Here is a 54,819-nt window from a genome sequence, read left to right as displayed (position 1 = left end):
GCCGCTGCCGCCGCCTGCTCGACCTGGACGCCGACCCGGTCGCCGTCGACGAGCGGCTGAGCGCCGACCCGCTGCTCGCCCCGCTGGTCGAGCGCGGCCCCGGCCGCCGGGTGCCGCGCACGGTGGACGAGGCCGAGTTCGCCGTCCGCGCCGTGCTCGGCCAGCAGGTGTCCACGGCCGCCGCCCGCACCCACGCGGCCCGCCTGGTCACCGCGCACGGCAAACCCCTGGACGACCCCGAGGGCGGCCTCACCCACCTCTTCCCCTCGGCCGAGGCGCTGGCCGCCGTGGACCCCGGGTCCCTGGCCATGCCCCGCGCCCGGCGCGCCACGCTCACCACCCTGGTCCGGCTGCTCGCCGACGGCGGGCTGCGCCTGGGCGTGGACACCGACTGGGCCGAGGCCCGCGCCCGGCTGCTCGCGCTGCCCGGCTTCGGGCCGTGGACGGCGGACGTCATCGCCATGCGCGCCCTCGGCGACCCCGACGCGTTCCTCCCCACCGACCTCGGCATCCGGCGTGCCGCCGGGGCACTGGGCCTGCCGTCCACCCCGGCCGCGCTCACCGCCCGCGCGGAGGGCTGGCGGCCCTGGCGGGCGTACGCGGTGCAGTACCTGTGGGCGACCGACAGCCATCCGATCAACTTCCTGCCCGCGTAAGGCTCCCGAGACCACCCCGAGACCAGGACCCGACACCCGCGCACCGACGCCCCGGCCCCGCGCCCGCGCATCCCGTACGAGGACCCCGCCATGAAGCAGCACACCGTCATCGACAGCCCCTACGGCCCGCTCACCCTCGTCGCCGACGACGGCGTGCTGTGCGGCCTGTACATGGCCGGCCAGCGCCACCGCCCGCCCGAGGAGACCTTCGGCACCCCCGACGACACCCCGTTCGCCGAGGCCGCGGAACAGCTCGCGGCCTACTTCGCGGGCGAGTTGAAGGAGTTCACCGTGGAACTGCGGCTGCACGGCACCCCGTTCCAGCGCCGGGTCTGGGAGGAGCTGACCCGCATCCCGTACGGCGAGACCCGCTCCTACGGCCGGCTCGCCGACGCTCTCGGCAATCCGAAGGCGTCCCGCGCGGTCGGCCTCGCCAACGGCAAGAACCCGGTCGGCATCATCGTGCCCTGCCACCGGGTGATCGGCGCGGGCGGCGACCTCACCGGCTACGGCGGCGGCCTGGACCGCAAGCGCCGCCTGCTGGACTTCGAACGCGGAGCGGCCCTGTTCTGACCGCCCGCCCGGGCCCTACGCGTCGCCCTGCGCGTCGCCCTGCGCCGCCAGCCGGGCCAGCAGGGCGGGCAGCGCGGTGCCGATCGGTTCGCGGATCACCTCGTCGGCCCGCTCGTCGTACGGTGTCGGCTCGGCGTTGACGACGACGAGCCGGGCGCCGTGGTCGACGGCGACCCCGGCCAGCCCGGCTGCGGGCTGCACCTGGAGGCTGCTGCCGACGGCGATGAACACCTGGCAGGCCTTGGCGATGGCCGCGGCCTCGCCGAGGACCACGGGATCCAGCCGCTCGCCGAACATCACGGTCGCCGGCTTCAGCACGCCGCCGCACTCCAGGCACGGCGGGTCCGGCTCGCCCGCCGCCACCCGGGCCAGCGCCTCCTCCATCGGCCCCCGGGCGTGGCACCGGGTGCAGACCACAGCGCGGGCGCTGCCGTGCAGTTCGAGGACCTTGCGGGCGGGCAGGCCGGCGAGCCGGTGCAGTCCGTCCACGTTCTGGGTGAGGACCCGGACCGGGATCCCGGACCGCTCCAGTTCGGCGACGGCCCGGTGCGCCGCGTTCGGCCGGGCCCCGAGCGCGCCGCTGTCGCGCCGCATCAGCCAGGACCGGCGCCGGATCTCCGGGTCCGCCATGTAGTACTCGTACGTGACCAGCTTCTCGGCCTCCGGATCGCGCCGCCACAGCCCGTTGGGCCCGCGGTAGTCGGGGATTCCGGAGTCGGTGGAGATACCGGCCCCGCTGAGCAGGGCGACGAGGGGCTTGGCCATGCCCCCGAGGGTAGGGGGCGGCCGCGGGCCGCCGCGAACGGATAAGCCGCCGATGGGCAAGGCGGGAGGCTCCCGGAACGCGGACCCGCGGTGCCGGCGTCCCCGCATGGCCAAGGTGACCGCCGCCCGGGACGAGGCGCCGCGCGAGGTGGACGCGCGGCCCCGCGACCAGGAGGGCCGACCGCCGGCCGGAGGGCCGACCGCCGACCAGGAGGGCCGACCGCCGACCAGGAGGGCTGGGCGTCTGCCGGGGGCCGGGTGCCGGTCAGGCCACCCGTCGGCCGTTCTCCAGCTCCGCCGTGCCGCCGCCCTCCGCCAGCACGTCCAGGGCGGCCAGCACCCGGCGGCCCAGCGGCTCGGGCAGATACGCCGTCAGGTCCTCGCGGGCGACCAGCCGCCAGGACAGCAGTTCCTCCTCCTGGAGCCGGATGGACCCCAGCTCGCCCTCGGTGAGCACACCGCCGTCGTACAGGTACGCCACCAGCGGCGGCCGGTCCGCGCCGTGCGCCCAGTCCACCGCGAGCAGCCGGCCCAGCGGGCGGTCCAGCCCGATCTCCTCCAGCGTCTCCCGGCGGGCGCCCTGGCGCGGTGTCTCCCCGGTGTCCGACTCGATGGTCCCGCCCGGCAGCGCCCAGCCCTCGCGGTAGTTGGGTTCCACGAGCAGCACCCGGCCCTCGGCGTCCCGGAAGAGCGCGGCGGCCCCGGCGAGCACCCGGGGCAGACCCGCGATGTACGCGGCGAAGTCAGCAGTGGTGGTCATCGGGACAGGGTATCCAGCAGGCCCGCCCTACGAACCCGTCGTCGCCAGGCGCAGGGTGCGTTCGGCCAGCGCACTGATCCGTACGCCGTCGAAGCCGAACACCGCGCTGCGCACCGTGTCCCGCAGCGGCTCCCGCCACTGGGCCGGGATCGCCCGCGCCCCGGCGCGCACCCCGGCCACCGAGCCGGCCGTGGCCCCGTTGGAGTCGGTGTCCAGGCCGCCGCGCACGGTCAGCGCGAGGGTCCGGGTGAAGTCGCCCTCGCCGTACAGCAGCCCGGCGGTGAGGACCGCGGCGTTGGGGACGGTGTGGATCCAGCCGAACCCGGCGGTCTCCTCGGCCAGCGTGGCCAGGGTCTGCTCCCAGGGCAGCCGGGCCTCGTGCAGGCTCGCGACCCGCCGTACCGTCCGGGCCAGGCGGCTGCCCGCCGGTACCACCGCCAAGGCGGTGTCCAGGGCGTCCCGGACGGTCGGGGCGGTGAAGGAGGCCGCGATCAGCGCGGCGGCCCACATGGCGCCGTAGACGCCGTTGCCGGTGTGCGAGAGCACCGCGTCCCGGCGGGCGAGCCGGGCGGCCCGGACGGGGTCGCCGGGGCAGGTCCAGCCGAAGACGTCGGCGCGGATCAGCGCGCCGATCCACTCCTGGTACGGGTTGTCGTACGTCGCCGACAGCGGCGGCCTCAGCCCGTTCGCCAGGTTCCGGTACGCGGCCCGCTCCGCCGTGAACGTCTGCAGGTACGGCAGCCTGAGCAGCCACAGGTCGCCGACCTGCTCGGTGCTGAAGCCGAACCCGTGGGTCTCCAGCAGGTGCAGGCCGAGGATCGCGTAGTCCACGTCGTCGTCCCGGCAGCTGCCGTCGATCCGGCCGCGCACGCAGCACCGCCACTCCGGGCGCAGCGCGGCGGCCTCGGCCGGGTCGGCCGGCTCGGGCAGGTAGTCGGTCAGCGGGAGGGCGGCGGCCCGGCGCAGATAGCGGTCGATCCGCTCGCGGGTCCACACCTCGCCCTGCTCGACCGGCTTGCCGAGCATGTTGCCCGCGATCCGGCCGAGCCAGCCGCCGTGCAGCCGGTCGGCGAGGTCCGGTGCGGTGCGCTGGGTGCTCATGACGGCGGGGTACCCACTTCCGCCCGCTCCGCGCCGCCTTCCAGGGTTCGGGCGGGGCATGACGGCGGGGGTGTCCTGCGGTTATCGTCACAGCGGCGCGACTGGCCCCGCCGTGCGCGGGGCCCGGAGAGCAAGGGGAAGACAAGGTGGCGGACGCTGCAGTGAACGAGACCCGTCGGGTGCTCATCGCCGCGGACAAGTTCAAGGGCTCGCTGACGGCCGTGCAGGTCGCCGAGCGGGTGACGGCCGGGCTGCGCCGGGTCGTGCCGGACCTGGCGGTGGAGGCGCTGCCCGTGGCCGACGGCGGCGACGGGACCGTGGACGCGGCGGTCGCGGCCGGCTTCGAACGGCGCGAGGTCCGGGTGGCCGGGCCGCTCGGCGAGGAGGTGACGGCCGCGTTCGCGCTGCGCGACGGCACCGCGGTCGTCGAGATGGCCGAGGCGAGCGGTCTGCAGCGGCTGCCGGCCGGGGTCTTCGCGCCCCTGACGGCCTCCACGTACGGCTCCGGGGAGCTGCTGCGGGCCGCGCTGGACGCGGGCGCGCGGACCATCGTGTTCGGCGTCGGCGGCAGCGCCACGACGGACGGCGGCGCGGGCATGCTGTCCGCGCTGGGCGCGCGGTTCCTCACCGAGGCGGGCGAGCCGGTGGCCCCGGGCGGCGGCGGCCTGGCCGCTCTGGCCCGCGCCGACCTCTCCGGGCTGGACCCGCGGCTTTCCTCGGTCGAGCTGGTGCTGGCCAGCGACGTCGACAACCCGCTGACCGGGCCGAAGGGCGCGCCCGCCGTCTACGGCCCGCAGAAGGGCGCCTCGCCGGAGGACGTGGAGACGCTGGACGCGGCGCTGGCCCACTTCGCGAAGGTGCTGGAGGCCGAGGCGGGCCCGCGGGCCGCCGAGTACGCGGCGTCCCCGGGCGCGGGCGCGGCGGGCGGCATCGGCTACGGCGCGCTGCTCCTGGGCGCCCGGTTCCGCGCCGGCATCGACGTCATGCTGGACGTCCTGGGCTTCGCGCCCGCCCTGGAGCGGGCCTCCCTGGTGATCACCGGCGAGGGTTCGCTGGACGAGCAGACGCTGCACGGGAAGGCGCCGGCCGGGGTGGCCGCGGCGGCGCGGGCCGCGGGCAAGCCGGTGGTGGCCGTCTGCGGACGGCTCGCCCTGCCTCAGGAGGCGCTGCGGCGGGCCGGTATCGCGGAGGCGTACCCCCTCACGTCGGTCGAGCCGGACGTGGCCAAGTGCATCGCGGACGCCGGGCCGATCCTGGAACAAGTCGCCGCCCGCCTGGCCGAGACCCACCTGACCTGATCCTCCGGCCTCGCCCACCCACCACCCGACTCGTCACACCGAGAGGTGACCACCCGGCTATGGCGGGCCGGTTCACTCCGGCTGAGGTTCGCTGGGGCCGGCCTCCTGGGGGCTGCGCCCCCAGACCCCCGGCCTTGCCCGCCCACCACCCGTCTCGGTAGGCCCAGAGGCGACCGACCGAGCCACGGTCCGATCCCTGGCCCCGGCCACGACCCGAGCCACTGGCCCCGCCGAGGCGGAAGCCTTCGCCCGGCCACAACCCGAGCCCTCGCACCGCGGTGGGACTCGGCGACCGCGATAGCCGCGCGGGTGCGTTTCGACTTACCGAGACGGGTGGGCGGGTGGGCAGAGCGGGGGTCTGGGGGCGGAGCCCCCAGGGCGGGCACGAGAGAGGGCCCCCTACCCAACCCGGGTAAGGGGCCCCTCGCCAAAGCGCCGCTACGGCAATCGCGCCGCTACGGCAGCTGCGCCGCCCGCGCCTCACGACGGTTGTCGCGGAAGTTGTTCACCCGCCGCGCCGTGGCGAACAGCGGGATCACCGCGCCCATCACCAGCTGCAGCGCGCAGCCCGTCTGGAGCAGCAGCTGGCCGCTCGGCGCGTCGAAGGCCCACGCGGCCAGCAGCCCCATCGACAGCACGATCCAGCTGAGCATCGCCCCGGCCAGCCGGCCCCGCGGCTTGGGGTACTCCACCCGGCTCACCATCAGCCACGCCGTCCCCAGGATCGCCAGCAGCGTCGCCACGAACGGCAGCTCCAGCAGCACGATCGACACGACGGTCAGCGCGCCGAACGGTGAGGGCATGCCCTGGAACACGCCGTCCTTCATCGTCACGCAGCTGAACCGGGCCAGTCTGAGCACCACGGCCAGCAGCACCACGATCGCGCCCACCGCCGCCACCCGCTGGTGCGCGTCGTCGGCGACCATGCCGTAGACGAGCACGAAGTACGCGGGCGCCAGGCCGAAGCTGATCAGGTCGGACAGGTTGTCCAGCTCCGCGCCCATCGGCGACGAGCGCAGCTTGCGCGCCACGAGGCCGTCGAACAGGTCGAAGACCGCCGCGCAGAGCATCAGGATGACCGCCGTGGCCGCGCTGTGGCGGGCCATGCCGGACTCCTGGCTGCCGGTGAGGTGCGGGATCAGGATGCCGGTGGTGGTGAAGTACACCGCCATGAAGCCGCACGTGGCGTTGCCCAGCGTGAGCGTGTCCGCTATCGACAGCCGCAGAGAGAGGGGCATCTCCTCCTCTTCGTCCACCTCGTCGGCCTCGGGCACCCAGCCCGCCTGGGTCTCCGGATCAATCACGGTCAATGCGAGTCACCCCAGCCACGGTCTTCTGTCCGACCTCGACCGCGACCTCCACGCCCTCGGGCAGGTAGAGATCGACACGCGAGCCGAAGCGGATCAGACCGATACGGTCGCCCTGCTCGACCTTCGTGCCCTCGGGGACGTAGGGCACGATGCGACGGGCCACCGCGCCGGCGATCTGGATCATCTCGATGTCGCCGAGTTCGGTGTCGAAATGCCAGACTACGCGCTCGTTGTTCTCGCTCTCCTTGTTGAAAGCCGGAACAAAGCCGCCGGGGATGTGCTCGACGGACGTCACCGTGCCCGCGAGGGGCGCCCGGTTGACGTGGACGTTGAGCGGGCTCATGAAGATCGCGACGCGGGTGCGTCCGTCCTTCCACGGCATGATGCTCTGCACCACGCCGTCGGCGGGCGAGATGACCCGGCCCTCGGCGATCTCGCGCTCGGGGTCGCGGAAGAACCACAGCATGCCCGCCGCGAGCGCGGTGGCGGGCACGGCGACGGCCCTGGCCGCGCCGGAGCGGCGGGCCCGGACCAGGCTGAGGGCTGCGGTGGCCACGGTCGGGAGGAGCCACGGCGATGCTCCGCGCGCGAGGCGTGCGCCTACCAGGCTGTCGCGGTGTGCAGAGGAGTGGGGCATGGATGACCTTCGTAGCGGATGATGCCGCGCTCTGACGGGGGACGGCGGCTTTCCCGGGATCGTACCGGGCGCGGCCCACAACTGGGCAAGCCAGGAAGCCGAGTCGGCGGCCGAAGAACGTCTACGGGGTGTGATCTTCTTCTCGAAGAAAACACCCCGTATCCGGACAATCAGCCCTGGAATCGATACTCTTCGAGCAGTCGGCGGCCGATGATCATTTTCTGGATCTCGGCGGTACCTTCACCGATGAGCAGCATCGGGGCCTCCCGGTACAGGCGCTCGATCTCGTACTCCTTGGAGAAGCCGTAGCCGCCGTGGATCCGGAAGGCGTCCTCCACGACCTCCTTGCAGTACTCGGAGGCCAGGTACTTCGCCATGCCGGCCTCCAGGTCGTTTCGCTCCCCGGAGTCCTTTTTGCGGGCCGCGTTGACCATCATCGCATGCGCCGCCTCGACCTTGGTGGCCATCTCCGCCAGCTTGAACTGGATGGCCTGATGGTGGGCGATCGGCTTGCCGAAAGTGTGACGTTGCTGGGCGTACCGGACACCCAGTTCGAAGGCGCGCTGGGCGACGCCGCAGCCGCGCGCCGCCACGTTGACCCGGCCGACCTCCACGCCGTCCATCATTTGGTAAAAACCCCGGCCGGTGACCCCGCCGAGCACCCGGTCGGCCGGAACACGCAGGCCGTCCATGATCATCTCGGTGGTGTCGACGCCCTTGTAGCCCATCTTCTCGATCTTGCCGGGGATGGTCAGGCCCGGACGGACCTCGCCGAAGCCCGGCTCCTTCTCGACCAGGAAGGTGGTCATCGACTTGTGCGGGGCGGTGCCCTCGGGGTGTCCTTCGTCACTGCGGACCAGTACGGCCACGAGCGAGGAGGTGCCGCCGTTCGTCAGCCACATCTTCTGGCCGTTCAGGATGTACTCGTCGCCGTCCCGGACCGCCTTGGACGTGATGGCCGACACATCCGAGCCGAGGCCCGGCTCCGACATCGAGAAGGCGCCCCGGATGTCGCCGGCCGCCATCCTCGGCAGGAAGTGCTCCTTCTGCTCCCGCGTCCCGTGCTGCTTGAGCATGTACGCGACGATGAAGTGGGTGTTGATGATGCCGGACACCGACATCCAGCCGCGGGCGATCTCCTCCACGCACAGCGCGTAGGTGAGCAGCGACTCGCCCAGCCCTCCGTACTCCTCGGGGATCATCAACCCGAACAGGCCGAGTTCCTTCAGGCCGTCCACGATCGCTTGCGGGTACTCGTCGCGGTGCTCCAACTCCGTCGCGACGGGGATGATCTCCTTGTCGACAAAGTCACGGACCGTCGAGAGGATCTCCTGCTGGACGTCGGTCAGACCGGCGGTCTGGGCGAGACGGGCCATCGCTTACTTCCCCTGTTCCTTCGGCTCGGGGCGGCCCGGCTGCTCGCCGCCGCGCTCCTTGACGTACGTCTCGGTGGGCACCATCACCTTGCGGCGGAAGACGCACACCAGGGTGCCGTCCTGCTTGTAGCCCCTGGTCTCGACGTGCACGATCCCGCGGTCGTCCTTCGACTTCGAGGGCCGCTTGTCCAGCACGGTCGTCTCGCCGTAGATCGTGTCGCCGTGGAAGGTCGGCGCCACGTGCCGGAGCGACTCGATCTCCAGGTTGGCGATGGCCTTGCCGGAGACGTCCGGGACGGACATGCCGAGCAGCAGGGAGTACACGTAGTTCCCGACCACCACGTTCTTGCCGAAGTCGGTCGTCTTCTCGGCGTAGTTGGCGTCCATGTGGAGCGGGTGGTGGTTCATGGTGAGCAGGCAGAACAGGTGGTCGTCGTACTCCGTGACCGTCTTGCCCGGCCAGTGCTTGTACACCGCGCCGACCTCGAACTCCTCGTAGGTGCGTCCGAACCGCATCGCGCTCACGCCTCCGGGATCTCGAACGTGCTGGTGCGCCGCATCCCCGCCGCGCGTCCCTTGCCCGCGACGACCAGGGCCATCTTGCGGCTGGCCTCGTCGATCATCTCGTCCCCGAGCATCGCGGAGCCCTTCTTGCCGCCCGCCTCGGAGGTGTAGTACTCGTACGCGTCCAGGATCAGCTCGGCGTGGTCGTAGTCCTCCTGGGAGGGCGAGAAGACCTCGTTGGCGGCGTCGACCTGGCCCGGGTGCAGCACCCACTTGCCGTCGAAGCCGAGGGCGGCGGCCCGGCCGGCCACCTCGCGGAAGCCGTCGACGTTGCGGATCTGGAGGTAGGGGCCGTCGATCGCCTGGAGGTCGTTGGCGCGGGCGGCCATCAGGATCTTCATCAGGATGTAGTGGTAGGCGTCCGCCGGGTAGCCGGGCGGCTGCTCGCCCACGACGAGCGACTTCATGTTGATCGACGCCATGAAGTCGGCGGGGCCGAAGATGATCGTCTCGAGCCGCGGCGAGGCCTGCGCGATCTCGTTGACGTTGTTCAGGCCGGCCGCGTTCTCGATCTGCGCCTCGATGCCGATCCGGCCGACCTCGAAGCCCATCGTCTTCTCGATCTGGGTCAGCAGCAGGTCCAGCGCCACGACCTGCTGGGCGTTCTGCACCTTGGGCAGCATGACGCAGTCGAGGTTGGGCCCGGCTCCCTCGACCACCGTGACGACGTCCCGGTAGGTCCACTCGGTCGTCCAGTCGTTGACCCGGACCACCCGGGTCTTGCCCGTCCAGTCGCCCTCGTTGAGGAACTTGACGATGGTGTGCCGCGCCTCGGGTTTGGCGAGCGGCGCGCACGCGTCCTCCAGGTCCAGGAAGACCTGGTCCGCCGGGAGGCCCTGTGCCTTCTCCAGGAAGCGCGGGTTGCTGCCGGGTACGGCCAGGCAGGAGCGCCGGGGACGAAGGCGGTTGACCGTTGTCATGCGGGGACCTCCAGGGGGTCGAGCTTGTTCGCTTTCCGGATCTCGTCCACGATGCGGCCGATGATCCCGGTGATGTCGAAGTCCTTCGGGGTGAACACCGCGGCCACTCCGGCGGCCCTGAGCTGTTCGGCGTCACCGCTGGGGATGATGCCACCCGCGATCACGGGTATATCTGTGGCACCGGCCACACGCAGCCGCTCGAGCACGTCCGGGACCAGCCGGGCGTGCGAGCCGGACAGGATCGACAGGCCGACCGCGTGGACGTCCTCGGCGAGGGCCGCGTCCACGATCTGCTCCGGGGTGAGCCGGATCCCCTGGTAGACCACCTCGAAGCCGGCGTCCCGGGCGCGCACGGCGATCTGCTCGGCGCCGTTGGAGTGCCCGTCCAGGCCGGGCTTGCCGACCAGGAACCGCAATTTCCCGACGCCCAGCTCACGGGCGGTGGCCTCGACCCGGGCGCGCACGTCGGCGAGCGCCGAACCGGCCTCGGCGGGGACGGCCACCGGAGCGGAGGAGACCCCGGTGGGCGCCCGGTACTCGCCGAACACCTCGCGCAGGGCGGCGGCCCACTCGCCGGTCGTCACCCCGGCGCGGGCGCACTCCAGGGTGGCCTCCATCAGGTTCTCGGTGCCCTTGGCGGCCTCCTTCAGCCGCTCCAGCGCCTTGCACGGGCGCGGGTGGTTGAACGGCGGCTGGTAGCGGGTGTCCCGCCAGTTCCGCAGGGCCTCGACGACCCGGGCCTCGTCCGCCGGGTCCACCGTCTGGATCGCGGTGTCCAGGTCGGCCGTGAGCGGGTTCGGCTCGGTGCCCTCGAAGACGTTGACGCCGACGATCTTCTCCTCGCCGGACTCGATCCGGGCCCGGCGCTCGGCGTGCGCGGCGACGAGCTGCGACTTCAGGTAGCCGGACTCCACGGCGGCCATGGCGCCGCCCATCTCCTGGATGCGGTCGATCTCGGCGAGGGCGTCCGCGACCAGCCGGTCCACCTTCGCCTCGATCACCTTCGAGCCCTCGAAGACGTCGTCGTACTCCAGCAGGTCGCTCTCGTAGGCGAGCACCTGCTGGATGCGCAGGCTCCACTGCTGGTCCCAGGGGCGGGGCAGGCCCAGGGCCTCGTTCCAGGCGGGCAGCTGCACGGCACGCGCGCGGGCGTCCTTCGACAGGGTCACCGCCAGCATCTCCAGCACGATCCGCTGGACGTTGTTCTCCGGCTGCGCCTCGGTCAGGCCGAGGGAGTTGACCTGGACGCCGTAGCGGAAGCGGCGCTGCTTGGGGTTCTCGATGCCGTACCGCTCGCGGGTGACCTTGTCCCAGATGCGGCCGAACGCCCGCATCTTGCACATCTCCTCGATGAAGCGGACGCCCGCGTTCACGAAGAAGGAGATCCGCGCGACCACGTCGCCCATGCGCTCCCGCGGCACCTGCCCGGAGTCGCGCACCGCGTCCAGGACGGCGATCGCGGTGGACATCGCGTACGCGATCTCCTGCACCGGCGTGGCTCCCGCCTCCTGGAGGTGGTAGCTGCAGATGTTGATCGGGTTCCACTTCGGGAGGTGGGAGACCGTGTACGCGATCATGTCCGTCGTCAGCCGGAGGGAGGGCCCCGGCGGGAACACATGGGTGCCCCGGGACAGGTACTCCTTGACGATGTCGTTCTGGGTGGTGCCCTGGAGCCGGGTGATGTCGGCGCCCTGCTCCTCGGCGACGACCTGGTAGAGCGCCAGCAGCCACATGGCCGTGGCGTTGATCGTCATCGAGGTGTTCATCTGCTCCAGCGGGATGTCCTGGAACAGCCGGCGCATGTCGCCCAGGTGCGCGACGGGCACGCCGACCCGGCCGACCTCGCCGCGGGCGAGGACGTGGTCGGGGTCGTAGCCGGTCTGGGTGGGCAGGTCGAACGCCACCGACAGACCGGTCTGGCCCTTGGCGAGATTGCGCCGGTACAGCTCGTTGGACGCCTGTGCCGTGGAGTGGCCGGCGTACGTGCGCATCAGCCACGGCCGGTCCTTCTGACGCTCAGTCATCTATGACCTCGGGTGTCTCAGACGTTCCGGAAGCGGTTGATGGCGTCGACGTGCTTCGCGCGCAGCTCCGGATCGCGCACGCCGAGGCCCTCCTCGGGCGCCAGGCACAGCACGCCGACCTTGCCCTGGTGCAGGTTGCGGTGGACGTCGTAGGCGGCCTGCCCGGTCTCCTCCAGGGAGTACGTCTTCGACAGCGTCGGGTGGATCTTCCCCTTGGCGATCAGCCGGTTGGCCTCGTACGCCTCGCGGTAGTTGGCGAAGTGCGAGCCGATGATCCGCTTCAGGGACATCCACAGGTAGCGGTTGTCGTACTCGTGCATGTAGCCCGAGGTCGAGGCGCAGGTGGTGATGGTGCCGCCCTTGCGGGTGACGTAGACGGAGGCGCCGAAGGTCTCGCGGCCGGGGTGCTCGAAGACGATGTCGATGTCCTCGCCGCCGGTGAGTTCGCGGATGCGCTTGCCGAACCGCTTCCACTCCTTGGGGTCCTGGGTGTGCTCGTCCTTCCAGAACCGGTAGCCCTCGGCGGTGCGGTCGATGATCGCCTCGGCGCCCATCGCGCGGCAGATCTCCGCCTTCTGCGGCGAGGAGACGACACAGATCGGGTTGGCGCCGCCGGCGAGCGCGAACTGGGTGGCGTACGAGCCGAGTCCGCCGCTCGCGCCCCAGATCAGGACGTTGTCGCCCTGCTTCATCGCCGCGCCGTTGCGGGACACCAACTGCCGGTACGCGGTGGAGTTGACCAGGCCCGGGGCCGCGGCCTCCTCCCAGGTGAGGTGCTTCGGCTTCGGCATCAGCTGGTTCGTCTTGACCAGCGCTATCTCCGCGAGGCCGCCGAAGTTGGTCTCGAAGCCCCAGATGCGCTGCTCGGGGTCGAGCATGGTGTCGTCGTGCCCGTCGGGCGACTCCAGCTCGACGCTCAGGCAGTGCGCGACGACCTCGTCACCGGGCCGCCAGGCGTTGACGCCGGGGCCGGTGCGCAGCACCACGCCCGCGAGGTCGGAGCCGATGATGTGGTACGGCAGGTCGTGGCGCTTGGTCAGCGGCGACAGCCTGCCGTAGCGCTCCAGGAAGGCGAACGTCGACACCGGCTCGAAGATCGAGGTCCACACCGAGTTGTAGTTGACCGAGGAGGCCATGACGGCCACCAGGGCCTCGCCAGGGCCCAGTTCGGGCACCGGCACCTCGTCCAGGTGGATCGACTTGCGCGGGTCCTTGTCGCGGGTCTGAAGGCCCGCGAACATCTCCGTCTCGTCCTTGTGGACGGTGATCGCGCGGTACGACTCGGGGAGCGGCAGGGCGGCGAAGTCGGCGGACGTGGCGTCCTGCGACTGGATCGCGTCCAGGATGTCCTTCACGGTCACGGTGTTGCCTCCGGCGGTGAGCGCCCTGAGGGAGGGGCGCCTGAGGGTTCGTCGGTGCGGGGATGCGTGCTGCTGAGGGTGGGCAGGGGGTGCCGTCGGTTCGGCGCGGTGGTGCTTCGGCAGCGCTTTGTGGCGCGGGAGGGTGCCTGTGACGCAGGCGTCCGGGCGCGCGGGCCGAAGGCCCTCGGGGACAGCCGGCGAGCGGGTGATCGCCGCTCGCCGGCCGCCCGGACATCCCCAACGTATGACACGCCGTGACAGGTGACAAGGCACTGAGTGCCAGAAATTGCTCTCAGATGAAATCTTTACGTAACAGATGAGCGATGATCGATCAACGCTCGGCAAGCGAAACGGGCAGTGGGCGGCACTCGGTGCCACTCACTGCCCGTCCGTCACGGTCCGGCCGGTCCCGGCCGTTCTCTTCCGGCCGCTCGGCTACGACCGTTCCTTCAGCGCCTGTTCGATGGTGCGCATCACCTCGTCGAGCGGGGCGTCGGTGCGGGCCACCGTCACCAGGACCTCGCCCTGGGCGGCGGAGGCGGCCGCCGGGGTGCGCGGGGTGCTCTCCCGGCCGGCCCCGATGCCGGTGCCGAAGGTCCTGCGGACGATCGCGAAGGCGTGGTCGAGCTGGGCCTCCACGTCCCCCTGGCCGCCCGCCCGCAGCCAGCGTCTGAGGACGTGGTTGTGGGCGGTGACCACGGCCGAGGCGGCGACCTCCGCCAGCAGCGGGTCGTCGTTGGCGTCGTCGGCGTGCGCGTGCTCGTCGAAGTGACCGAGCAGATAGCGGGTGAACAGGCGCTCGTAGCGGGCCACGGAGGCGATCTCGGCCTCGCGCAGGGTGGGCACCTCGCGCGTGAGCTTGTAGCGGGCCACCGAGATCTCCGGCGCGGCGGCGTACATCCTCATGACCTCTTTGATGCCACGGCACACGGTGTCGAGCGGGTGCTCGTGCGCGGGGGCGGCGTTGAGCACCGCCTCGGCGCGGACCAGCGTGTCGTCGTGGTCCGGGAAGATGGCCTCTTCCTTGGAGCGGAAGTGGCGGAAGAAGGTGCGCCGGGCGACCCCGGCTGCGGCGGCGATCTCGTCGACGGTGGTGGCCTCGTACCCCTTGGTCGCGAACAGCTCCATGGCTGCTGCCGCCAGTTCTCGGCGCATTTTGAGCCGCTGGGCGGCGGCGCGACTGCCTGCGGCACTTTCCGGCGCGTCGGGCGTAGCGGGTGTACGTGAGGACTTGGCGGGCTGGGACATGACCCGAACGTACTGCATGTGCGCACGTCGATGCGCAGGTCCGGGACGTCCCCCGCCCGCCGGGGGCGGGGGAGCGGCGGCCGGGTCGAGCAGCCCGCCCCAGTCCGGTTCCGTCCGGAACCGGTCGCCGGCGCCGTCAGCGGCGGGCATACTCGCGGAAGCCGCGGCCGGTCTTGCGGCCGAGGCAGCCCGCGGCCACCAGGTGCTCCAGCAGCGGCGCCGGGGCGAGTCCGGGCTCGCGGAACTCGCGGTGCAGCACCTTCTCGATGGCCAGCGAGACGTCCAGGCCGACCACGTCCAGCAGCTCGAACGGGCCCATCGGGTAGCCGCCGCCCAGCTTCATCGCCGCGTCGATGTCGTCCAGCGACGCGTAGTGCTCCTCCAGCATCTTGACGGCGTTGTTGAGGTACGGGAACAGCAGCGCGTTGACGATGAACCCGGCCCGGTCGCCGCAGTCCACCGCGTGCTTGCCGATCCGGCCGCAGACCTCCCGCGCGGTCGCGTGGACGTCGTCGGCGGTCAGCACCGTGCGGACCACCTCGACCAGCTTCATGGCCGGGGCCGGGTTGAAGAAGTGCATCCCGATCACGTCCTGCGGGCGCGAGGTGGCGCGGGCGCAGGCGATCACGGGCAGCGAGGAGGTCGTGGTGGCCAGGACCGCGCCCGGCTTGCACACCTTGTCCAGCGCCGCGAACAGCTGCCGCTTGACGTCCAGGTCCTCCGCGACCGCCTCCACCGCCAGGTCCACCTCGGCGAAGGCGTCGTAGGAGCCCGCCGGGACGATCCGCTCCAGGGCCCGCGCGGCGGCCTCGGCGGTCAGCCGGCCCTTGTCGACGGAGCGGGCCAGGGACTTGCCGACGCGGGCCTTGGCCGCCAGCGCCTTCTCCTCGCTGCGGGCGGCGAGGACCACGTCGTGGCCGGCCTTGGCGAAGACCTCGGCGATGCCGGACGCCATGGTGCCCGAGCCGGCGACGCCGACGGAGCGCACCGTACGGCCCTCGGCGCGGGTGTCCCCGGCGGCCGGGGTCAGCGCGTCCGGGACGACCGTCGCGCTGCCCGGCGCCGCGTAGGTGTAGAAGCCGCGCCCGGCCTTGCGGCCGGTCAGACCCGCCGCGCTGAGCTGCCCCAGGACGGGGGCGGGCGCGTGCAGCCGGTCCCGGGACTCGGCGTACATGGCCTCCAGGACCGTCCGCGCGGTGTCGACACCGATCAGGTCCAGCAGGGCGAGCGGGCCCATCGGCAGACCGCAGCCGAGCCGCATGGCCGCGTCGATGTCCTCGCGGGAGGCGTACTTCGCCTCGTACATGGCCGCCGCCTGGTTCAGGTAGCCGAACAGCAGCCCGTCCGCGACGAAGCCGGGGCGGTCGCCGACCGCGACCGGCTCCTTGCCCAGCTCGACCGCCAGCGCGGTGACGGCGGCGACGGCCTGCGGCGCGGTGAGCACCGAGGAGACCACCTCCACCAGCTTCATGGCCGGCGCCGGGTTGAAGAAGTGCATCCCGAGCACGCGCTCGGGGCGCGCCGAGCCGGCCGCCAGCCGGGTCACCGACAGCGCGTTGGTGCCGGTCGCCAGGATCGTGCCGGGGCGGACGATGCCGTCCAGCTCGCCCAGGATCCGCTGCTTGATCTCGTACGACTCCGGGGCCACCTCGATGACCAGGTCCGCGTCGGCCGCCGCGGTGAGGTCGGTGGTGGTGCGCACCCGGGCCAGCATCCCGGCGCGCTCCTCGTCGGTGAGCCGCCCGCGCCGCACGGCGCGGGCGGTGGCGGCCTCCAGGGCGGCGAGCGCCCGGGCCGCCTGGGCCTCGCCGACATCGATGCCGATCACCTCGCGCCCGGCCTTCGCCAGGACCTCGGCGATGCCGGTGCCCATGGTGCCGAGGCCGACGACGGCGACCTTCTTCAGCGGGGACGACGGGGACAGAGGGGTGTCGGACAGGGGAGTGGCCATCGCGGGACTCCATGAATGAGGGTGACGACGAGGAGCGCGCCGGACGCGCCGGCGAAGGGCGCACCACGGGGCGTAAGGGAGCGCCGGGTGCGCCGGAGCGCACCACGGTGCCGAGGGGGATGCGGGTGTTGCCGGGCCACGAGCGCACACGCCCGGTGAGCGCCGCCGGGCCACGGGCGTGTCCACGCCCGCGCACGGCGGGGGATCCGACCGGCCCTGTCCCGGAGCCGGGTCGTACCGCGGTACGTACGGCGTACCGAACCGACGGAAGAGCTCGCTCGCGACGGCCGCGTCACCAGACCGTCGCCAGCGGAGTGCGAGGGGTACTCGCTCGTCTGAGCTTAACCGGCGGGTAACGAGCGCGCCAGCCCCCGCGGGGCAATCCTTCCGTGTGAGGTACCTCCCCCGTCCGCCGTAACCCGCCTACGCTGGACCTCGTGGACGAAGAGGTGCGCTCGCTCACGGAACGCTTACGGCAGGAGTCGGGCGGCACGGCCGCGTTCGACCGCCTGCTCGCCACCGAGGACCGCGACGAACTCGCCGAGGTGCTCACCGCGCCCGGACAGCCCCTGTGGGCCAGGGAACTGGCCGCCTTCCGGCTCGGCCGGGCCGGCGACCGGCGCGCCTTCGAGGCGCTGGTGCTGCTGCTGAACCACCGCGACCCGCCGCGCTGCGCCTCCGCCGCGCACGCCCTCGCCCGCCTCGGCGACCCCCGTACCGCGCGGGCCGCCGCCGCCCTCGCCACCAACGAACTGCGCGTCGCCTACGCCCTGCACCCGGTACGGCTCCTGGTCACGCTGCGCGCCCCGGAGTCCGTGCCCGCGCTGATCACCACCCTGGAGCGGCGGCTCGGCCCGCACGACCCCTACCGGAAGGTCGCCCTCGCCTGTGTGGAGGGCCTGGGCACGCTCGGCGACGACCGCGCCCGGCGGGTGCTGAACGAGGCCCTGGCGCACCCCGCGCTCGCCGAGGCGGCGGTGCGCGCGCTGGCCAGGCTCCCGCAGCAGCGGCCCGCCTGACGCCCGGTCAGCCGGCCGGGGCGCGCACGTACCGCACCTCGGGCACGGGCACGCCGTCCGCCTCGAAGGACTCCTCCGCGCCGTCGGCCCGGAACCCGGCGCGCTCGTAGAAGCGGCGCGCGGGCGCGTTGCCCTCGAACACCCACAGCAGCAGGCGCGCGCCCGCGGGGCACCTTTCGGCCGCCGCGGCCAGCAGCGCCCGTCCGATCCCGCCGCCCAGGTGCGCCGGATCGACGTAGAGCGCGTACAGCTCGGCGTCCGCCGTGTGCCTCGCCCCGTCCCGGTACGGTCCGACCGCCGCCCACCCGAGCACCCGGCCGTCCCGCTCGGCGACCAGGTTCACCACCGGGCCCTCGCCGCGCGCGAACCGCTCCCGCCGCCGCCCGGCGTCCGCCGCGACGTCGAGCCGGTCCAGGAACGGCTGCGGTACGAGCCCGCGGTAGGCGTGCCGCCAGCCGCACACGCGGATCTCCGAGACGCGGTCGCAGTCGGCGAGGGCCATCGGGCGGATGCGTACGCGGGGCTCGTCCATGGCGGAACCCTAGGCGCAAGCGCCCGCCGGCGGCCGGGAATTCCGGGCGCCCCCGTGCTACCGGCGGGCACCCAGCAGGCCGTGCAGGACCGTGCCGCGCGAGGCCGGGGCCGGCTTCGCGGGCTCCGGCTCCGGGGACCTCGGGCAGACCGCGTCGGCCGGTCCGGCGCCGCGCGGCACGGTGCCGTCGGCCAGGTACGCGGCCAGGTACCGGTCCAGGCACGCGTTGCCGCTCAGGGTGACCCCGTGGTTGCCGCCGCCCTGCTCGACCACCAGGCTGGAGCGGGCCAGCAGCCGGTGCACCGCGACGCCGCCGGCGTACGGGGTGGCCGCGTCGCCGGTCGCCTGGAAGAGCAGCGCCGACGGCGGCGCGGCCCCCGCGATGTCCACCGGCCGCAGCGGGGCCGTCGGCCAGAACGCGCACGGCGCGTTGTACCAGGTGTTGTTCCAGGCCATCACCGGCGCCTTCGCGTGCGCCGCCCAGGTGTCCGCCCGCCACCGGTGCCAGTCGCGCGGCCAGGGGGCGTCGCGGCACTGCACCGCCGTGTAGACGCTGTAGCCGTTGTCGCCCTCGGCGTCCACGGCGGCGAGCCCGTCGTACGCGGCCAGCAGCGGGCCGGTGGCCCCCCGGTGCGCGTAGGCCGCGAACGCCTCGGCGAGGCGGGGCCAGTAGCCGTCGTAGTAGCCGCCGGGCGTGAAGGTGTCCTCCAGTTCCGCGGCGCCCACCCGGCCCCCGGCGGGCTCGCGCGCCAGCGCCGCCCGCATCGCGTACCAGCGGGCCTCGACCAGCGCGGGGTCCGTGCCGAGCCGGTAGACCGCGTCGTGCCGGGCGATCCAGGCCATCAGCGCGCGGTGGCGGTCGTCGAAGGCGTGGTCCTGGGCGAGGTTGTCCTCGTACCAGACGCCGGTCGGGTCGACGATCGAGTCCAGCACCAGCCGGTGCACCCGCCCGGGATGCAGCTTCGCGTACACCGCGCCCAGATAGGTGCCGTAGGAGTAGCCGAAGTAGCTGATCCGGGGCGCGCCGAGGGCCCGGCGGACCACCTCCAGGTCCCGGGCCGCGCTCACGGTGTCCAGGTACGGCAGGACGTCCGCGTGACGGCGCCCGCAGGACTCGGCGAAGGAGCGCGCGCGGTCGAGGTTCGCCCGCTCCAGCGCCGGGGTGGCCGGGACGGAGTCCGGGCGGGGCGCCGCGAAGTGGCCGGGCGCACAGGACAGGGCGGGCGTGCTGCGGCCGACCCCGCGCGGGTCGAAGCCGATGACGTCGTAGCGGGCCGCCACGCTCTTCGGCAGCGCCGAGGCGACGAACCCGGCCAGCTCCAGCCCGCTGCCGCCGGGACCGCCGGGGTTGACCAGCAACGGGCCCTCGAAGGCCGGCGCGGTGTGCGGGACGCGGGACAGGGCGAGCGTGATCTGCCGGCCCGCCGGGTCGGCGTGGTCCAGCGGCACCCGCACCGAGGCGCACTGGAGCGTGGGGTGGTCGCGGGTGGCGCACGCCGTCCAGACGGGCGCGGGGGCGGCGGCCGCCCGGGCGGGGGCGGCGGTGAGCGAGCCCGCCACCACGGCGGCGACCGCGCCCAGCGCGGCTGCGCGTGTTCTCATACGGGTCCTCCCGGGACGCGGGGACGGGGCGAACCGTGCGGCACGGTTCCGCCCGGATCGTCCCGGCGCCGGGGCCCCGGAGAACCCGGCTTCGCGATACTTGACCCGATCGGGGCGCGGGATGCCCCCAACGCGCCCCGGCCCGCTCACATCAGGCTGAGCTGCACCGGCTCCGCCCGGTCCGGCGTCGGCGCGGCCGGGCGGATCCGGCGGGCCCGACCGGAGCGTGCCGGCCCGATGCCGTACTCCTCGGCCAGCTCGTGCACCTGACGGGTGATCCGGCGCTGGTACCACCGCGGCGCGTAGGCGCCCTCCGCGTACAGCCGCCGGTAGCGGGGCACCAGGTGCGGGTGGTGGTGGCCGAGCCAGGCCATGAACCACTCCCGGGCACCCGGGCGCAGATGCAGCACCAGCGGGGTGACGGAGACCGCCCCGGCCGCCGCGATCGCCCGCACGGTCTCCCGCAGCCGCTCCGGGTCGTCGCTCAGGAACGGGACCACCGGCGCCATCAGCACCCCGCAGCCGATGCCGTGCTCCCCGAAGGCGCGGACGACCTCCAGCCGGCGCTCGGGCGCGGGCGTGCCCGGTTCCACCGTGCGCCACAGCTCGGTGTCCAGGAAGCCGACGGAGACGGACACGCCCACCTCGGTCACCTCGGCCGCGCGGACCAGCAGCGGCAGGTCGCGCAGGATCAGGGTGCCCTTGGTGAGGATCGAGAACGGGTTGGCGTGCTCGGTGAGGGCGGAGATGATGCCCGGCATCAGCCGGTAGCGGCCCTCGGCGCGCTGGTAGCAGTCGACGTTCGTGCCCATCGCCACGTGCTCGCCCTGCCAGCGGCGCGAGCCGAGCCGGCGGCGCAGCACCTCCGGGGCGTTGACCTTGACCACGATCTGGGTGTCGAAGCCGATGCCCGTGTCCAGGTCCAGATAGCCGTGGGTGGCGCGGGCGAAGCAGTACACGCACGCGTGCGAGCAGCCCCGGTAGGGATTGACCGTCCATTCGAACGGCATGCGCGAGGCACCCGGCACCCGGTTGAGCACCGAGCGCGCCCGCACCTCGTGGAAGGTGATCCCGCGGAACCCGGGCGTGTCGACCCGGGTGGTCACGGCGTCCGCGCCGAACAGCGCGGCGTCGGCGGCCCGGCCGTGGTCGCCTTCGTCGGTGAGGTTCTCCCAGCGCATGACGCCTCCTCGGTAGCACTGGGCCCAGAATAGAACATGTGTTCCCATGATCGTGCGGACCCCGATTTGGGCCGCCGGGTACCGGGGTGGTTGGCTTGCCCCCTACCGGAAGACAGGTCCTGGAGGAACGCAATGGCGCAGGTCGAGGCCACTACCGAGCGGGTCGTCGCGGCGGACGCGGAGAAGGTGTTCGACGCCCTCGCCGACTACCGCGGCACCCGGCAGAAGCTGCTGCCCGAACACTTCAGCGAGTACGAGGTGCGCGAGGGCGGCGACGGCGAGGGCACCCTCGTCCACTGGAAGCTCCAGGCCACCAGCAAGCGGGTGCGCGACTGCCTGCTCGAGGTGACCGAGCCCACCGACGGCGAGCTCGTCGAGAAGGACCGCAACTCCTCCATGGTCACCACCTGGCGCGTCACCCCGGCCGGCGAGGGCCGCTCCCGCGTGGTCGTCACCAGCACCTGGCAGGGCGCCGGCGGCATCGGCGGCTTCTTCGAGCGGACCTTCGCCCCCAAGGGCCTCGGCCGGATCTACGACGCCCTGCTCGCCAACCTCGCCGCCGAGGTCGAGAAGTAGCCAACCACCCACCGGTGCAAGGGCGTTGACCTTCGGTCGGCCGCTTCACCGGTTCGAGTGGATCTCTGGTCCGGGCCGGGCGGTGCCGTAACCTCAGGCAACCGATCCCCGTTGTCGCCTCGCGCGGGAAACGCGCGAGGCGCGACGAGGGGAGCGGTCCGTGGGCGGGACGACACTGGCGCGGCAGGAGCCGGACGCGGCACCGGCGGCCGGCGAGGCGTCCGCGCCGCCGTCCCCCGCGCCCGCCGTGCCGCTGACGCCCCGCCGGGTCCGGCTGGTGTTCGCCGGGCTGATGCTGGCGCTGCTGCTGGCCGCCCTCGACCAGATGATCGTCGCCACCGCCCTGCCCAAGGTCGTCGGCGAACTGCACGGCCTGGACAAGATGTCCTGGGCCATCACCGCCTACCTGCTCACCTCCACCATCGGCCTGCCCCTGTACGGCAAGCTGGGCGACCTCGTCGGCCGCAAGGGCGTCTTCCAGTTCGCCATCGCCGTCTTCGTCGTCGGCTCCGCGCTCGCCGGCCGGGCCGGCAGCATGGACCAGCTGGTCCTCTACCGCGCGCTCCAGGGCGTCGGCGCGGGCGGCCTCATGATCGGCGTGCAGGCCATCATCGCCGACATCGTGCCGCCCCGGGAACGCGGCCGGTACATGGGGCTGATCGGCGCCGCCTTCGGCCTCGCCTCCGTCGCCGGCCCGCTGCTCGGCGGCTACTTCACCGACCACCTCTCCTGGCGCTGGTGCTTCTACGTCAACGTCCCCTTCGGCCTGGTCACCTTCGCGGTCGTCACCGTCGTGCTGAAACTGCCCCGGCCGCCCGTGCGGGCCCGGCTCGACGTGCCCGGCGCGATCCTGCTCGCCGCCGCCTCCACCTGCCTGGTGCTGCTCACGAGCTGGGGCGGCACCGAGTACGCCTGGGACTCCCGGCCCGTCCTCCTCCTCGGCGCCGGCGCCCTCGTCGGCACCGTCCTCTTCCTGGTCGCCGAGCGCTTCGCCGCCGAACCCCTCATCCCGCTCAGGCTCTTCCGCGACTCCGTGTTCACCGTCAGCGGCCTGGTCGGCCTGGTCATCGGCGTCGCCCTGTTCGGCGCCGCCAGCTATCTGCCGACCTTCCTGCAGATGGTGGACGGGGCCAGCGCCACCGAGTCCGGGCTGCTGATGCTGCCCATGATGGCCGGGATCGTCGGCGCCTCCGTCATCGGCGGCCACCTCATCAGCCACACCGGCCGCTACCGGATCTACCCCGTGCTCGGCAGCGCCGTCTCCGTCGTCGGCATGTGGCTGCTGTCCCGGCTCGATACCGACACGCCCCGGCTGCACTACAGCATCTGGATGGCCGTCCTCGGCACCGGCATCGGCCTGGTGATGCCCGTCCTGATCCTCGCCGTGCAGAACTCCGTGCGCCCCGCCGACCTCGGCAGCGCCACCAGCGCCAACAACTACTTCCGGCAGATCGGCGGCAGCGTCGGCGCCGCCGTCTTCGGCACCCTCTTCGCCGAGCGGCTCACCTCCGCCCTCCGCGCCGAGCTGCCCCCGGGCGCGGCCGCCCGGCTGCCCGCCGCCGACTCGATCACCCCGCAGCTCGTCCACGCGCTGCCCCCGGCCCTGCGCGACGCCTACATCCGCGCCTACGCCGACGCGATGCCCCGGGTCTTCCTCTACCTCGTCCCGGTGCTCGCCCTCGGCCTGCTCATCGCCTGCTTCCTCAAGGAGAAACCGCTGGTGTCCCACCACGCCCCCGCCACCGACCAGGAGACCGCCCCGGTGAACGTCCCGCTGCCGCACGCCCGTTCGCCGTTCACCGCCGGCATCCCCGTGTGCGGCACGGTGCAGCACCCCGACGGCACCGTGGTGCCCCGCGCGGCGCTCACCCTCATCGACGTCACCGGGCAGCAGGTCGGCCGGGGCGCCAGCGGCGAGGACGGGCGGTACGCGCTCGGCACGCCCGGCCCCGGCTCCTACGTGCTGATCGCCGCCGCCGGCGGACACCAGCCGCAGGCCGTCTCCGTCACCGTCGGCGAACGCCCCGTCGAACTCGACGTCGTCCTCGGCGGCGCCGGACGCCTGGCCGGCAGCGTGCTCACCGCCGACGGCAGCCCCGTCCGGGACGCCACCGTCACCCTCACCAACGTGCACGGCGAGGTCGTCGCCACCACCCGCAGCGGACGCGAGGGCGGCTACGTCATCACCGAGCTGGTGGCCGGCGAGTACACCCTCGCCGCCAGCGCCCCCGCCTTCCGGCCCGCCGCGCTCCCGGTCACCGTGCAGGCCGCCCGGGAGACCCGGCAGGACGTCGAGCTCGCGGGCGGCGCCGTGCTGCGGGGCACCGTCCGGGCCGGCGGCGGACGCCCCGTGGAGGAGGCCCGGGTGACCCTGCTCGACGCCGCCGGCAACGTCGTCGACACCCTGATCACCGGAGCCGACGGAACGTTCCGGTTCGTGGACCTCTCCTCCGGCGAGTACACCGTCATCGCCGCGGGCTACCCGCCGGTCGCCACCGTGCTCCAGGTCGCGGGGGGCGGACGCACCGAACGCGACCTCCAGTTGGGGCACGAGGACTGACCGGGGGGCGCACGCGGCGCGCCGGTCCGTGCGCCGGTGCATCCGGTGCACCCAATTCCAGGATTGCCGCACATCGCGACCGGCGGCCGCCTTACCGTAGTGGCGGGCGGCACAGATCGTTGTGCGGACAGCCGTGGGGAGAAAGGGCCTGGGCCATGGACCGTGGCGACGAGCGGGACGCGCCCGCCGGGCGCGGCTTCGGCGACACCGCGGCGGGCCGCGTCCCGCTGGCCGTGGTCGTCGTGGACCGCGCCGGCCTGGTGTCCCACTGGAGCAGCGGTGCGCGGCGGATGTTCGGCGTCGGCCGTGAGGAGGCCGTCGGCAGGCCCGCGGCCGATCTGCTGCCCGTCTCCGGCGCCCTCCACGACGACCCGGACGGCCCGCGCGGCGGTCCCGCGTCCCCCGACGGGTCCGGCCCCGCCCTGGAGGCATCCCTCGACGGGCTCAGCGGCTACCCCCAGGCCGGCTGCGCCCGGCTCCGCCCGCACCGGGAGGAGCCCGGCGCCGAGGACCGGATCGACGTGGTGTGGTGGGCGTACCCACTGGTCGGCCCGGACCCGTCCCGGCTGCTGGTGCTCGTCGCCGACGCCACCCGGCTGCGCGCCGAACGCGGCCACGACGACCCGGCCGCCGAACGCATCACGCCCGGCTTCGCCCGCCACACCGAACTGCCCGCCGCCGAGGACCTCGAACGCCGCCTGCCCGACATCCTGCCCAACATGGGCCCGGGCCCGAGCGCCCGCATCGTCTCCCAGGTCCTCGAACTCGGCTACCCGATCCTGGAGTTCAGCCGGCACGAACGGGTGCCCGTGACCCCGTACTGGGGCGTGCCCCGCCGCCCCGGCCGCCCCGCCGCGGCGGCCGTCCCCGAACCCGCCGCCGTGACGGCCGGACACCGGCCCGTGGCCGCCGCGGTCCCGGCCGGCGCCGAGCGGGACCTGGAGTACGCCGCCGTCCGCGAGCGGCTGGAGTTCCTGAACGAGGTCAGCTCCCGCATCGGCTCCTCCCTGGACCTCGGCGAGACCATCCGCGAGGTCACCAGCGCCGCCGTACCCCGGTTCGCGGACTTCGCCGGCACCCACCTGCGGGCCGCGGTGCTGGCCGGCGAGGGCTTCCCGGACGGCCCGCCGGACGCCAGCACCGTGATGTTCCGCGTCTGGGTCGAGCACAACGACGAACCCGGCCGCTGGGACGACACCGTGCCCGTCGGCGAGGCATTCGCCTTCCCCGAGCACACCCCGTTCTACAAGTGCATGGTCACCGGCGAGCCCGTGCTCGTCCCACGGGTCACCGACGAGCTGTCCCGGCGGATCTCCGGCGAGTTCGAGAAGCGCGACCTCAGGCCGCTCATCGGCGGCCGGTCGCTGCTGATCGTCCCGCTCAAGGCGCGCAACGTCGTCCTCGGCTTCATGGTGCTGATGCGCCGCCCCGACCGGCCGCAGTTCGACGACATGGACCGCACCACCGGCGCCGAACTCGCCGCCCGCGCCGGCCTGGTGCTCGACAACGCGCGCATGTACACGTACCAGGAGAACGTCGCCGACACCCTCCAGGACAGCATGCTGCCGCAGATCACCCCGCGGATGGCCGGCTGTGACGTCGCCACCCGCTATCTGCCCGGCACCCGGCTCGGGAGGATCGGCGGCGACTGGTTCGACACCATCAAACTGCCCGGCTCCCGCACCGCCCTGGTGGTCGGCGACGTCATGGGCCACGGACTGAACTCGGCCGCGATGATGGGCCAGTTGCGCACCGCCGTACAGACCATGGCGGCCATGGAGACCCCGCCCGCCCAGCTCCTGCGCAACCTGGACGACCTGGCCCGCCGGCTCGGCGACACCTACCTCGCCACCTGCCTGTACGCGGTCTACGACCCGATCCGCGGCGAGCTGACCCTCGCCAACGCCGGTCACATCCCGCCCGTGCTGGTGCGCGCCGAGGACGGCGGCAGCAGGCTCCTCGACCTGCCCACCGGAGCCCCGATCGGCGTCGGCGGCGTCCCGTTCGAGGCGGTCCGGGTCAGGGTGGCGCCCGGCGACCGGCTGGTGCTGTGCACGGACGGCCTGGTCGAGGTGCGCGGCTCCGACATCGGCGAGGGCCTGGCCGCGCTGTGCGAGTCCGCCGCCCACCCCGCGGCCTCGATGGACGACGCCTGCGACACCATCATCCGGGCGCTGAACACCCGCGGCGGCCGCAAGGACGACGTCGCCCTGCTCATGGCGCGCCTCAACGGCATCCCGGACGACCACGTCGCCGAGTGGCACCTCGCCCCCGCACCGGGCGAGGTGCCCCGGGCCCGCCGCCTGGTGCGCGGCCAACTGCTGGACTGGGGCCTGCCGGAGGCCGTGGAGACCGCCGAACTGCTGGTCAGCGAGGTCGTCACCAACGCGGTCCTGCACGCCGGGAGCGACCGGATCGGCCTGCGCATCGTGCGCACCGACGCGCTGCTGTTCGAGGTCACCGACGACGAACCCGCCCTGCCCGCCCTGCTGAGCACCGGACCCGACGACGAGTCCGGCCGCGGACTGCGCGTGGTCAGCCGGCTGGCCCGGGAGTGGGGCGCCAGCGCCACCGGGCACCGCAAGACGGTCTGGTTCGAGCAGGCCCTCACCACCGACCGCTGACCCGCCCGGACCCGCCCCGCCCGGGAACCGGCCGCGCGACCCTTGCCCCGCGCCGGTCCGCCGCGATATCCCGATCACGGAACCGACCCGTGGGGAGACCGCATGAACATCTCGGACACCTATCGCGAAGCGTGGGAGAGTTACTGGAGCGAGACCTCCGGCGCCCGGGGGGAGGCGATATGGGACTCCGACCCCGCGCTGAGCGCCGCCCCGCACAGCGAACTCCTCCTGCCGCACGCCGACCCGGACCGGACGATCGTCGACCTCGGCTGCGGCAACGGCACCCAGACCCGCTATCTGGCCACCCGGTTCGCCCGTGCCGTGGGCGTCGACCTCTCGCACGCGGCCGTCGCCCACGCCCGCCGCGCCGCGGGCGACGCCCCCGTCGAGTTCCAGCAGCTCGACCTCACCGACACCGACGCCGTCCGCGCCCTGCACCGGCGGCTCGGCGACAGCCACGTCTACATGCGGGCCGTCATCCACCAGAGCGAACCGGCCGCGCGCCCCGCGGTGGCCGCCGCCGTCGCCGAGATCATCGGCACCGAGGGCCGGGCCTTCGTGGTCGAGCTGACCTCCGCCTCCCGGGACGTCCTCGGCCGCGCCGCCGCCGGTCCGGCGGGCCCGCCGCCCAAGCTCCGCCGCGTCTTCCACCACGGCCTCAAGCCCGCCGCCGCCCCCGACGACGAGATCCCCCGCCTGCTCGCCGAGGCCGGCCTCACCGTCCTGGCCGACGGCGAGACCGCCCTGCCGCAGACCGAGTACCTCCCCGACGGCACCCGCATCGACCTGCCGGCCCGCTGGTTCGTCCTCGCCCGGGCCTGACCGGAACCGGGCACCGCCGCCTGCGCCGGGGTCGTGGCCAGGGGACGGCCCGGCGCGTAACGTGACACGGCATGAAGATCCTCATCAGTGCCGACATGGAGGGGGCCACGGGCGTCACCTGGCCGGCCGACGTGCTGCCGGTGACGCCGCAGTGGGAGCGGTGCCGGTCGATGTTCACCTCGGACGTGAACGCCGCCGTGGAGGGCTTCTTCGACGGCGGCGCCGACCGGGTGCTGGTCAACGAGGCCCACTGGACCATGCGCAACCTGCTGCTGGAACGGCTCGACGAGCGGGTGGAGATGCTCACCGGCCGGCACAAGGCGCTGTCGATGGTGGAGGGCGTCCAGCACGGCGACGTCGACGGCATCGCCTTCGTCGGCTACCACGCCGGCGCGGGCATGGCGGGCGTCCTCGCCCACACCTACCTCGCCAACCAGATCACCGGGGTGTGGCTGAACGGCGTCCGCGCCAGCGAGGGTCTGCTCAACGCCCACGTCGTCGCCGAGTACGGTGTCCCGGTCGTTCTCGTCACCGGTGACGACGTGGCCTGCGAGGACGCCCTCGGCTACGCGCCCGAGGCACCGAAGGTCGCCGTCAAGGACCATGTGTCCCGGTACGCGGCCGTGTGCCGGACCCCGGCCCGGACCGCCGCCGACATCCGCGCCGCCGCCAAGGAGGGCGCCCGGCTGGCGGTCCGTCACGCGCCCGCAGAGGCCGGGCCGTTCACGGTCGCCGTCGAGTTCGACGCCGAGCACCTCGCCCAGGCCGCCACCGTCGTCCCCGGCGTGGCGCGGACCGGCGAGCGGAAGGTGGCGTACACCAGCGCCACCATGTACGAGGGCATCAGGACGTTCAAGGCGGTCACCACGATCGCCTCCGCCGCCGTGGAGGAGCAGTATGGCTGACCCGCAGGCACTCGACGAGGTCGTGGAGTTCACCTCCGGCCTGATCCGCATCGACACCACCAACCGGGGCGGCGGCGACTGCCGGGAGCGGCCGGCCGCCGAGTACGCCGCCGAACGGCTGGCCGGGGCCGGCCTGGAGCCCCTGATGCTGGAGCGCACCCCGGGCCGCACCAACGTGGTGGCCCGGATCGAGGGCACCGACCCGTCCGCCGACGCGCTGCTGGTCCACGGCCACCTGGACGTCGTACCCGCCGAGCCCGCCGACTGGAGCGTGCCGCCGTTCTCCGGGGAGGTCCAAGGCGGGATGGTGTGGGGGCGGGGCGCCGTCGACATGAAGAACATGGACGCGATGATCCTCGCGGTGGTCCGCTCCTGGGCCCGGCAGGGCGTACGGCCCCGCCGGGACCTGGTCATCGCCTTCACCGCCGACGAGGAGGCCAGCGCCGAGGACGGCTCCGGGTTCCTCGCCGGCCGGCACCCCGAACTCTTCGAGGGCTGCACGGAGGGCGTCAGCGAGGGCGGCGGCTTCACCTTCCACGACGGCTCCGGCCGGGAGATCTACCCGATCGCGGCGGGGGAGCGGGGCACCGCCTGGCTGAAGCTCACCGCGCGCGGCCGGGCCGGGCACGGCTCCAAGGTGAACCGGGAGAACGCGGTGACCCGGCTGGCCGCCGCCGTCACCCGCATCGGCGAGCACGAGTGGCCGACCCGCCTGACCCCCACCGTCCGGGCCGCCCTGGACGCGCTCGCCGCGCTGTACGGCATCGAGGCCGCACGCACCGACGTGGACCGGCTGCTGGAGAAGCTCGGCCCCGCCGCGGGGCTGGTCGAGGCGACCGTCCGCAACAGCGCCAACCCGACCATGCTGGACGCCGGTTACAAGCTCAACGTCATCCCCGGCGAGGCGGTCGCCCACATCGACGGGCGCTACCTGCCGGGCACCGAGGAGGAGTTCGCCACCACCCTGGACCGGCTCACCGGCCCGGACGTCCACTGGGAGTTCGCACACCGCGAAGTGGCCCTCCAGGCACCGGTGGACACCCCGCTGTTCGCCGGGATGCGGGCCGCCGTCGAGGAGTTCGCGCCCGGCGGGCACGTGGTGCCGTACTGCATGGCCGGCGGCACGGACGCCAAGCAGTTCTCCCGGCTCGGCATCACCGGGTACGGTTTCGTCCCGCTGAAGCTGCCCGTCGGCTTCGACCACGCGGCGCTGTTCCACGGCGTGGACGAGCGGGTGCCCGTCGAGGCGCTGCGCTTCGGCGTCCGCGTCCTGGACCGCTTCCTGAGGACGGCCTAGCCGATGGGGGAAGAGATGCGCACCGCGCCGTACGGATCCTGGCCCTCGCCCGTGACCGCCGCGCTCGCCGCCGCGCACGACGGCCACCCGGACTGGGTGGGGTTCGTCGGCGACGAGATCTGGTGGACCGAGCCCCGGCCCGCCGAGGGCGGCCGGCGCACCCTGGTCCGGCGGCGCGCCGACGGCGGCGAGGAGAGCGTGCTGCCCGCGCCGTGGAACGTGCGCAGCCGAGTCGTCGAGTACGGCGGCCGGCCCTGGACCGGGGCCGTCCGGGACGGCCGGCCGCTGATCGTGTTCGCGCACTTCGCCGACCAGCGGCTGTACCGGTACGAGCCGGGCGGCGCACCCGTCCCGCTCACCCCCGTCTCCCCGGTGGGCGGCGGCCTGCGCTGGGCCGAGCCCCGCGTGGACCTCACTCGCGGCGAGGTGTGGTGCGTGCTGGAGGAGCACACCGGGGACGGGCCGGACGACGTACGACGGGTGCTGGCCGCCGTACCGCTGGACGGCTCGGCCGCCGCCGACCGCGCCGCCGTGCGCGAACTCACCGGGCCCCGGCACCGGTTCGTCACCGGCGCCCAACTCTCGCCCGACGGCCGGCGGGCCGCCTGGCTCGGCTGGGACCATCCACGGATGCCCTGGGACGGCACCGAACTGCTGGTCGCCGACGTGACCGGCGACGGCCGGCTGACCGGCGTCCGCACGGTCGCCGGGGGACCCGACGAGTCCGTCTGCCAGGCCGAATGGGCCCCGGACGGCCGCCTGCTGTACGCGAGCGACCGCGGCGGCTGGTGGCAGCTCCACCGCGACGGCACCCTCCTGTGCGCCCGCGAGGAGGAGTTCGGCGGACCGCTGTGGCAGCTCGGGCTGCGCTGGTTCGCGCCGCTGGACAACGGCCTGCTGGCGGTCCTGCACGGACGCGGACCGGCCGCCCTCGGGATACTGGACCCGGAGTCCGGCGAGATCGTCGACGCCGCCGGACCCTGGACCGAGTGCGCCCCCACCCTCGCCGTCCACGGCCAGCGCGTGGTCACCGTCGGCGCCGGCCCGCACACCGGGTACGAGGTGGTCGAGCTGGACACCGTCACCGGCCGCGCCCGGGTGGTCGGCGCCCGCCACCGGGACCCCGTCGACCCCGCCTACTACCCGCGGCCCGAGGTGCGCGTCTTCCCCGGGCCCGACGGCCGCGAGGTGCACGCCCACGTGTACCCGCCGCACCACCCGGCGCGGACCGCGCCCGACGGCGAACGGCCGCCGTACGTCATCTGGGCGCACGGCGGACCCACCAGCCGCAGCCCGCTCGTGCTGGACCTGACCATCGCCTACTTCACCTCCCGGGGCATCGGCGTCGCCGAGGTGAACTACGGCGGCTCCACCGGATACGGCCGCGCCTACCGGGAGCGGCTGCGCGAGCGGTGGGGCGTGGTGGACGTCGAGGACTGCGCGGCCGTCGCCCGCGCCCTCGCCGCCGAGGGCACCGCCGACCCCGCCCGGCTGGCCATCCGGGGCGGCAGCGCGGGAGGCTGGACCGCCGCCGCCTCCCTGACCACCACCGACGTCTACGCCTGCGGCACCATCCGCTACCCGGTGCTCGACCTCACCGCCTGGGGCCCCGGCGAGACCCACGACTTCGAGTCCCGCTACCTGGAGTCGCTGATCGGCCCGCTCGCCGAGGTCCCCGACCGGTACGCCGAACGCTCCCCGATCACCCACGCCGACCGGCTCACCGTGCCGTTCCTGCTGCTCCAGGGCCTGGACGACGTCATCTGCCCGCCCGCCCAGTGCGAACGCCTCCTCGCCCGGACCGCCGGCCGGGGCGTACCGCACGCCTACCTCACGTTCGAGGGCGAGGGCCACGGATTCCGCCGCGCCGACACCCTGGTCCGCGCCCTGGAGGCGGAACTGTCGCTGTACACCCAGGTGTTCGGGCTGGACCCGGCGCCGCCCGCACCGAAGCTGGAGCTGTCCCCGTGAAGGAACTCGTCCGCCCGCGCCGGCTGGCCCCGGGCGCCAGGGTCGCCGTCGTCGCCACCAGCGGGCCGGTGCCCGAGGAACGCCTCCAGGCGGGCCTGGACGTGCTGCGCGGCTGGGACCTCGACCCGGTGGCCGGCCCCCATGTCCTGGACCGGCACGCCGGGTTCGGCTATCTCGCCGGCACCGACGCCGACCGCGCCGCCGACTTCCAGGACGCCTGGTGCGACCCGGCGGTGGACGCGGTGCTGTGCGCCCGCGGCGGCTACGGCGCCCAGCGCGTGATCGACCTGCTCGACTGGGACGCCCTGCGCGCGGCCGGGCCCAAGCCGTTCATCGGCTTCAGCGACGTCACCGCGCTGCACGAGGCCATCGCCACCCGGCTGGGACTGGTCACGCTGCACGGTCCGATGGCGGCCGGCGCCGACTTCGTCAAGAACCAGCGGACCCAGGAGCACCTGCGGGCCACCCTGTTCGCGCCCGAGACCGTGCGCACCCTCGCCCTCGGCGGCACCGCCCTCGTCCCCGGCCGGGCCCGGGGCGTCACCCTCGGCGGCTGTCTGAGCCTGCTCGCCGCGGAACTCGGCACCCCGCACGCCCGGCCCTCCGCGCGCGGCGGACTGCTGTGCCTGGAGGACGTCGGCGAGCCGGCGTACCGGCTGGACCGCTACCTCACCCAGCTCCTGCGCGCCGGCCGGCTGGACGGCGCGCGCGGGGTGCTGCTCGGCTCCTGGGAGGACTGCGCCGGCCGGGAGGAACTGCGGGCCCTGTTCGCCGACCGGCTCGGCGGGCTCGGCATCCCGGTCGCCGAGGACGCCGGATTCGGCCACTGCGAGGGGGCGTTCACGCTTCCGCTCGGGGTGGCCGCCACCCTGGACACGGAGGCGGGCACGCTCACGCTGGACGAGCCGGCCCTGCGCTGACGCCGTAGGCTGGGCCGATGGCGCGTCCCCCGTCCCCGTACCAGGCCGAAGGCCCCCGCGTGGGCATCCGGCCCTTCACCCTGGAAGACGGGCCCGAGTTCACCGCCCGGGCCCGGGAGAGCAAGGACCTGCACCGGCCCTGGCTGTTCCCGCCGGACACCCGCGAGGCGTACGCCGACTACGCCGGCCGGCTGATCGACGACCCGGCCCGGGCCGGCTTCCTGGTGTGCGAGCGGGACGGCGGGGGCATCGCCGGCTTCATCAACATCAACAACATCGTGCGGGGCGGCTTCCAGTGCGGCGCCCTCGGCTACGGCGCCTTCGCGCACGCGGCCGGGCGGGGCCTGATGCGCGAGGGCCTGGAGCTGGTCATCGGGTACGCGTTCGGGCCGCTGGGCCTGCACCGGCTGGAGATCAACGTCCAGCCGGGCAACGCCGCCTCCATCGCCCTCGCCCGGGGCGCCGGGTTCCGCCTGGAGGGCTTCTCGCCCGCCATGATCCACGTCGCCGGCGCCTGGCGCGACCACGAACGCTGGGCCCTGACCACCGAGATGCGGGGCTGAACCGGCTCAGCCGCGCTGCTGGTCCACGTACTCGAAGACCGACCCGTCCGGGTGCACGGCCAGCAGATTGCGGCCCGCCGGTGTCGGCACCGGTCCCGCGACGACCCGCGCGCCCAGCCCGGTCAGCAGCCGGTGGGCCTCCTCCACGTCCTTCACCGCGATCGTCGCCGCCACCTTGCGCAGGATCTCCAGCTCCTCCTCGGGGCCGCTCATCAGCAGGAACGAACCGACCGCGGCGACCTCGACACCGCCGCGCGTGAAGCGCAGCGCCCGGCCGCCGGTCAGCTGCTCGTAGAAGGGGATCGCGGTATCGAGGTCGTCGACGCAGATGCGCAGCGAAGCGCCCAGAATCTCCATGCGGACGAGCCTAGTTGGGGCCGCCGGGGGCGTGCACGGCTCCCGCGTTACCCGCTGTGGGGGACGGGTACCCGCAGGGCATGAACAACCGTTCGGAAAACCTGGAACATCATCTGGACCGGCACCTGGTCGAGGAACTGGCCCAGGTGGCCCGCGAGACGGTACGCGACGAACTGCGGGAGCAGACCCGCAGGCAGCGCCGCACCGCCCTGCTCTACGCCGCCTCGGGCGCCGTCGCCCTGTACGCGGGCGCCGCGGTGGCCCTCGCGGTGGGCCTGGCGCTGGCGTCCGGGCTGCCCGGCTGGGCCGCGGCCCTGCTCACGGCGGCGCTGCTGGGCGTGGCGGCGTACGCCCTGCGCGGCGCGGCCCACGGCCGGCACAGCCCGCACCCGCCGCACCGCGTCGTCGGCGGTACCGCACCGGGGGCCCCGCCGACGGGCCTGGGCATGCCGTACCCGCCGATGCCCCAGAACCCGCCGGACGTCCCGCACCACAGGGCCTGACACCGCTCACCCGGCAAGCTGCGGCAGCACCTTCGTCCGGTAGAAGTCGAAGAACCCCCGCTGATCCGGGCCGATCTGGTTCACGTACACCCGGTCGAACCCGGCGTCGGCGAACGCCCGCAACGTGCTCACGTGCTGCTCGACGTCGTCGCCGCACACGACCTTCTCCCGCACCATGTCCTCGGTGACCAGCTCCTGGAGCTGCTCGAAGTGCCGGGGTGAGGGCAGCACCTGCCCCATCTCGCCGGGCAGCAGCTCGTTGTACCAGAGCCGGCGCACCGTACGGACGCACGCGTCCCGGTCGGTGCCGTAGCACACCTTCGTGCCGCCGCTGACGGGCTTCGTCCCGCCGCCGTCCGCGCGGAACCGGTCGGCCATCTCCTTGTCCGGCACCATCGTGATGAAGCCGTCGCCCACCCGGGAGGCCAGCGACAGCGCCTTGGGGCCGAAGGCGGAGATGTCGATCGGGACGGGCTCGTCCGGGACGGTGTAGAGGCGGGCGTTCTCCACCGTGTAGTGCGTGCCGTGGTGGCTGACCTCCTCGCCGGTGAACAGCCGGCGCATCACCTCGATGGCCTCCTCCAGCATCTCCAGCCGCACCCGCACCGGGGGCCAGCGGTCGCCGAGGATGTGCTCGTTGAGCGCCTCGCCGGTGCCCACGCCGAGCCGGAACCGGCCCCCGGTCAGCACCGCGCTGGTCGCCGCCGCCTGCGCCAGCACCGCCGGGTGGATGCGTACGGTCGGACAGGTCACGGCCGTCTCGACGGGCAGTGACACCGCCTGGGACAGCGCCCCGATCACCGACCACACGAACGCGCTCTGGCCCTGCTCGTCGTTCCACGGGTGGTAGTGGTCGGAGATCCACAGCGCCTGGAACCCGGCCTGCTCGGCCATCCGGGCCTGCTCGATCAGGGCCGCGGGGTCGTGCTCCTCGGCCGCCAGGAAGTAGCCGTACTCGGGCATGGGGAAACCTCCGCGAGGCTGGTGTCGTACCTGGTGTGGCCGGGTAACCGGGCGCGCCCGCGCGAAACGCCGCCGGGGCGCGGGCGCCCGAGTGCCCGTCGGCGTACCGGGCGCCCCCCGGACGGCGCAACGGTGACCCGCCCGGCGTTTGGCCGCCCCGGCCCCGGTTACGCGGAAGACCTCGGAGGCTCCACCGGCGGCCCGGGCCCGGCCGGCTGAGCCCGCGGGCGAACCGGAGCCGGCCCCCAGCAGACCTGTAAGGAGACCGAGGAGACTCATGAACACCGACGAACTCGCCGAACTCGGCCAGCAGTTGCGCGTGGACAGCGTGCGGGCGTCCGCCGCCGCAGGATCGGGGCACCCCACGTCCTCGATGTCCGCCGCCGACCTGCTGGCCGTCCTGCTCGCCAACCACCTCCGCTACGACTTCGAGCGCCCCGAACACCCCGCCAACGACCGCTTCGTGCTGTCCAAGGGACACGCCTCACCGCTGCTGTACGCCGCGTACAAGGCGGCCGGCGCCATCGAGGACGGCGAACTGGTCACCTTCCGCAAGCTCGGCAGCCGGCTGGAGGGCCACCCGACGCCCCGCAGGCTGCCCTGGGTGGAGACGGCCACCGGCTCGCTCGGCCAGGGCCTGCCGGTCGGCGTCGGCATCGCGCTCGCCGGGAAGCGGCTGGACCGCACCGGCTACCGGGTGTGGGTGCTGTGCGGCGACAGCGAGCTGGCGGAGGGCTCGGTGTGGGAGGCCGCCGAACACGCGGGCCACGAGAACCTGGACAACCTGGTCGTCATCGTGGACGTCAACCGGCTCGGCCAGCGCGGCCCCACCCGGCACGGCCACGACCTGGACGCCTACGCCCGCCGCTTCCAGGCGTTCGGCTGGCACACCGTCGAGACCGACGGGCACGACATCGACAAGATCGACCGGGCCTACGGGGAGGCGCTGTCCACCGCCGGGCAGCCCACCGTGATCCTCGCCCGCACCCTCAAGGGCAAGGGCGTCGCCGCCGTGGAGGACCGCGAGGGACTGCACGGCAAGCCGCTGCCCGAGGCCGAGGAGGCCGTCGCCGAACTCGGCGGGCGGCGCGACCTGCGGGTCCGGGTGAGCGAACCGCAGGTCGCCGCCGCGCTGCGCTCCGTCACCACCGAGGCGGTCCGGCTGCCGCACTTCGAGGTGGGCGAGGAGGCCGCCACCCGGGACGCCTTCGGCAAGGCCCTGGCCGCGCTCGGCACCGCGCGCGGCGACGTCGTCGCCCTGGACGGCGAGGTCGGCGACTCCACCCGCACCGAGGAGTTCGCCAAGGAACACCCCGACCGCTACTTCGAGTGCTACATCGCCGAGCAGCAGCTCGTCGCCAGTGCGGTCGGCATGGCCACGCGCGGCTGGGTGCCGTACGCCGCCACGTTCGCCGCGTTCCTCACCCGCGCCCACGACTTCGTGCGCATGGCGTCCATCAGCGGCTCCGGGATCAACCTGGTCGGCTCGCACGCCGGTGTCGCCATCGGCCAGGACGGGCCTTCGCAGATGGGCCTGGAGGACCTGGCGATGTTCCGGTCCGTGTACGGCTCCACGGTGCTCTACCCGTGCGACGCCAACCAGACGGCCCGGCTCGTCGCGGCCATGGCCGGGCTGGACGGTATCCGCTATCTGCGCACCTCCCGAGGCAAGACACCGGTGATCTACGGCCCGGACGAGGAGTTCCCGGTCGGCGGCAGCAAGACGCTGCGCTCCGGCGACGACGACCGGCTGACGATCGTCGCGGCCGGGGTGACCGTGCCCGAGGCGCTGACGGCCGCCGACCGGCTCGCCGAGGAGGGCATCGCGGTGCGGGTCGTCGACCTGTACTCGGTCAAGCCCGTCGACGCCGCCACCCTGCACCGGGCCGCCGAGGAGACCGGCTGCCTGCTCACGGTGGAGGACCACCACCCGGAGGGCGGCCTCGGGGACGCCGTTGCGGAGGTGTTCGGCGACGGCCGGCCGTGCCCGCGGCTGGTCCGGCTGGCCGTGCGCACCATGCCGGGCTCGGCCGCCCCGGACGAGCAGCTGCACGCGGCCGGCATCGACTCCGCGGGCATCGCGGCGGCGGCCCGGCTGCTGGTCGAGGAGGCGGTCGTGCGATGAGCCACGACGCCGCGCGGACGGTCCGGGCGGGCCGGCGCACGGTGGAGATCCGGCGGCCGGGGAAGGTCCTCTTCCCCGGCCGCGACGGCGCGCCCGAGTACACCAAGGGCGACCTCGCCGACTACTACCGGTCCGTCGCGCCGTATCTGCTGCCGCACCTGCGGGGCCGTCCGCTGATGCTGGAGCGCTACCCGGACGGCCTGGACGGCGAGCGGTTCATGCAGAAGAACGCCCCCGCGCACTACCCGGAGTGGATCACCCGCGCCGAGGTCGCCAAGGAGGGCGGCACGGTCACCCACGTCGTCTGCGACGACACCGCGACCCTGTTGTACCTCGCCGGCCAGGCCTGCGTCACCCTGCACCGCTGGCTCGCCCGCACCGACCGGGCCGGCGGCCCGGACCACCCCGACCGGCTGGTCTTCGACCTCGATCCCCCCGGGGAGGACTTCGCCGCCGTCCGGGAGGCGGCCGGATGGCTGCGGGAGCTGCTGACGGAGCTGGACCTGCCCGTCGCCCCCATGACCACCGGCTCGCGCGGTCTGCACCTCGTCGTCCCGCTGAACGGCCGGCACGACGTCGACGACGTACGCGCCTTCGCCCGCCAGGTCGCCGAGCGCGCCGTGGCCCGGCACCCGGACCGGCTCACCACCGCCGCCCGCCGGGCGGACCGCGGCGACCGCCTGTACCTGGACGTGCAGCGCAACGCCTACGCGCAGACGGCGGTCGCGCCCTACACCGTCCGCGCCCGCCCCGGCGCCCCGGTCGCCGTGCCGCTGACCTGGGAACAACTGGACGACCCCGGGACCGGCGCCCGCCGCTGGACGCTCGCCGACACCCTGGAGCAGGCCCGTGCCGACCCCTGGGCCGGGCTGCCGGACCGCGGGCGCGGCCTGGGCCCGGCCCGGCGCCGTCTCGCGGACATCCGCTCCTGAAGGTTTGGCCAGGGCATGAGGGGCCACCCGCACGAAGAGGTGGCTCATGTCGAACACACACAGCACATCGCGGACACAGCCTTCACAGAACGACCGGAAACAGACACACGACGAACGAGCAGAGGCGGACGACCGACGGCCGACCCCCATGCGGGTGCTGCGCTCGGCGCGCGAGCAGCTCAGCGAACTCACCGGACTCGTCCCCGAGGCGGTGACCTCCTTCGAGCAGACCGCGGACGGCTGGTCGCTGGAGGTGGAGGTGGTCGAGATCGACCGGGTGCCGGACACCATGAGCGTCATGGCGACCTACCAGGTCGAGCTGAGCCCGGACGGAGAACTCGAGGGCTACCGGCGCGTCCGCCGTTACGAGCGCGGGCGGGTCGAGTCCCGCCGCTCCGGTGGCTAGGCCGACCGTCCGCGCACCGCGGCCACGCGTACGGCGTGGCCGGACTACTCACGAGGAGGAAGGGCCGGTATGACCGTTCTCCCGGCACAGCAGCCCGGCGGCGGAGGCGGCACCAGTGGCCTCTACGACGTCCTGGAGCTGGTACTCGACCGGGGACTCGTCATCGACGCGTTCGTGCGGGTCTCCCTGGTCGGCATCGAGATCCTGAAGATCGACGTCCGGGTCGTCGTGGCCAGCGTCGACACCTATCTGCGCTTCGCCGAGGCGTGCAACCGCCTCGACCTTGAGGCGGGCCCGCACCGCAGCCCCGGCCTGCCCGATCTCGTCGGCGAGATCACCGAGGGCGGCGCCCGCGGCAAGACCAAGGGAGCGCTGTCCGGCGCCGCGCAGACGGTGGCCGACGCCTTCAAGCAGGCCCGTGAGGAGGGCGAGCGCGAGCCCCGGCAGAGCGCCCGCAGGACCACGGCCCGTCGTAGGGAGGAAGAGGAGTGAGCACCTACGTTTACGGCATCGCCGCACGCTCGCACCCGGGGCTCCCGGAGGGGATGCCCGGTGTGGGCGAACCGCCCCGGCCGGTACGGATCGTCACGGTGGGTGAGCTGGCCGCGCTGGTCAGCGACGCCCCCGACGGGCTGCGGCCCAAGCGCAGGGACCTGCTCGCGCACCAGAACGTGCTCGCCGAGGCGGGCGCGGGCGGCTGCGTGCTGCCCATGCGGTTCGGCGGCGTCGCGGACGACGACGACACCGTGCGGTCGGTGCTGACCGAGCGGGCGGACCACTATCTGGAACGTCTGCGCGAACTGGACGGCAAGGTCGAGTACAACGTCAAGGCCAGTCACATCCAGGACGCCGTGCTGCACCGGGTGATGGCCGAGAACACGGAGATCCGCTCCCTCGCCGACGCCAACCGCAAGGCGGGCGGCGGAAGCTACGACGACAAGATCCGCCTCGGCGAGCTGGTCGCCGCCGCGGTCAAGGCCAAGGAGGGCGAGGACGCCGCCGAGGTGCGCCGCCTGCTCCAGCCGGGCGCCGCCGCGGTCAGCGTGGGCCCGGAGTCCACCGGCTGGCTGTTCAACGTGTCCTACCTGCTGCCCCGGGACGGCGTCGACGACTTCCTGGCCACGGTCGACGGGGTGCGCAAGAGCCACCCCCACCTCGAGCTGCGGGTCAACGGCCCGCTGCCGCCGTACAGCTTCGTCGACCCCGGCCCGGCCGAACCGGCGGGCAGCACGGTCGGCGCCGATGCCGGAGCGCCGTAGCGGCGGGCCCGGCCGGAAGGAGGCTCCCGTGGGACTGATCTCGGAACTCGTGATGTTGCCCCTCGCTCCCGTGCGCGGTGGCGCCTGGGCGATCCGGCAGGTGCTCCGGGAGGCGGAACGGATCTACTACGACCCGGCCGCCATCCGCGCGGAGCTGGCCCGCCTCGAAGAACTGCTCATGGCGGGCGAGATCACCGATGAGGAGTTCGACCGGCGCGAGGACGAGCTGCTCGACCGGCTGGAGACCGCCATGCACTCCGGCGACACGACTGGCAACGGGAGGGGACGATGAACAGGACGGCGCTGGGACTCGCCGTAGGGGCCGGATATCTGCTGGGCCGCACGAAGAAGCTGAAGGCGGCGCTCGCGGTCGGCTCCCTGGTGGCCGGCAAGAAGCTCAACCTGGGCCCGCGGGCGCTGGTGGAGCAGGTGAACCGGCAACTGCTGGCCAACCCGCAGTTCAAGGAGATCGGCGACCAGCTCCGCGGCGAGCTGCGGGGCGTCGGCAAGGCGGCCACCGGTGCGGTGGTCGAGCGGCAGATAGGCTCGCTCGCCGACCGGCTCGCCCGGCGCACCGATCAGGTGCGCGACCAGATGGCGGGCGGCCGGTCCGCCGGCTCCCGCGAGGAGCGCGACGAGCCCGAGGAGGCCGAAGAGGAGGACGGCGCCCGGCCGAAGGGCGGTTCCCGGGGGGAGACCCGGCGCAAGGAGGCCGAGAAGAGGCCCCCGGAGCGGAAGGCCCCCGCCAAGGGCACCGCCGAGCGGGGGTCCGCCGAGAAGAAGGCTCCCGAACGGAAGGCGTCGGGCGGGAAGGCGGCCGGGAAGCCGCTGTCCGCCGCCGGCAAGGGAGTGGCCAGGAAGACCGGCGCGGCCGGGAAGGCGGCGGCGAAGCGCACGGCCGGGGTCGGCGAGGCCGCCCGCGGCGCCGTCACCCGGCACTCGAAGGGCGGCGATGACCGATGACCGAGACCCTCCGCTCCACGGCCTCCAAGGCCACGGGCCCGCTGACCGGCCTCGCCCGGAGCGAGGCCGCCGACCGGCTCAAGGAGGAGGCCCGCGCCTATCTGATGGCGCAGGCCGAGCGGATGCTGGCCGGTGCCGGCCGCAAGCTCGGCGAGACCACCGTCCGGCTCAACGACATCGCCGAGGGCAACAGCCCGGGCTTCGCCAAGCTGGCGCTGGAGGGCGGCCGCAAGCTGGCCGAGGGCAAGGGTCCGGTGCGCTCGGCGCTGGAGCTGGGCGCCTCCCGGGCCAAGGACAGCGTGATGGACGCGGTCAGAAACCTCGGGGGCAGCAAGGGCAAGAAGCGCGGCGCGGGCAAGAAGCCCACCGTCATCATGGAGTCCGTCGACGTGGGCGTGCCGTTGCGCACCGCCTACGACCAGTGGACGCAGTACCAGAGCTTCAGCACCTTCGCCAAGGGCGTCAAGAGCGCGAGCCGCTCCGACGACACCCACTCCGACTGGCAGGCGAAGATCTTCTGGTCCGCCCGCAGCTGGAAGGCGAAGACGACCGAGCAGATACCCGACTACCGCATCCAGTGGTCCTCGGAGGGCGCCAAGGGCACCACCAAGGGCGTGGTCTCCTTCCACCGGCTGGAGGAGAACCTCACCCGGGTGCTGCTGGTCATGGAGTACTACCCGACGGGCCTGTTCGAGAAGACCGGCAACATCTGGCGCGCCCAGGGCCGCCGGGCCAGGCTGGACCTGAAGAACTTCGCCCGTTTCATCACCCTCAAGGGAGAGGCGGAGGACGCCTGGCGCGGCGAGATCCGCGACGGCGAGGTGGTCCTCAGCCATGAGGACGCCGTGGCCGAGGAGGAGGACCAGGAGTCCGGAGCCGCGCCGTCCGGGGACGAGGACGAGGAGGCCGGGGCGCCCGCGAACGGGTCCCGGGAGCCCGGGCCCGAGGAGGAAGAGGAAGAGGAGCCCTACGAGGCCGGGTACGAGGAGGAGGACGAGGAGCCGGAGGAGCCCGAGGAGCCTGAGGAAGGCGAGGAAGGCGAGGAGGGCGCCTACGACGAGTACGAGGAGGACGAGACGGACACGGACGAGGAAGAGGAACCCGACGACGACGGACGCGACGGGCGTGGGGGTGGTCGATGACGACACCGAGCCGCCTGCCCGAGCCGTACGGACAGGCATCGGGGGCCAACCTTGCCGACATTCTCGAACGGGTGCTCGACAAGGGTGTCGTCATCGCGGGTGATATCAGGATCAACCTGCTCGACATCGAACTGCTCACCATCAAGCTGCGCCTGATCGTCGCTTCGGTGGACAAGGCCAAGGAGATGGGGATCGACTGGTGGGAGAGCGATCCCGCCCTGTCCTCCCGGGCCCGGCGGGACGAGCTGGCCCGGGAGAACGCCGAACTGCGCGAACGGCTCGCCCGGCTGGAGGAACTGGAGCCGGGCCGCGCCCCGAAGGAGGCACCATGACCGGACTGCGGTACGTGTACGCCGTGTGCCGTCCCTTCGGGACGCCGTTGCAGGCCGAGCTGACGGGCGTCGCGGGCGCCCCGGCCGGCCTGCTCCACCACCACGGGCTGGTCGCCGTGGTCAGTACGGTCCCGGAGGCCGACTTCGGCGAGGAGGCGCTGAAGGCCCACCTGGAGGACCTGGACTGGCTCGCCGCGACCGCCCGGGCCCACCAGGGCGTGGTCGACGCGCTCACCACGGTCACCACCCCGCTGCCGCTGCGGCTCGCCACCGTCTTCCGCGACGACAGCGCCGTACGCGTCATGATCGAGGCCGGCGAGGACCACTTCCGGGCCCTGCTCGACCGGCTCGACGGCCGGGTGGAATGGGGCGTGAAGGTGTACGCCGAGGAGGCGGCCGCCGAGCCCGCCGGGGCGGCGCCCGCCGAGGCGGCGAAGCCCGTGAGCGGCCGGGACTATCTGCGCCGGCGCCGCGAGCGCGGCCAGGCGAAGGAGGAGACCTGGCAGCGCGCCGAGCGGTTCGCCCACGCGCTGCACGAGCGCCTCTCGGCACGCGCCGAGGATTTCCGGCTGCACCCTCCGCAGAATTCCGCGCTCTCCGGGGCGGCGGGACTGAATGTGCTCAACGCGGCCTATCTGGTGACCCGGGCCCATTCCGAGGAATTCGTGGAATTGGTGGACCGGACGAAGGACGAGGAGCCCGGATTCCGGGTGGAACTGACCGGCCCGTGGGCCGCTTATTCGTTCACGGGAGACACCGGGGACACCGGGGGCGCCGGGCAGGCCGGGAACGGCGCGGGCGCGGCGGACGCCGGGGAGGGAGTGTCGTGACCGTAGTCGAACGGCGCGAGATCGCGCTCGTCGACCTGCTCGACCGGCTGCTGTCCGGCGGGGTCGTGATCACCGGGGACATCACCCTGCGGATCGCGGACGTCGACCTGGTCCGCATCGACCTGAACGCGCTGATCAGCTCCGTCAACGCGGCGGTGCCCTCGCCCTTCGAGCCCGGGTTCCTGCCCGCCCAGCCGTCCGAGGAGGCCACGTGACCCCGCGCAAGCGGCTCGACCTGGAACCCGACACGGTCGAGCGCGACCTGGTGAAACTCGTGCTGACCGTGGTGGAACTGCTGCGCCAGCTCATGGAGCGGCAGGCCGTGCGCCGCTTCGACACCGGCGAGCTGACCGAGGAGCAGGAGGAACGGATCGGGCTCACCCTGATGCTCCTGGAGGACCGCATGGCCGAGCTGCGCGACCGCTACGGACTGCGGCCCGAGGACCTGAACCTGGACCTCGGGCCGCTCGGACCGCTACTGCCCCGCGACTAGGAAGCCGGCCGGGGCGTTCTCACCATCGGTACCAGCGCCCCCTGCCGCCGCCGGCCGTCGTGCCGCGGGCCACGAAGCCCAGCAGCCAGAGGACCAGCACCGCCAGGGCGATCCACCAGAGAATCTTCACCGCGAATCCGGCGCCGAAAAGAACAAGGGCCAGAAGCAATACCAGCAGGATGGGAACCATAGTGTGAAACCTCCTGCAGATCTGGTTTCCAGAAATCCGCGAATCAGGCTTCTTTACGGCACAGAATCTCCCCGTGCAGAACGGCGAACCAGCCGTCCTCGCACCGGCCCCATTCCCGCCACGCCTCGGACACCGCCCGCAGCCGCTCCGGGGTGGCGTGGCCGCCCTGGACCGCCCGGTCGGCGTACGCGGAGGCCAGGGTGCGGTCCGCCCACAGCCCGCTCCACCAGGCCCGCTCCTCGGCGGTGCTGAACGTCCAGGTGCCGGTGGTGGCGGTGACGTCGGTCAGTCCGGCGGCCCGCGCCCAGGCCTTCAGCCGGCGCCCGGCGTCGGGCTCGCCGCCGTTGGCCCGGGCCACCCGCTCGTACAGGTCCAGCCAGTCGTCCAGCCCCGGCACCGCCGGATACCAGGTCATCGCCGCGTAGTCCGCGTCCCGTACGGCGATGAACCCGCCCGGCTTCGTCACCCGGCGCATCTCGCGCAGCGCCCGCACCGGGTCGCCCACGTGCTGGAGCACCTGGTGGGCGTGGACCACACAGAAGGTGTCGTCCGGGTGGTCCAGGGCGTGCACGTCGGCCACCGCGAAGTCCACGTTGGCCAGCCCCCGGGCGGCGGCGGTGGCCCGGGCCCGCTCCAGCACGCCGGGCGCCCGGTCGACGCCGGTGACATGGCCGTCGGGGACCAGCTCCGCCAGGTCGGCGGTGATCGTGCCCGGGCCGCAGCCGATGTCCAGGACCTTCATGTGGGGCTTCAGGGAGCCGAGCAGATAGGCCGCGGAGTTCGCGGCGGTCCGCCAGGTGTGCGAGCGCAGCACCGACTCGTGGTGCCCGTGCGTGTAGACGGCGGTCTCCTCGGCCTTCGGCATGGCCGTGCCCCTTCCCCTCGTCCCCTCGGTGGCGTACCGGCGGAACCCGTCCGCCGGTACGCCACCACCGTACGCGCGCATGCCGAATGATGAGACCCACGTATCACCATATGGACCGAAGGGTGCTCAGGCGGTGATGTCCAGCGGGCGGTAGACCGTCAGCGCCTCCGGCAGCTTCTCCAGCGTCACCTCGCCCGACACCGACGTGACCTCGCCGTCGTAGGCGAGCGGGGTGCCCGGGGCGACACCGGTCAGCCTCAGCCGGTTCACCTGCACCGCCGAGTGCGCCGGCGACCGGGTCAGCGGTCCCGCCACGGCCGCCGCGAGCAGCCGCAGCGCGGGCCTGCGGCCCCCGTGCACCACCCGCACGTCCAGCAGCCCGTCCGCCAGATCGTTGCGCCGGCCCGGCGAGAGCCCCATGCGGTGGTAGACCCCGTTGCCGACGAACAGCAGCCACAGGGGCCGCCGTTCACCGCCCACCTCCACCTCCAGCGGATGCTCGCCGGCCCGCAGCACGCGCAGCGCGCCGAGCACCCCGGCCGGCCAGCCGCCGATCCGGTGCGACCAGCGGTCCCTGACCCGCACCAGCTCCGGGTACACGCCGAGGCTCAGGGTGTTCAGGAACAGGCCCTCCCGGTTCCCGGCGGTGAACCGGCCCGCGTCCACCCGGACCGCCTCCCCGTGCCGGACCGCGCGGGCCAGCAGGCGCTCGTCCGCCACGCCCAGATCGGCGGCGAAGTGGTTGAGGGTGCCGCCCGGCAGCACCGCGAGCGGCAGCCCGTGCCTGAGCGCCACCCGGGCCGCCGCGTTCACCGTGCCGTCACCGCCGCACACCCCGAGCACCCGGGCCCCCGCCGCCGCCTTCTCCAGCTCGGCCTCGACGTCCTCCGGCGCGCACTGGACCACCTCCGCGCCCGGCAGCGCGTCGTGCAGCGCCCCGACCCGGTCCGCCGTCCCCGAGGCCCGGTTGGCGACCAGCACCAGCCCCTCGCCCTCGGGTAGCGCGGGCACCTCGACGCGGGACCGGGCGGGCAGCCCCGCCTGGGCGCGCGGCGGAAGCAGCCGCCGCACCACGAAGGCGGCGCCCGCGCCGAGCGCCGCCCCGGCCAGCACGTCGCTCGGGAAGTGCACCCCGGTGTAGACCCGGGACATCGCCACCGAGAACGCCACCGGCGCCACCGCCGCGCCCCACCCCGGCGACTCCAGCGCCACCCCGGTCGCGAAGGCCGCCGCCGAGGCCGCGTGCCCGGACGGGAAGGACGTGGTGATCGGTTGCCGGGTCAGCCGCCGCACCAGCGGCACCGGGTCCAGCTCCGGCCGGGCCCGGCGCACCGAGCGCTTGCCGAGCGTGTTGATCGTCAGCGAGGCCAGGCCGAGCGAGGCCAGGCCCCGGGCCGCCGCCCGGCGGGAGCGGGGCGTGCGGCTCGCGGCCAGGACGGCGGCCGACGCGAACCACAGCACGCCGTGGTTCGCGGCCCGGCTCAGCCGGGGCAGCACCCGCTCGGCGCCGGGCCAGTGCCAGGCGGCGGCGGCCTCGAACAGCCGGCCGTCGAGGTCGAGCAGCGTGCGCAGCCGGGCGCGGGCGGCGGCCGACGCGGGGGCGGTCAGGTCCAGGTCAGGGCTCATGGGGTGCGGTTACCCTGAAGGGCCCGTTTCCTGTGCGCGCGCGGAGGTGAACCCCGGATGCGGCTGCTGCTCGTCCGGCACGGCCAGACCCCGTCCAACGTGGACGGCCTGCTCGACACGGCCGTGCCCGGCCCGGGGCTGACCCCGCTCGGCCGGGCGCAGGCCGCCGCGCTGCCCGGGGCGCTCGCCGAGGAGGACATCGACGCCCTGTACGCCTCCACGCTGGTCCGCACCCAGCAGACGGCCGCCCCGCTGGCCGCCGCCCGCGGCCTGGAGGTGCGCGTACGGGACGGCATCCGCGAGCTGTCCGCCGGCGATCTGGAACGGCTGCCCGGGCACACCCCCGAGGGCCTGCGGTACCTGCGCACCGCGTTCGCGTGGGCGTCCGGGGACACCGCGCTGCGGATGCCCGGCGGGGAGAGCGGCACCCAGGCCCTGGGCCGGTACGACGCCGTGGTGGCCGAGGCCGCGGCGAGCGGGGCCCGGACGGTCGCCATGATCAGCCACGGCGCCGCGATCCGGGTCTGGACCGCCGCCCGCGCCGCCAACGTCGATGTGACCTTCGCCGCGGAACGCCCCCTGGAGAACACCGGCGTGATCGTCCTGGAGGGCACCCCGGCCGACGGCTGGACGGCCCTCTCCTGGGAGGGTGCCGCGGTGACACCGGCCGGCGAGGGCGGCCCGGCCGGGGAGGCCCTGGGGACGTCGGCGTAGCCACGGCCACCGCGCCGCCCGCCCGATACCCGTTTGCCCCCGCGCCCGCGCGCCGCGCAGAATGCCTGCCCATGGGACATCTGGAAGCCGCGCACCTGGAGTACTACCTCCCCGACGGGAGGGCGCTGCTGGGCGATGTGTCCTTCCGGGTCGGCGAGGGCGCCGTCGTCGCCCTGGTCGGGCCGAACGGCGCGGGCAAGACCACGCTGCTGCGGCTGATCTCGGGCGAGCTGAAACCGCACGGCGGCACCGTCACCGTCGGCGGCGGCCTCGGCGTGATGCGCCAGTTCGTCGGTTCCGTACGCGACGAGACGACCGTACGGGACCTGCTGGTCTCCGTCGCCCCGCCCCGGATCCGGCAGGCCGCGAAGGCCGTCGACGCCGCCGAGCACGCCCTGATGACCGTCGACGACGAGGCCGCCCAGCTCGGCTACGCCCAGGCCCTCGCCGACTGGGCCGAGGCGCGCGGTTACGAGGCCGAGACCCTGTGGGACATGTGCACCACCGCGGCCCTCGGCGTCCCCTACGAGCGCGCCCAGTGGCGCGAGGTGCGCACCCTCTCCGGCGGCGAGCAGAAGCGGCTGGTGCTGGAGGCGCTGCTGCGCAGCACCGACGAGGTACTGCTGCTGGACGAGCCGGACAACTACCTCGACGTGCCCGGCAAGCGCTGGCTGGAGCAGCAGCTGAAGGAGACCCGGAAGACCGTCCTGTTCGTCTCCCACGACCGTGAACTCCTCGCCCGCGCCGCCGAGAAGATCGTCTCCGTGGAGCCGGGCCCGGCCGGCGCCGACGCCTGGGTGCACGGTGGCGGCTTCGCCACCTACCACGAGGCCCGCCGCGAACGCTTCGCCCGCTTCGAGGAGTTGCGCCGCCGCTGGGACGAGAAGCACGCCCAGCTGAAGAAGCTGGTGCTGAGCCTGCGTCAGGCCGCCGCCGTCAGCCACGAGATGGCCTCCCGGTACGCCGCCGCCCAGACCCGCCTGCGCAAGTTCGAGGAGGCCGGCCCGCCGCCGGAGCCGCCCCGCGAGCAGGAGATCACCATGCGGCTGAAGGGCGGCCGTACCGGCGTACGGGCCGTCACCTGCCAGGGGCTGGAACTGACCGGCCTGATGAAGCCGTTCGACCTGGAGGTCTTCTACGGCGAACGGGTCGCCGTCCTCGGCTCCAACGGCTCCGGCAAGTCCCACTTCCTGCGGCTGCTGGCCGGCGAGGACGTCGCGCACACGGGGGAGTGGAAGCTGGGCGCCCGGGTCGTCCCCGGCCACTTCGCGCAGACCCACGCGCAGCCGGAGCTCCAGGGCCGCACCCTGCTGGACATCCTCTGGAAGGAACACGCCCAGGACCGGGGCGCGGCCATGTCCCGGCTGCGCCGCTACGAACTCACCCGGCAGGCCGAGCAGACCTTCGACCGGCTCTCCGGCGGACAGCAGGCCCGCTTCCAGATCCTGCTCCTCGAACTGGCCGGTGCCACCGCCCTGTTGCTGGACGAGCCCACCGACAACCTCGACCTGGAGTCCGCCGAGGCCCTCCAGGAGGGGCTGGAGGCGTTCGAGGGCACGGTCCTCGCGGTCACCCACGACCGCTGGTTCGCCCGCTCCTTCGACCGCTTCCTGGTCTTCGGCGGCGACGGCCGGGTCCGCGAAACCACCGAACCGGTCTGGGACGAACGCCGCGTCGAGCGGGCCCGGTAACCCCGGGCCCGGCTCCCGGACGCCGGGCCGCTACCGCCAGCGCAGCAGCGCGCCCATGCCGCCCGCCGGAGCCTCCTCGCGGGCGTCCGCCAGCACCGGTGCCAGCGAGAAGACCGGCGCGTCCGTCACCACGGCCGCCCGCACCAGCGCGTCGTCGGCGCGGGCCGGCCAGGCGTGCTGTTCGCCGAGGTCCCTCAGCTCCGTACGGCGCTCCGCCAGCTGGGCCGGGTCCTCGCCGATCCACACCTCGCGCCCGGTGTCCGGCCCGTCCGGGAGGATCAGCAGCTCGGCCAGCCGGTGTTCGCGGGCGGCCTCGATCAGCCCCGGCACCCCCTCGACGGCCGCCGCCCGCCGCTCCTCGTCGGGCGTCCGGGCGGACCGGTACCGGTCCACCTCGGCCAGGATCCGCTCCCGCACGTGCCGGGCCCGGATCTCCGCCACCTCCCGCGGCAGCAGCCTGCTGCCCACGCCGTGCTCGGTCTCCACGGCCCGGTCCCGCAGATGCGCGGGCAACCGCTCGTGCACCGACCGGCACTCCCGCGGCTCCCCGCACAGGATCAGCAGATCGGCGCCGGTCTCGGCCTGGCAGGCGGCGAGCGCCTCGGCGACCTCCCGGGCGTTGTGCTCCCAGGTGTCCTCCACCTTCAGCTGGAAGTGCCGTTCGGACCAGTCGGACGCCTTCGCCCGGTGCATCGGCCATTGCCGGCTGCCCGTCACATGCCCGGCCTCCTCCCGCAGCACCGCGCTGCGCAGCTCGAAGTCGGCCCCGGTGCGGTCGATGTACGCCACCAGCGACACCGGGTCCTCACCGGCCAGGTCCAGCAGCGGGGTGACGTGCGGCAGCGTGCCCCAGCACACCAGGCCCTGCGGCGGGGCCTGGGTCAGCGGCACCTGGAGGACCACCTCGCCGTCCCGGGCGAAGAGGGCCCGCCCGTACGGCTCGGTGCTGCGTTCCAGGGCCGCCACCGCGTCGTGCACCGCCCGGCAGGTGGCCTCGTCGGCGCCCTGCTCCCGCAGATGCCGGGCCACCGCCTCGGCCGTCAGCCTGCGCTGGGTGTGCATGTCCTCCTCGTGCTGGGACAGGTCGACGTATGCGGAGGCCCAGGACCCCGGATGTTCGTACAGTGGATTCAGGAACGCGAGTTCCATGGATTCCTCCCGGAAATCACTCGGGGGCAGTGCATGCCGGGCGGGTACCCGTACCCCATGAACGAACACGACGAGCGGGGCACCACCATGACCGGAGTCGACCCCAGCCGGCTGGACGACCAGCAGCTCATGAAGGAGCTGGAGACGATCCACCGCACGCGCCACGACACCCTCCTGTACGGCTCGAACGACGCACTGCGGGCCCATAACGAGCGGATGGCGCAGCTGGAGGGCGAGTACCTGCGGCGCAACCCCCGCCGCCTGGTCAGCGCGGGCCGCACCCGCGAGGGCGCCCGGGAGCGCGGCTGCGGCGAGGCGGCGACCCCGGACACGGCCGGCACCTGACACCCGGAGAAACCCGCGGGACGTACGACGGGGCCGGCCCGGAAGCGGGCCGGCCCCGTGGTGTACGGGCGGGCGGCGGTCAGCCGGCCTCCCCGGCGAACACGTGGACGAACGCGTCGCAGAACGCCTTCAGATCGTCCGGCTTGCGGCTGGTCACCAGCTGGTTGGAGCCGTGGTCGCAGATCTTGACCTGCTCGTCCACCCAGGTGCCGCCGGCGTTCTGGATGTCGGTCCGCAGGCTCGGCCAGGACGTCAGCACCCGGCCGCGCACCACGTCGGCCTCCACCAGCGTCCACGGCGCGTGACAGATCGCGGCGACCGGCCGGCCCTGGTCGAAGAAGTCCTTCACGAAGGCGACGGCCTTCTCGTCCATCCGCAGGAAGTCCGGGTTGGCGACCCCGCCCGGCAGCACCAGACCGCCGAAGGACCCGGCCGACGTCCGCTCCACCACCTCGTCCACGGGGAAGGTGTCCGCCTTGTCCAGATGGTTGAACGCCTGGATCTCCCCCGGCTGTGTCGACACGAGCACCGGCTCGTGCCCGGCGTCCGAGGCGGCCTTCCACGGCTCGGTCAGCTCCACCTGCTCGACGCCCTCGGGTGCCACCAGAAACGCGATACGCATATGTCTCAGACTCCTTTCACTTTCCTCAGCGCCGCCCGGTGGGCCCGGGCGCGCCGCTTCCTCGCCCGGGCCGCCCGCCGGCAGCGCACCAGTTCCTCGCCGTACGGCAGCAGCACACACGCGCCGATCGCGACCCCGATGCCCGCCAGATACCCCGGCGACAGCGGGCGCCGGCGCGGCAGCAGCCGCCAGGCGTCCGGGTCCCCGCGCCCGCCGCGCAGCAACGACCGCACCTGGTCGGAGTGCAGGCACATCAGGGAGACCAGCCCGCCGAACGGCAGCGACTCCAGGAAGCTGTGGATGTGCTGCTCGACCGGCTTGACCTCGCGGTCGCTGTCCTCCGCGGTCCGTACGTCCCACAGCGCGGTCGCCTCGTGCGCCGCCGCCGCGCCCAGCTGCACGGCCAGCAGCAGGGGATTGACCTCGTAGCGCAGGGTGAGCGCTATGGGCAGGCCCACCTCCGCCATCATCAGGGAGTGGATCAGGGACTCCTTGGTCCCCGACGTGTCCTCGATCCGGGTGCGCCGGTGCATCGCCCAGTCGGCGAGCCCCGGCACGAACCAGCCGGGCAGCAGCCCGTACAGCAGGAAGCGCGTCGTGACCTCGCCGACGTCGACCGTCGCGCCCCGCGCGATCTCGGCCGCCTGGCCCGCGGTGCGGGGAGCCGGCCAGGGTGCCCCCTGCCTCATTCGCCCCCCACCAGCGCCTGGGCCAGCTGTTGCAGGTTCTCGTACCGGTCCTGGTGGGGCAGACCGGCGACGGCGTCGATCAGCGTGCCGGGCGCGTTGCTCCGGCGCAGCGCCCGGGCCAGCTCGCCCGGCTGCGCGGGGAAGGCGTGCCGGCTCAGGTGCCGGGCCAGCTCCAGCCGGGTCCGCTCCAGGGACGCCGGGGATCCGAGGCCGCCCACCGGGCCGCTCCAGACCTCCGGGTCGTCGTCCGCGGCCGGTTCCGGGTCGTGCCACTCCTCCACGCGCGTGGGATGGCCCGACCGCAGCAGCCCCTTCAGCTCGTGCTTCATCTCGTCGTCCCGGTGGACGTTCAGCCGGTCACTGCCTCGCTGCATATCTCCCTCCAAGGGTCGAAGGTCCGCACCGCGTACCCGGTGCCACACGTCCGACACGGGCTCCCTGCGTCCGCAACGGTCACTGTTTGGCCCGGCCGGGCAGGAACTCCTGCACCTTCGCCTTCAGGCCCTGCTTGATGACCGAACCCCGGTCGGCGTCGCCCTTCAGGATCGAGGCGGCCGTCGCCTCCATCTGCTCCCAGCTGGCGTGCGGCGGGATCGGCGGCACGGCCGGGTCGGTGAGGAACTCGAGCACCGCCGGCCCGTCCGCCTCCAGCCCGGCCCGCCACGCCGCCTCCACGTCCTCCGGCTTCTCCACCCGGATGCCGGTCAGCCCCAGCGAACGGGCGAACGCCGCGTACTGCACGTCCGGGATGGACTGCGACGGCAGGAACGAGGGGGCGCCCTCCATGGCCCGCATCTCCCAGGTCACCTGGTTCAGGTCCTGGTTGTTCCACACGGCCACCACCAGCCGCGGATCCGACCACAGGTCCCGGTACTTGGCCGCAGTGATCATCTCCGCCAGCCCGTTCATCTGCATCGCGCCATCGCCGACCAGCGCGAACACCGGCCGGTCCGGGTGCGCGAACTTGGCCCCGATCGCGTACGGCACCCCCGGGCCCATCGTGGCCAGCGTCCCGGACAGCGAACCGCGCATGCCCGGCCGCATCGTGATGTGCCGCGCGTACCAGTTGGCGACCGAACCGGAGTCCGAGGTCAGGATCGCGTCGTCCGGCAGCAGCGGGTCCAGCGCCCGGGCCACGTACTCGGGGTTGATCGGGTCGGCCGCCACCGCGGCCCGCCGCTCCATCGTGGCGTGCCAGCGCTCCACGTTCGCGCACACCGAGTCGTACCACTTGCGGCTGCGCCCCTCCGCCTTGAGCAGCGGGATCAGCCGGCGCAGCGTCGCCTGCGCGTCGCCGATCAGGTTCACCTCGTACGGGTAGCGCATGCCGATCATGTGCGCGTCGATGTCGATCTGCACCCCGCGCGCCTTGCCGAACTCCGGCATGAACTGCGTGTACGGGAACGACGAGCCGATGGTCAGCAGCGTGTCGCAGTCCCGCATCAGCTCGTACGACGGCCGGCTGCCGAGCAGCCCGATCGGGCCCGTCACATACGGCAGTTCGTCACTGAGCACGTCCTTGCCGAGCAGCGCCTTCGCCACCCCCGCGCCGAGCAGCTCGGCGACCTCCCGCACCTCCGCGACCGCCCCCGCCGCGCCCTGCCCGACCAGGACGGCCACCTTCTCGCCCGCGTTCAGCACCTCCGCCGCCCGGCGCAGCGCCTCGTCGGTCGGGGTCGCCGTGAACTCGCTCATCCCCAGACTGGACGGCACCATCTTGAAGGCGTGCGTCGGCGGCGAGTAGTCCAGCTCCTGCACATCGCCCGGGATGATCAGCGCGGTCGGGCAGCGCCGGGCGTACGCGGTGCGGATCGCCCGGTCCAGCACGTTCGGCAGCTGCTCGGGGACCGTCACGGTCTCCACGAACTCCGAGGCGACGTCCTTGTACAGCGTGTGCAGGTCGACTTCCTGCTGGTAGGAGCCGCCCATCGCGGTCCGGTTGGTCTGGCCGACGATGGCCAGCACGGGTACGTGATCGAGCTTCGCGTCGTAGAGGCCGTTGAGCAGGTGGATGGCGCCGGGTCCGGAGGTCGCCGCGCACACTCCGATGCGTCCGCTGAACTTCGCGTACCCGACCGCCTCGAAGGCGGACATCTCCTCGTGCCGGGACTGAACGAACCGCGGCCGGTTCTCGGCGCGGCCCCAGGCGGCGAGCAGTCCGTTGATGCCGTCGCCCGGATAGCCGAAAACCTGTTCCACGCCCCAAGCGCGCAGGCGTTCGAGGATGTGGTCCGAGACCTTGGTGCTCATGGACAGACCTCCCGGTGGAGAGCGAAGCGGACGATCCGGTCAGCCCGTACCGAGTGACCTGCGCGGCAGACGGAAAACCTCCGGGGGCGGGGCGGGGCGCGCGCCGGTGAGGGCCCCTGCGCCGCCGGACGCCGTCGGCCGGTGCGTGTCGTCCGGCGCGGTCCGGTGGCCGTCACCCGCGCGGCCCCGCGTGTCGCGCGAATGGGCTCCGGCCGCGCGCGGTACGGCCCCGCGCGGGCTGTCATGGCACCGAGGGCACACCGACCGTGCCTCCCGTGGCCGGGGCGCCGCACGGCGTCGCCGCGGTACGACCGTCCCGTCGGGGCCGGGTGCCGCACGCGTCGCCGTGGTGCCGGTGCGCCGGTGTACGGCCGTCCGACCGCCCGCCGCACCCCGCGAGGAGCCCCGCCCATGCGCCGCACCGCCCGCGCCGCCCTGTCCGCCGCCTTCGCCGCCGGTGCCGTACTCGCCCTGACCGGGCCCGCCGCGTCCGCCGACGGCGCGGTGCTCGCCCTGACCGGGCCCGCCGCGCCGGTACCGCTTCCGGCGGCCTGCGACCCGCTCACCGGGACCGTGCCGGTGCCGGTTCCGGTGCCGGGGGCGTTGGGGCCCGCGCCCGTGGCCCCAGGTGACGGGGCGGCGGGCGGCCCGGGGTGCGAGGACGCTTCCCCCGGAGCCGGAGCCGGAGCCGGAGCCGGAGCCGGAGCCGGCGGCCGCGAGCCGGCCGGCCAGGGCGGGGGCGGCGTCCCCGACGCCGGCGGCCTGGACGGCGTGCCGGACGCCGGAGCAGCGGACGGTACGGGGAAGGAGCCGGCCGGGCCGGACGGCACGGGGTGGGACGGCTCGGCGCGGGAGGGCGCCGGGCAGACCGGCGGGGTACCGGACGGCTCGGGGTGGGACGGGACCGGACAGGTCGGCGGAGGCCAGGACGCGGGCGGGCGCGGTGGTGGGGGCCGGGACGGCGGAAGCCCGGACGGTGGCGGGCGGGAGTGCCCGGGAGGGGGTTCCTGCGCGCAGGACGGCCACCCGTGCGGGGACTCCCGCGACGCCCCCGGCGCCGACGGCTGCCGCCCGGCCGGCGTCCAGCACGGCGTGGACGCCGGAGCGGGCGGCACCTTCGAGGACTCGGTCCCCGCCCTCGCCGTAGGGGCCGCCCTGATCGCCGCCGCCTGCGCGGGCGCCGGCTACCGGCTGTACGGCCGCACGCGCCTCGCGGCCAGGCGGTCCGCCGAAATGTGACCCCGGCGACACCGGCGA

At 73.8% G+C, this 54,819-nt stretch carries 55 protein-coding genes (1 of these 55 only partly in view); 30 read left to right on the top strand and 25 right to left on the bottom strand.

All coding sequences use genetic code 11. The features are described from left to right. Together ACSURM_RS07725 and ACSURM_RS07720 are read left to right on the top strand one after the other, a co-directional pair. Positions 1–656, top strand: partial view of an AlkA N-terminal domain-containing protein gene (locus ACSURM_RS07725; protein ID WP_436954217.1) — the 3' portion only. It extends 823 nt beyond the left edge of the window; 656 of the gene's 1,479 nt are visible here — the last part of the coding sequence; the start codon falls outside the window, past its left edge; its stop codon occupies positions 654–656. Positions 657–746: 90 nt separating this feature from the next. After that, positions 747–1,229, top strand: a complete 483-nt coding sequence (locus ACSURM_RS07720) for a methylated-DNA--[protein]-cysteine S-methyltransferase (protein ID WP_436954216.1) — start codon at positions 747–749, stop codon at positions 1,227–1,229. A 15-nt stretch (positions 1,230–1,244) separates the two neighbouring features. Here ACSURM_RS07720 and ACSURM_RS07715 read toward each other — a convergent pair whose 3' ends face one another. The 3 genes from ACSURM_RS07715 to ACSURM_RS07705 form a co-directional block, all read right to left on the bottom strand. Then, positions 1,245–1,994, bottom strand: a complete 750-nt coding sequence (locus tag ACSURM_RS07715; RefSeq protein ID WP_436954215.1) for an SIR2 family NAD-dependent protein deacylase — start codon at positions 1,992–1,994, stop codon at positions 1,245–1,247. Positions 1,995–2,259: 265 nt separating this feature from the next. Continuing rightward, positions 2,260–2,754: an NUDIX domain-containing protein gene (locus tag ACSURM_RS07710; RefSeq protein ID WP_436954214.1), complete on the bottom strand. Its 495-nt coding sequence runs from the start codon at positions 2,752–2,754 to the stop codon at positions 2,260–2,262. Between the two features lie 27 nt (positions 2,755–2,781). Further along, positions 2,782–3,855: an ADP-ribosylglycohydrolase family protein gene (locus ACSURM_RS07705; protein WP_436954213.1), complete on the bottom strand. Its 1,074-nt coding sequence runs from the start codon at positions 3,853–3,855 to the stop codon at positions 2,782–2,784. 161 nt (positions 3,856–4,016) lie between these two features. On the opposite strand from ACSURM_RS07705, the gene ACSURM_RS07700 reads away from it, so the two are divergent. Further along, positions 4,017–5,153 (top strand): glycerate kinase, encoded by a 1,137-nt coding sequence (locus ACSURM_RS07700; protein ID WP_436954212.1) that lies wholly within the window; start codon positions 4,017–4,019, stop codon positions 5,151–5,153. Between the two features lie 455 nt (positions 5,154–5,608). Here ACSURM_RS07700 and pssA read toward each other — a convergent pair whose 3' ends face one another. From pssA to ACSURM_RS07655, 9 genes are all read right to left on the bottom strand, one after another. Continuing rightward, positions 5,609–6,427: a CDP-diacylglycerol--serine O-phosphatidyltransferase gene (gene pssA, locus ACSURM_RS07695; RefSeq protein WP_359045413.1), complete on the bottom strand. Its 819-nt coding sequence runs from the start codon at positions 6,425–6,427 to the stop codon at positions 5,609–5,611. A gap of 22 nt (positions 6,428–6,449) precedes the next feature. Next, a complete protein-coding gene (locus ACSURM_RS07690) occupies positions 6,450–7,100 on the bottom strand; it encodes a phosphatidylserine decarboxylase (RefSeq protein ID WP_436954211.1) in 651 nt (216 codons plus the stop codon). 170 nt (positions 7,101–7,270) lie between these two features. Further along, the gene (locus ACSURM_RS07685; protein ID WP_436954210.1) at positions 7,271–8,476 is read right to left on the bottom strand and encodes an acyl-CoA dehydrogenase family protein; all 1,206 of its coding nucleotides are present in this window, start codon (positions 8,474–8,476) and stop codon (positions 7,271–7,273) included. A gap of 3 nt (positions 8,477–8,479) precedes the next feature. After that, entirely contained in the window at positions 8,480–8,992 is a 513-nt protein-coding gene (locus ACSURM_RS07680; RefSeq protein ID WP_359045411.1) for a MaoC family dehydratase, read from the bottom strand. 5 nt (positions 8,993–8,997) lie between these two features. Beyond that, positions 8,998–9,960 (bottom strand): HpcH/HpaI aldolase/citrate lyase family protein, encoded by a 963-nt coding sequence (locus tag ACSURM_RS07675; protein WP_436954209.1) that lies wholly within the window; start codon positions 9,958–9,960, stop codon positions 8,998–9,000. Continuing rightward, complete coding sequence (locus tag ACSURM_RS07670) at positions 9,957–11,984, bottom strand: protein meaA (RefSeq protein ID WP_436954207.1); 2,028 nt, start codon at positions 11,982–11,984, stop codon at positions 9,957–9,959. The genes ACSURM_RS07675 and ACSURM_RS07670 overlap by 4 nt, the downstream gene beginning before the upstream one ends. Before the next feature lie 17 nt (positions 11,985–12,001). Then, a complete protein-coding gene (ccrA, locus tag ACSURM_RS07665) occupies positions 12,002–13,339 on the bottom strand; it encodes a crotonyl-CoA carboxylase/reductase (protein WP_436960982.1) in 1,338 nt (445 codons plus the stop codon). Positions 13,340–13,780: 441 nt separating this feature from the next. After that, a complete protein-coding gene (locus ACSURM_RS07660) occupies positions 13,781–14,611 on the bottom strand; it encodes a TetR family transcriptional regulator (protein WP_359045293.1) in 831 nt (276 codons plus the stop codon). A 118-nt stretch (positions 14,612–14,729) separates the two neighbouring features. Next, positions 14,730–16,544: a 3-hydroxyacyl-CoA dehydrogenase family protein gene (locus ACSURM_RS07655; protein WP_436954206.1), complete on the bottom strand. Its 1,815-nt coding sequence runs from the start codon at positions 16,542–16,544 to the stop codon at positions 14,730–14,732. A gap of 437 nt (positions 16,545–16,981) precedes the next feature. Here ACSURM_RS07655 and ACSURM_RS07650 point away from each other — a divergent pair, with 437 nt between their 5' ends. Further along, positions 16,982–17,563 carry an adenylosuccinate lyase gene (locus ACSURM_RS07650; RefSeq protein ID WP_436954205.1) on the top strand — a complete coding sequence of 194 codons (582 nt, stop codon included), beginning with the start codon at positions 16,982–16,984 and terminating at the stop codon, positions 17,561–17,563. A 7-nt stretch (positions 17,564–17,570) separates the two neighbouring features. On the opposite strand, the gene ACSURM_RS07645 is transcribed toward ACSURM_RS07650, so the two are convergent. From ACSURM_RS07645 to ACSURM_RS07635, 3 genes are all read right to left on the bottom strand, one after another. Beyond that, the gene (locus ACSURM_RS07645; protein ID WP_436954204.1) at positions 17,571–18,095 is read right to left on the bottom strand and encodes an N-acetyltransferase family protein; all 525 of its coding nucleotides are present in this window, start codon (positions 18,093–18,095) and stop codon (positions 17,571–17,573) included. Between the two features lie 57 nt (positions 18,096–18,152). Then, on the bottom strand, positions 18,153–19,697 hold the full coding sequence (locus ACSURM_RS07640) for an alpha/beta hydrolase (RefSeq protein WP_436954203.1): 1,545 nt from the start codon (positions 19,695–19,697) through the stop codon (positions 18,153–18,155). Between the two features lie 146 nt (positions 19,698–19,843). Further along, a complete protein-coding gene (locus ACSURM_RS07635; RefSeq protein WP_436954202.1) occupies positions 19,844–20,878 on the bottom strand; it encodes an Rv2578c family radical SAM protein in 1,035 nt (344 codons plus the stop codon). Positions 20,879–21,010: 132 nt separating this feature from the next. Between ACSURM_RS07635 and ACSURM_RS07630 the strand changes: the two genes are divergently transcribed. The 9 genes from ACSURM_RS07630 (at position 21,011) to ACSURM_RS07590 (ending at position 33,116) form a co-directional block, all read left to right on the top strand. After that, entirely contained in the window at positions 21,011–21,454 is a 444-nt protein-coding gene (locus ACSURM_RS07630) for an SRPBCC family protein (protein WP_359045281.1), read from the top strand. Between the two features lie 160 nt (positions 21,455–21,614). Then, positions 21,615–24,014 (top strand): MFS transporter, encoded by a 2,400-nt coding sequence (locus ACSURM_RS07625; protein ID WP_436954201.1) that lies wholly within the window; start codon positions 21,615–21,617, stop codon positions 24,012–24,014. 155 nt (positions 24,015–24,169) lie between these two features. Continuing rightward, positions 24,170–26,638, top strand: coding sequence for a SpoIIE family protein phosphatase (locus ACSURM_RS07620; protein ID WP_436954200.1), 2,469 nt, complete (start codon positions 24,170–24,172; stop codon positions 26,636–26,638). 102 nt (positions 26,639–26,740) lie between these two features. Then, positions 26,741–27,460 (top strand): class I SAM-dependent methyltransferase, encoded by a 720-nt coding sequence (locus tag ACSURM_RS07615; protein ID WP_436954199.1) that lies wholly within the window; start codon positions 26,741–26,743, stop codon positions 27,458–27,460. A 71-nt stretch (positions 27,461–27,531) separates the two neighbouring features. Then, on the top strand, positions 27,532–28,365 hold the full coding sequence (locus ACSURM_RS07610; protein ID WP_436954198.1) for a M55 family metallopeptidase: 834 nt from the start codon (positions 27,532–27,534) through the stop codon (positions 28,363–28,365). Continuing rightward, positions 28,358–29,662, top strand: a complete 1,305-nt coding sequence (locus ACSURM_RS07605) for a M20/M25/M40 family metallo-hydrolase (RefSeq protein WP_436954196.1) — start codon at positions 28,358–28,360, stop codon at positions 29,660–29,662. The genes ACSURM_RS07610 and ACSURM_RS07605 overlap by 8 nt, the downstream gene beginning before the upstream one ends. A gap of 3 nt (positions 29,663–29,665) precedes the next feature. Beyond that, positions 29,666–31,633 carry a prolyl oligopeptidase family serine peptidase gene (locus tag ACSURM_RS07600; protein WP_436954195.1) on the top strand — a complete coding sequence of 656 codons (1,968 nt, stop codon included), beginning with the start codon at positions 29,666–29,668 and terminating at the stop codon, positions 31,631–31,633. Further along, entirely contained in the window at positions 31,630–32,553 is a 924-nt protein-coding gene (locus ACSURM_RS07595) for a S66 peptidase family protein (RefSeq protein ID WP_436954194.1), read from the top strand. Before ACSURM_RS07600 ends, ACSURM_RS07595 begins: the two co-directional genes overlap by 4 nt. 17 nt (positions 32,554–32,570) lie before the next feature. Then, entirely contained in the window at positions 32,571–33,116 is a 546-nt protein-coding gene (locus ACSURM_RS07590) for a GNAT family N-acetyltransferase (RefSeq protein ID WP_436954193.1), read from the top strand. Between the two features lie 6 nt (positions 33,117–33,122). Here the strand turns inward: ACSURM_RS07590 and ACSURM_RS07585 are convergent, their stop codons facing one another. Continuing rightward, positions 33,123–33,473 carry a VOC family protein gene (locus tag ACSURM_RS07585; RefSeq protein ID WP_436954191.1) on the bottom strand — a complete coding sequence of 117 codons (351 nt, stop codon included), beginning with the start codon at positions 33,471–33,473 and terminating at the stop codon, positions 33,123–33,125. Positions 33,474–33,553: 80 nt separating this feature from the next. Here ACSURM_RS07585 and ACSURM_RS07580 point away from each other — a divergent pair, with 80 nt between their 5' ends. Beyond that, positions 33,554–33,976: a phage holin family protein gene (locus ACSURM_RS07580; protein ID WP_436954190.1), complete on the top strand. Its 423-nt coding sequence runs from the start codon at positions 33,554–33,556 to the stop codon at positions 33,974–33,976. A gap of 6 nt (positions 33,977–33,982) precedes the next feature. Here ACSURM_RS07580 and ACSURM_RS07575 read toward each other — a convergent pair whose 3' ends face one another. Further along, a complete protein-coding gene (locus tag ACSURM_RS07575; RefSeq protein ID WP_436954189.1) occupies positions 33,983–34,939 on the bottom strand; it encodes an LLM class F420-dependent oxidoreductase in 957 nt (318 codons plus the stop codon). A gap of 277 nt (positions 34,940–35,216) precedes the next feature. Here ACSURM_RS07575 and ACSURM_RS07570 point away from each other — a divergent pair, with 277 nt between their 5' ends. The 12 genes from ACSURM_RS07570 (at position 35,217) to ACSURM_RS07515 (ending at position 43,421) form a co-directional block, all read left to right on the top strand. After that, on the top strand, positions 35,217–37,064 hold the full coding sequence (locus ACSURM_RS07570; protein ID WP_436954188.1) for a transketolase: 1,848 nt from the start codon (positions 35,217–35,219) through the stop codon (positions 37,062–37,064). Further along, positions 37,061–37,996, top strand: coding sequence for a non-homologous end-joining DNA ligase (gene ligD, locus ACSURM_RS07565; protein ID WP_436954187.1), 936 nt, complete (start codon positions 37,061–37,063; stop codon positions 37,994–37,996). Before ACSURM_RS07570 ends, ligD begins: the two co-directional genes overlap by 4 nt. 46 nt (positions 37,997–38,042) lie before the next feature. Further along, entirely contained in the window at positions 38,043–38,402 is a 360-nt protein-coding gene (gene gvpO / locus ACSURM_RS07560; RefSeq protein ID WP_436954186.1) for a gas vesicle protein GvpO, read from the top strand. A 69-nt stretch (positions 38,403–38,471) separates the two neighbouring features. Next, positions 38,472–38,894, top strand: a complete 423-nt coding sequence (locus ACSURM_RS07555; RefSeq protein WP_436954185.1) for a gas vesicle structural protein GvpA — start codon at positions 38,472–38,474, stop codon at positions 38,892–38,894. Next, positions 38,891–39,661: a GvpL/GvpF family gas vesicle protein gene (locus tag ACSURM_RS07550; RefSeq protein ID WP_359045249.1), complete on the top strand. Its 771-nt coding sequence runs from the start codon at positions 38,891–38,893 to the stop codon at positions 39,659–39,661. The genes ACSURM_RS07555 and ACSURM_RS07550 overlap by 4 nt, the downstream gene beginning before the upstream one ends. A gap of 28 nt (positions 39,662–39,689) precedes the next feature. Then, the gene (locus ACSURM_RS07545; protein ID WP_436954184.1) at positions 39,690–39,953 is read left to right on the top strand and encodes a gas vesicle protein GvpG; all 264 of its coding nucleotides are present in this window, start codon (positions 39,690–39,692) and stop codon (positions 39,951–39,953) included. Next, positions 39,950–40,624, top strand: coding sequence for a DNA primase (locus ACSURM_RS07540; protein ID WP_436954183.1), 675 nt, complete (start codon positions 39,950–39,952; stop codon positions 40,622–40,624). The genes ACSURM_RS07545 and ACSURM_RS07540 overlap by 4 nt, the downstream gene beginning before the upstream one ends. Next, positions 40,621–41,766, top strand: a complete 1,146-nt coding sequence (locus ACSURM_RS07535; RefSeq protein WP_436954181.1) for an SRPBCC family protein — start codon at positions 40,621–40,623, stop codon at positions 41,764–41,766. Before ACSURM_RS07540 ends, ACSURM_RS07535 begins: the two co-directional genes overlap by 4 nt. After that, the gene (locus ACSURM_RS07530) at positions 41,763–42,098 is read left to right on the top strand and encodes a gas vesicle protein (protein ID WP_189990679.1); all 336 of its coding nucleotides are present in this window, start codon (positions 41,763–41,765) and stop codon (positions 42,096–42,098) included. Before ACSURM_RS07535 ends, ACSURM_RS07530 begins: the two co-directional genes overlap by 4 nt. Beyond that, positions 42,095–42,928, top strand: coding sequence for a GvpL/GvpF family gas vesicle protein (locus ACSURM_RS07525; protein ID WP_436954180.1), 834 nt, complete (start codon positions 42,095–42,097; stop codon positions 42,926–42,928). Before ACSURM_RS07530 ends, ACSURM_RS07525 begins: the two co-directional genes overlap by 4 nt. Next, on the top strand, positions 42,925–43,143 hold the full coding sequence (locus tag ACSURM_RS07520) for a gas vesicle protein (RefSeq protein ID WP_436954179.1): 219 nt from the start codon (positions 42,925–42,927) through the stop codon (positions 43,141–43,143). The genes ACSURM_RS07525 and ACSURM_RS07520 overlap by 4 nt, the downstream gene beginning before the upstream one ends. Next, positions 43,140–43,421, top strand: a complete 282-nt coding sequence (locus tag ACSURM_RS07515) for a gas vesicle protein K (RefSeq protein ID WP_436954178.1) — start codon at positions 43,140–43,142, stop codon at positions 43,419–43,421. Before ACSURM_RS07520 ends, ACSURM_RS07515 begins: the two co-directional genes overlap by 4 nt. A gap of 19 nt (positions 43,422–43,440) precedes the next feature. Here the strand turns inward: ACSURM_RS07515 and ACSURM_RS07510 are convergent, their stop codons facing one another. The 3 genes from ACSURM_RS07510 to ACSURM_RS07500 form a co-directional block, all read right to left on the bottom strand. Further along, positions 43,441–43,611, bottom strand: coding sequence for a hypothetical protein (locus tag ACSURM_RS07510; protein ID WP_030605834.1), 171 nt, complete (start codon positions 43,609–43,611; stop codon positions 43,441–43,443). Positions 43,612–43,654: 43 nt separating this feature from the next. Beyond that, on the bottom strand, positions 43,655–44,476 hold the full coding sequence (locus tag ACSURM_RS07505; protein ID WP_436954177.1) for a class I SAM-dependent methyltransferase: 822 nt from the start codon (positions 44,474–44,476) through the stop codon (positions 43,655–43,657). A gap of 126 nt (positions 44,477–44,602) precedes the next feature. Continuing rightward, positions 44,603–46,102, bottom strand: a complete 1,500-nt coding sequence (locus tag ACSURM_RS07500; RefSeq protein WP_436954176.1) for a bifunctional phosphatase PAP2/diacylglycerol kinase family protein — start codon at positions 46,100–46,102, stop codon at positions 44,603–44,605. Between the two features lie 57 nt (positions 46,103–46,159). Between ACSURM_RS07500 and ACSURM_RS07495 the strand changes: the two genes are divergently transcribed. Both ACSURM_RS07495 and ACSURM_RS07490 read left to right on the top strand, forming a co-directional pair. Then, positions 46,160–46,816, top strand: coding sequence for a histidine phosphatase family protein (locus ACSURM_RS07495; protein ID WP_436954175.1), 657 nt, complete (start codon positions 46,160–46,162; stop codon positions 46,814–46,816). 71 nt (positions 46,817–46,887) lie between these two features. Continuing rightward, entirely contained in the window at positions 46,888–48,507 is a 1,620-nt protein-coding gene (locus ACSURM_RS07490; RefSeq protein ID WP_436954174.1) for an ATP-binding cassette domain-containing protein, read from the top strand. A 30-nt stretch (positions 48,508–48,537) separates the two neighbouring features. Here ACSURM_RS07490 and ACSURM_RS07485 read toward each other — a convergent pair whose 3' ends face one another. Beyond that, a complete protein-coding gene (locus ACSURM_RS07485; protein WP_436954173.1) occupies positions 48,538–49,656 on the bottom strand; it encodes a Vms1/Ankzf1 family peptidyl-tRNA hydrolase in 1,119 nt (372 codons plus the stop codon). 57 nt (positions 49,657–49,713) lie between these two features. Here ACSURM_RS07485 and ACSURM_RS07480 point away from each other — a divergent pair, with 57 nt between their 5' ends. Further along, positions 49,714–50,001 carry a DUF6158 family protein gene (locus tag ACSURM_RS07480; RefSeq protein WP_436954172.1) on the top strand — a complete coding sequence of 96 codons (288 nt, stop codon included), beginning with the start codon at positions 49,714–49,716 and terminating at the stop codon, positions 49,999–50,001. A gap of 79 nt (positions 50,002–50,080) precedes the next feature. Here the strand turns inward: ACSURM_RS07480 and ACSURM_RS07475 are convergent, their stop codons facing one another. From ACSURM_RS07475 to ACSURM_RS07460, 4 genes are all read right to left on the bottom strand, one after another. After that, complete coding sequence (locus ACSURM_RS07475; RefSeq protein ID WP_436954171.1) at positions 50,081–50,623, bottom strand: type 1 glutamine amidotransferase domain-containing protein; 543 nt, start codon at positions 50,621–50,623, stop codon at positions 50,081–50,083. A gap of 5 nt (positions 50,624–50,628) precedes the next feature. Continuing rightward, on the bottom strand, positions 50,629–51,312 hold the full coding sequence (locus ACSURM_RS07470; protein WP_436954170.1) for a diguanylate cyclase: 684 nt from the start codon (positions 51,310–51,312) through the stop codon (positions 50,629–50,631). Continuing rightward, on the bottom strand, positions 51,309–51,686 hold the full coding sequence (locus ACSURM_RS07465) for a DUF2795 domain-containing protein (RefSeq protein ID WP_436954169.1): 378 nt from the start codon (positions 51,684–51,686) through the stop codon (positions 51,309–51,311). Before ACSURM_RS07465 ends, ACSURM_RS07470 begins: the two co-directional genes overlap by 4 nt. 79 nt (positions 51,687–51,765) lie before the next feature. Beyond that, positions 51,766–53,562, bottom strand: a complete 1,797-nt coding sequence (locus tag ACSURM_RS07460; RefSeq protein WP_436954168.1) for a thiamine pyrophosphate-requiring protein — start codon at positions 53,560–53,562, stop codon at positions 51,766–51,768. A gap of 411 nt (positions 53,563–53,973) precedes the next feature. On the opposite strand from ACSURM_RS07460, the gene ACSURM_RS07455 reads away from it, so the two are divergent. Beyond that, positions 53,974–54,801, top strand: a complete 828-nt coding sequence (locus tag ACSURM_RS07455) for a hypothetical protein (RefSeq protein ID WP_436954167.1) — start codon at positions 53,974–53,976, stop codon at positions 54,799–54,801. Positions 54,802–54,819 lie beyond the last annotated feature (18 nt).

The sequence above is a fragment of the Streptomyces sp. SudanB182_2057 genome (assembly GCF_964272715.1).
Classification (GTDB): domain Bacteria; phylum Actinomycetota; class Actinomycetes; order Streptomycetales; family Streptomycetaceae; genus Streptomyces; species Streptomyces rubradiris.
This window is presented reverse-complemented; position numbering and strand designations above follow the sequence as displayed.

Coding starts and splice junctions, on each gene's coding strand:
- ACSURM_RS07720 (WP_436954216.1), top strand. CDS start 747: ATGAAGCAGCACACCGTCATCGACAGCCCCTACGGCCCGCTCACCCTC.
- ACSURM_RS07715 (WP_436954215.1), bottom strand. CDS start 1,994: ATGGCCAAGCCCCTCGTCGCCCTGCTCAGCGGGGCCGGTATCTCCACC.
- ACSURM_RS07710 (WP_436954214.1), bottom strand. CDS start 2,754: ATGACCACCACTGCTGACTTCGCCGCGTACATCGCGGGTCTGCCCCGG.
- ACSURM_RS07705 (WP_436954213.1), bottom strand. CDS start 3,855: ATGAGCACCCAGCGCACCGCACCGGACCTCGCCGACCGGCTGCACGGC.
- ACSURM_RS07690 (WP_436954211.1), bottom strand. CDS start 7,100: ATGCCCCACTCCTCTGCACACCGCGACAGCCTGGTAGGCGCACGCCTC.
- ACSURM_RS07685 (WP_436954210.1), bottom strand. CDS start 8,476: ATGGCCCGTCTCGCCCAGACCGCCGGTCTGACCGACGTCCAGCAGGAG.
- ACSURM_RS07680 (WP_359045411.1), bottom strand. CDS start 8,992: ATGCGGTTCGGACGCACCTACGAGGAGTTCGAGGTCGGCGCGGTGTAC.
- ACSURM_RS07675 (WP_436954209.1), bottom strand. CDS start 9,960: ATGACAACGGTCAACCGCCTTCGTCCCCGGCGCTCCTGCCTGGCCGTA.
- ACSURM_RS07670 (WP_436954207.1), bottom strand. CDS start 11,984: ATGACTGAGCGTCAGAAGGACCGGCCGTGGCTGATGCGCACGTACGCC.
- ACSURM_RS07660 (WP_359045293.1), bottom strand. CDS start 14,611: ATGCAGTACGTTCGGGTCATGTCCCAGCCCGCCAAGTCCTCACGTACA.
- ACSURM_RS07655 (WP_436954206.1), bottom strand. CDS start 16,544: ATGGCCACTCCCCTGTCCGACACCCCTCTGTCCCCGTCGTCCCCGCTG.
- ACSURM_RS07645 (WP_436954204.1), bottom strand. CDS start 18,095: ATGGACGAGCCCCGCGTACGCATCCGCCCGATGGCCCTCGCCGACTGC.
- ACSURM_RS07640 (WP_436954203.1), bottom strand. CDS start 19,697: ATGAGAACACGCGCAGCCGCGCTGGGCGCGGTCGCCGCCGTGGTGGCG.
- ACSURM_RS07635 (WP_436954202.1), bottom strand. CDS start 20,878: ATGCGCTGGGAGAACCTCACCGACGAAGGCGACCACGGCCGGGCCGCC.
- ACSURM_RS07630 (WP_359045281.1), top strand. CDS start 21,011: ATGGCGCAGGTCGAGGCCACTACCGAGCGGGTCGTCGCGGCGGACGCG.
- ACSURM_RS07620 (WP_436954200.1), top strand. CDS start 24,170: ATGGACCGTGGCGACGAGCGGGACGCGCCCGCCGGGCGCGGCTTCGGC.
- ACSURM_RS07615 (WP_436954199.1), top strand. CDS start 26,741: ATGAACATCTCGGACACCTATCGCGAAGCGTGGGAGAGTTACTGGAGC.
- ACSURM_RS07610 (WP_436954198.1), top strand. CDS start 27,532: ATGAAGATCCTCATCAGTGCCGACATGGAGGGGGCCACGGGCGTCACC.
- ACSURM_RS07605 (WP_436954196.1), top strand. CDS start 28,358: ATGGCTGACCCGCAGGCACTCGACGAGGTCGTGGAGTTCACCTCCGGC.
- ACSURM_RS07600 (WP_436954195.1), top strand. CDS start 29,666: ATGGGGGAAGAGATGCGCACCGCGCCGTACGGATCCTGGCCCTCGCCC.
- ACSURM_RS07590 (WP_436954193.1), top strand. CDS start 32,571: ATGGCGCGTCCCCCGTCCCCGTACCAGGCCGAAGGCCCCCGCGTGGGC.
- ACSURM_RS07585 (WP_436954191.1), bottom strand. CDS start 33,473: ATGGAGATTCTGGGCGCTTCGCTGCGCATCTGCGTCGACGACCTCGAT.
- ACSURM_RS07580 (WP_436954190.1), top strand. CDS start 33,554: ATGAACAACCGTTCGGAAAACCTGGAACATCATCTGGACCGGCACCTG.
- ACSURM_RS07575 (WP_436954189.1), bottom strand. CDS start 34,939: ATGCCCGAGTACGGCTACTTCCTGGCGGCCGAGGAGCACGACCCCGCG.
- ACSURM_RS07570 (WP_436954188.1), top strand. CDS start 35,217: ATGAACACCGACGAACTCGCCGAACTCGGCCAGCAGTTGCGCGTGGAC.
- ligD (WP_436954187.1), top strand. CDS start 37,061: ATGAGCCACGACGCCGCGCGGACGGTCCGGGCGGGCCGGCGCACGGTG.
- gvpO (WP_436954186.1), top strand. CDS start 38,043: ATGTCGAACACACACAGCACATCGCGGACACAGCCTTCACAGAACGAC.
- ACSURM_RS07555 (WP_436954185.1), top strand. CDS start 38,472: ATGACCGTTCTCCCGGCACAGCAGCCCGGCGGCGGAGGCGGCACCAGT.
- ACSURM_RS07540 (WP_436954183.1), top strand. CDS start 39,950: ATGAACAGGACGGCGCTGGGACTCGCCGTAGGGGCCGGATATCTGCTG.
- ACSURM_RS07535 (WP_436954181.1), top strand. CDS start 40,621: ATGACCGAGACCCTCCGCTCCACGGCCTCCAAGGCCACGGGCCCGCTG.
- ACSURM_RS07530 (WP_189990679.1), top strand. CDS start 41,763: ATGACGACACCGAGCCGCCTGCCCGAGCCGTACGGACAGGCATCGGGG.
- ACSURM_RS07525 (WP_436954180.1), top strand. CDS start 42,095: ATGACCGGACTGCGGTACGTGTACGCCGTGTGCCGTCCCTTCGGGACG.
- ACSURM_RS07510 (WP_030605834.1), bottom strand. CDS start 43,611: ATGGTTCCCATCCTGCTGGTATTGCTTCTGGCCCTTGTTCTTTTCGGC.
- ACSURM_RS07505 (WP_436954177.1), bottom strand. CDS start 44,476: ATGCCGAAGGCCGAGGAGACCGCCGTCTACACGCACGGGCACCACGAG.
- ACSURM_RS07500 (WP_436954176.1), bottom strand. CDS start 46,102: ATGAGCCCTGACCTGGACCTGACCGCCCCCGCGTCGGCCGCCGCCCGC.
- ACSURM_RS07495 (WP_436954175.1), top strand. CDS start 46,160: ATGCGGCTGCTGCTCGTCCGGCACGGCCAGACCCCGTCCAACGTGGAC.
- ACSURM_RS07490 (WP_436954174.1), top strand. CDS start 46,888: ATGGGACATCTGGAAGCCGCGCACCTGGAGTACTACCTCCCCGACGGG.
- ACSURM_RS07485 (WP_436954173.1), bottom strand. CDS start 49,656: ATGGAACTCGCGTTCCTGAATCCACTGTACGAACATCCGGGGTCCTGG.
- ACSURM_RS07480 (WP_436954172.1), top strand. CDS start 49,714: ATGAACGAACACGACGAGCGGGGCACCACCATGACCGGAGTCGACCCC.
- ACSURM_RS07475 (WP_436954171.1), bottom strand. CDS start 50,623: ATGCGTATCGCGTTTCTGGTGGCACCCGAGGGCGTCGAGCAGGTGGAG.
- ACSURM_RS07470 (WP_436954170.1), bottom strand. CDS start 51,312: ATGAGGCAGGGGGCACCCTGGCCGGCTCCCCGCACCGCGGGCCAGGCG.
- ACSURM_RS07465 (WP_436954169.1), bottom strand. CDS start 51,686: ATGCAGCGAGGCAGTGACCGGCTGAACGTCCACCGGGACGACGAGATG.
- ACSURM_RS07460 (WP_436954168.1), bottom strand. CDS start 53,562: ATGAGCACCAAGGTCTCGGACCACATCCTCGAACGCCTGCGCGCTTGG.
- ACSURM_RS07455 (WP_436954167.1), top strand. CDS start 53,974: ATGCGCCGCACCGCCCGCGCCGCCCTGTCCGCCGCCTTCGCCGCCGGT.